Below are 56,321 nucleotides of genomic sequence, written 5' to 3' on the forward strand. Positions count from 1 at the left end.
AATAAGCTTGTGGAATACCAGTGCAAACACAAAAGATTGTAACAGCATCTCCACCTTATGCAGCATCGTATCTCTAATAAAGTAGATGATAACGCCGTAGATGAATCCTACGATAAGTACTCGATAGCGTGTTTTGATTTTTATGCCGGTCACGTCTGCAAGCCAATCGGTCACAGGTTTCTGGTTAAGGCCAAAAGCAATAATGATAAAAGTAAAAATGTACTCCCAATCTAGGCTGGATAAATAGTGAACTAAGTGTTTTAAGATGTCTGTCATTTCAATTGTTTTTTAAGGGTTTCTTTAATAGTTTTTATGTCTGCAGTAAGCAGGGATAATTGATGATTTGGGAACATATTCTTGGTCAAATGCGCAACCAAAACAATGGTTGCTCCAGACGCCAGTAATGCGATAATAATTTTCGTCAGTGTTTGGTTCGTCATTGTGAGCGTAACCTCGGTTTTAATACCGTCATCATCTACAAGACTTGACACAATGTCTTTAATACTTTTTCCCATTAGGATTGCTGGCTAGTAATAGGTTCATTCATATCTAAAGAATTAAAAAGCGCTTCACTTACTGATGTTACTTTCAGGTATTTCATCACGCGCTCTTGAACATTTTCATCATAAATTCCTGTCACGATTCCAGCCCAACCGTAATTGCGTAACAAATAAATTTGAAGTCGCTCTACGTTTTTTCCTTTGCTTCCCAGTTGCAAAGGGAACTCATCTGCTACTGGTTTTTTAGGTTTTGTTTGGGGCTTTGGTGCGCTTGGCTTTACTGCTGGAACAGGCTTTTTGGTTTTAACCACTTTCATTTGTGGTTTTGGTGTAGCTGGTTTTGCTTTTAAAATTTCGGTTTTTAAAACTGTGGCGACGGCTTGCTTCTGTTCTTCAGCATCTTCTCGTTTACCTTTAACTATTTGATGTGCGATGATGCCTATGCCTAGTAAACCACCTGCAATACAAACTATTTTTACGACATTCTCCTTTTTCATTTGCCCATCATTTTCAGCGCTTTGCGCATTCCCGAAATATCTTTTTCTGTAAATTCAGATTTACCCAGGCGCTTTCTTGCAGCCTTTAATGTGAGTGGTCCAAAAACACCATCCACACCATCACGTTTTGCTCCAGATTTTCCGAGATTCTCTTTATAAATCTTTAGATACCTCTGCAAGATTTTTACATCTTGATGACGCGTTTTATACTTTAATGGATAGCCGGTCTTCACATATTTTATTTGTGGCTTTGATGTAGCACTAGATGATGATCCAGAGCTGCTAGGTACTGGAATAGTTGTATGAACAGGGATAATTTGCGGCGAGCTGTCCTTATTCTGAGCCAGATCAACTTCTTTGGTCTCCTTCTTTTTCTTATAATACATATATGCGACCGCGCCGCCGGCTAGGACAACGATTACGCCACCTACAACAATGAGATCTTTGTTCTGTTCAAAAAATGTCTTTTTGGGTTTTGTTATAATTTTCTTCATAGTTATTGAGTTTGATAATTAGGTAATTGGCGAACTGGATTATGCACGTATTTTTTCATTTCTGACGCGCTTAGAAAGCTTGAAAGATGTTTCCATAAGTCTTGTTTGTATAGCTTCCAATATGCTTGTGATAGACTTGCCACTTGTGTTTTATCACGTAATCGCTTGGAAAAAATATCTTTTACAACAGCCTCATCATCATTAAAAGTTCCTTTGGCATTTTTCAATTTTTTTGCAAAAGATTGAGCCGTACCTTCATCCAGAATTTTAATCTTTCGTGGTGCGATCCATCGCTGTACGTTGGTCAGGTAATTCATATCAAATGGCTTGTTCCAGTTAGGCTCTCGCTTAATGGTTGCTTGATTATCTGTGGATACTTGTATTCCAGATCCTATGTCTTTGCCAATGGCTTGTTGCGATGTTTGCTTTTCCTTTTTCCGCTTTCGCGAAAGCGTAACAAATACACCTACCGTTACTGCCGCCATTGCAGCGCCACCTATCATCCACCATCCTGTTTTAGTAATTTTCATTCTTTAATATTTAAGCTGTTCTATAATTGGGTATTTGCCCGATGATGTTCAGTATTATTTTAATTTCATCTTCTGAAAGTCTGTTTTTAATGGTATCAATCAAGTTTTTTGAATACGTGCTTTGATAGGCTTTTGCCACCTGTGATACCTGAACTTTATCTTTCAATTTTCTGAAAACCGCATACACCGCATCTTCATCATCGCCGCCTTCGTACCAAGCGCCCCAAGCTTTATGAATCTGTTTTGCATAGCTGGTCGCACTGCTCTCGCTCATCGCAATCACTTGACCGTTGACATTTTGTAAAACCTTTGTGAGATAGTAAATGTCAAAGGCATTTTCTGCGTCCAGATTATTTGCGGTGGTTGCCAGCTGTTTCTTTATTTGGTTCAATAGTTTACTTGTTTTATGATCGCGTTTCCGCTGGCGTATGGATAGAAATGAGCTTCCTACAATTAAAAGTCCCACAGCGCCACCACTTAATTTATAGATGAGCTGTCTGTTCATTTGCCTAACAGTTTAGTAGCACGTCCAGCTGGTATGAGCATTGCGAGATCTGTGATATCTGCATCTTTAGCCGAGTTTCTTAAAACAACCACAATGAGAATGAGCGTAATCGTGAGAATGACAGGAACACCAATGGATAAAATCTTCGTCAAGCTCTTGCCTAGACCAAAAATATTACCACCTATTTCAGAAATATCTGCAATGGATCTGGTTGCCATATTGCTTACATCCAGCTCATTTTTAAGCAACCATTTATTGAATGATGGACTCGTTGTACAAAGTGCTGATCCATTCGTTTTCCAAGTGACCAGCCATAACATCTTGGCATTATCTTGACCTACTTCCTTTTTCAGTTTTGCGTAATAGCTTGTCCAGAAGTCACACGGATCGTCTGCTTCTGGAATCAAAAAGGATGTGTTTTGTATGGTTACTTGTTTTGCCATTTAATTGCTCAATAGTTGATCGGCTTGCTTTTGTGCATTTTTTAGATCTAAATCTTTTTCTTTTAAGAATGAGACCAGACGTTGTTTTAAGCGCGTTTCCTTTGCTCGTGCGACTCGCTTATCGTGATTGATATAGAGCTGTCTACCTAGCCAAAATCCAACACCTAGTGTGATGATTGTTCTCATTGATATCCTTGATAAATATTACACTTTGGAATGTCCAGCGCTTCTAGCCATTCCTTGACGCTAAATCCAGGTTTATCACTATCTTTTTTGGTCGCAATCTCATTAAAACCGACGATGATAATTTCTGGAAACCTAATAGTATAGAACTTTACCAAGGCTTCTAACGTGGCGGTTTGTTCTTCGGTACGTGTGTCTTTCCACCAAGCTTCTTTAAGCGTTCTACCACCTACGTACGCTAGGTTTTTGATATTGCCTGAAATACCAAAACGACCTTGAGAGATGCCCCAAAGATCTACTTCGGTCGGACTGTGCTCTGGGATGATGGTTTCTAAAGTGCCATCCTGCAACACCAGATAATCAAAGCCAGGACGGTTCCAACCGAATCCACCGCTACGTGTATCGGTCGTGTGTTTATCAATGACTGTTTTAGCCTTAAGATCTAATGCTTCACTGGTATCGGTGCTGTGTATAATTAAAAAATCTACGTCTTTCATTGTGTGGGTTTTTGAGTGATTAAATTATTGAGCTGCCTAAAACCGAGCAGTCTGTAGACAGGATATGCCTTGATATTAACTTGGTTGTTTTGGTTGCCACCGAGACAATAGATGTATTTTTTATCTTCAGAATAGCCTATGAAAAATGCAACGTGACCCTTCCAACTATTTTTTTTACTACGCCAGAAAACCACAATATCGCCTATGGCTGGTTTCTCGATTTCTATTCCAACTTTAAGCCAAGAGCGTGCGGTCAACTGGTGGCTCATCTCTTTATCGCATTCCAAGGCAACCCAGTTTGTAAATGCCGAACACCAAGCTGTTTCATCTGTCGCGACCCAAGTGTGCCCAATCTTATCAAAGTAATTTAGGATGATAGGATTATGCTTTTGACCAACCAGTTCCGTCACACCATACTGGCTCAAAGCCGTGTTGATTATTGTTTTCATAGGTTGGACTTAAATGGATTTTTAGGAACTCGCTTCGGAATCCCTTTACTCATTTGCACGCCGTAGGCAAGCGGTGCTTTTTCTGGAAGTAGGTTGTACATTTCCATCTTCTTGTAGTACAAGATGAACGTGATGGTTTGTAAGCCACCTATCTTAAAACACCAACTATTCTGGCCATCGAGCATCGAACCATCTACACCAAAAACTTCAGAAACATTCTGAAAACTCTGCGGACTTTGATAATTACCCAGTGATAGCGTTTTACAAATTTCTTTCCCTGCAATACTTTTCTGTAGCAGTTGCAAGGCATTGACACGTCGCTCTCCAGAAGCTACAATTTTGAGATGTTTGAGCATTCCAGGACTAAATTTGAAATCTTCTCGCTCTTCGTGGTACTCATCATTGATTGTGACCGTAGGGCTTTTGGAAGAATTAAATATGGTAAGCAGGTTTTTTCGTGTAAATACCTTTGCAAGATTTGGTGTAACATCAGGTTCATCAACTCTTCTAAACTGATTGGGAATTCCCCAAGGTGTTTCCGTTTGTGCTTGTGTTTGGGCATTGATGCGCGTAGTACTTTTTGAAACTACATTCTTTATCACTAATTCATTAGTGGCATTATCGAATCTAATTTCCGTAGGTCGTTTTCCAGTTCCGTTGACATCTACGACTTTATGGTTCAAGTCAAGATGATAAATATTGTTGCTTACCGAGCCTATGACATAGACCATTCCGTAGAAATAACCTCGATTGGTATTGACAGCAAGCGCAACTGGCGAAACTGTTCCGGGCATTGTATTCTCTGTTAGTGGAATGGTTGCCACAACATTTCCGTTACGCTCAACTACCGAAACGGAATCTGATAACTGATTTGCCACATACAACAAATTATTGACAGGATTAAGAACTACTTGCTGTGGATGCGTACCCACCAAAACCACTATGCTTTCATCATTTTCTATAAACAATGGATCAGCTATCGGCTTATCACTATTGCCACCCCAAATACATACGTCTCTTATTTCAGACGTATGGTTTTTGACCACAACTTGCATTACATCAAACTCCTTGTGCAAGTACCTTTGATAGTCTTTAAAGGCTTCCTTTTGCTTCTGATCTTTAATAAGATTACGCTTTCGCGAAAGCGGAACAGCGCTACAATCTGAGATTTCCATCACGCCTTCATCTGTTGCGTAGAATTGAGAATCTCTTGTGGTGTCGCAAATGGGCTTTTTAGTTTCAGGTAACGCAACGTGCATCACGCCAGATCGTGTACCCCATTTTTTGAGTTGGTTGCGATATTTTGCAGAATTATTATTCATATAAGCATCTTCATTTGAATGGATCGTTCTTTTGATAACCGAAGGGTCATCGCAGCTTTCACAGGCTATATCGTCCGTTTTGTTTGGTGCAAGTTTTATTGTCGCACCCATTGTAAATACTGCCATTGTGATAAAAAGTAGTTTATGCATTTGCTCTATAATTTTCTATGAACGCTACCACATCTTTGGTGCGTTGTAACTGTGATGCGCCCACGTGATGCGGATTGTTCCCAAAAACCTTGGTCACGGCATAAATGGCTTCAATGGTTGGAAAACCGTAGTCCAGATATTTCTTGATTCCGCAGAGATCCGCTGTTTTCTGGCTTCTGGTGTTTAGGAACCAATGACAACCTTCGTGAGCCAATATCGCCACACGAATGGGAATTGTGTAACCAATAAATAATCGTTGTGAGATCTGTACACGTGGCATCTTTCGGTGCGTGCGAGCTGGTGTAATCAATTCTTTACCAAATGCATCAGTAATCGACGGTAAGTATTGAAATAGGAACTCGTGATTTTTAGAATCATAAAACCCAGTAGGCGTGTGTCCTGCTTTTTGTGCAAAGTCAATAGCAAAATCCATAAAACGGTGCTCATCTTGCGATGCCCAGACTTCAGCAGGTTTCATTTTTTCTACCTTGAAGTAGCTCATATCAAACTGATAATCTTCGCCTGAAACTTTATCAAACAATTCCATTTCTAAAACTTCTGGCGTTACAGGTAAAGAGATCACAAATTCGCGTTTCTCATTACTCTCATAAAACTGTGCCTTCCTTCTGAAATAGTAGGTATTTGGATATCGCGGATCATACACTCGAATACCCAATTGCACTGGCATTTTGGAAGTAATTCCAAGCCTGATTTTGAATCGCTCTTTATTTGATGGAATTGGGACTATCATTGCTGGTAGAATTGTTTCTTATTTTGGTTCTTAATAACCACTAATCCCACAACGCCCACTATTACGACACCACCTAAAACAAACACGATCGTCGGTATCCCTTTCTTCTCTTCTTCAGGAACATCTGGTGCGCCCAACGCAAAGTCATAATCTGATGGTGCATCGGTAGCACCTCCAAATCCAGTTGTCGGTTTTGGTTTTGCAATGGTATCAATCGCGGCACCTATTGCAGTTGCACCGCCCATATCTTGAACGGCAGTACCTAGTTTAGAAAAGAAGGCTTTGCTTTTTGCTCTACGAGCAATTCGCTTTGGCGCACTTCTTCTAGCGGCTCTGCGTGCTTTTCTATTTGCACGACGCGCTTTGCGTTTCTTCTTATTTCCGAAGAAATCATCGTAATTATCGTCCAGTATATATTCTGTTTCTCCTGTAATCATAGATTATTGTACTTCCAGAATTCGCAAGGTGCTTCCGTTGGGTTCGTAATTAATTTTCTTGTAGCCTTTGCCCACAAATGGGTAACTTTTTGCCTCGCCTGGATTAAGAGAAACGCCATTCACTTTTGCAGTTTTCTCTCCTATATTCTTGACAGATCCATATAGAAATCCTTCTTCAAAAATTCCACTTTCAGAAACCTCACTTTCCTTTATTTGCGCCAGTATGTCCATTGCTTTTCTTTTTTATTTGAATGTATTTATAGATTCCAAAACCTACTGCGCCAGTAACACCAATTATGGCGATTACTTTTACTAATTTTCCTGTTTTTCTATCCGATTTCATTGCCTTTTCAGCAGCTTTTTTTTCTATGGCAGCAGGAACTTGCAGGCTTGCAATTTGTGCTTTCGACACTTTGGTACTGGTCGAAATGGGTTCCCCTTTCTTGACCAACGTCGGCTTAAAAATGGGTTTGCTCGGAACTTTAGATTTTATGGGCGTGCCCTTTGGGATCAGAATACTTACAGGAACTTTGGACGGTAGCTTTTTGCGTAAGACTTTCTTTTTCCTTACTGGTCGCGGTCGTCCTTTAACAATAGGCGGTCGTCTCAAAATTTTACGTTTCGGTGCTCTTTTAATAGATCTCTTAGAGCGTCTTGCAAGCCTTCTCGATTTTCTACGTTGTCTTCTAATTTTCCTGCGACCACGCCTAAAGCTATCATAGCCTTCATCATTGTACACGTCGTAATCTGTTAATCCAAATGTGTTTGTCATAGCTGTTGTGGCATTTGTGCACGCTGACCGCCATAAGGCATAGGTGGCTGTTTAGACTTCATTAATATCGCTGCTCCAATCCCGAGAACAACCACGCCGCCACCTATCATCAGCATCATATTGGTTTTCTTTTTAGCCTCGGCTTCCTTTCGTTTTTGCTCTTCACGGCGACGTGCTTCTTCTCGTCGTCGTTCTTCATCGCGACGTCGCTGTTCTTCACGCATTTGTTGCATACGTCGCTCCATATCTCGCTTTGCAGCAGCGGCTTGTGCAGCTGCCGCAGCAGCACCGCTATTGCTACTACCAGAACTTCTGCGTTTCTTCTTTTTAAAGAGTCCGCCCAGTATTCCTACGGCACCTTTAGCAACGGCTCCCCAGAATTCGTCTTCTCTTCCTGCAAGTCGTGAAATGAGTTCGGCAAGCGCTTTCGCGAAAGCGGAATTTTCATCCTTCATCATTTCTACGGTCTCATTGATAAGGGCTTTGTGCGATGGTCTATCACGAAAAGTGATGCCATACACGCGCAAAAGCTGTTGCAACTCCAATGGGTAATGAAGGATCAGGTAAGAGATATCATCTATCGCCTGATTGTATTTAAGTTGTTTGGTTTTATTTGCCATTTTTTAAGTCAAGTTTTATGCTCGCACCTACCAACACACCAGCGATGAATACTACTCCGAAAAGCAACATTTCATCCTTTGATATATGGATTCCTTTTTGATCTTCCTTTGTTGCTGTTTTGGGTTCTGGCTTGCTTTCCTTGCGTTTGCGCAGCTCATTCCAGACCATCTGTACTTCTTGAGCAAGATTTTTATCTTCTGGTGCATCGTTAGAGCTTTTTACGATGCCTTTATAATAATTCTCTAATCCTTTATCATCGTAGGATGAGAACTGGCTCAGAAAGCTATCTTCATCTCCAGAGCCAGCGTAATTGGAATGACCGCAGGATTTGCAATAGTTTTCCGCTTTCGCGAAAGCATTATTGCTACAAGCAGGACATTTAGCATCAACTACAGTATTTACCTGAAGAATCGCAGCTTTATCTGGGTGGATGGCCAAAAGATCTTTTATGACTTTTCTGCCTTTATTTTTAACCAGTTCTTTAACTGCTTGCGACAAGTGTTGCTGACTTTCTATCTTCTCAAAACCATATTCAAACAGCAGATTATTTGCTGCATCTGTATTGTGGAACACGATATAATCTATCCTGTTCTGTGCGAGATTTTTTGGGTTATTGTTACGTTTCATAGGGTGTCGTTAAAAAAGAACAGCCAGAGCTAGGTTTGGGGGAAACCGTGACTCTGGCTGTCTCAATTAGGGAAAGAGTCAAGACTCAAGTCGGAGCTCCAACTAGCGTCTTTTACGTCTTACTAGGCGTGACTTGGACCGTCTCGCCACCGGTTTTCTGACATATCGACGACGGCTTACAGGTCTCCTGCGAGAACGTCTCACTCTACGTCTGGGACGCCCTAATCTGGGTTTTCTACGACTGCGTATGAGGTCTAATTGTGGAAGTCCTGTTGTACGAGGCGCACGAGAAAGTTCTGCAACATTTTGACCTTTAAGCAAGTTGCCCAGGTTTGCTCTTGCCTTGATGGTAAATGTGAATACGGCTGTTACACCATCTTCTACCATAATCTGAAGAGAATCCTGTCCCGTCACGTCCATCTCGAAGTTGTCATCGTCAATGAGCGTTTGGGTAAAGTTTTGAGGCGATGTGGCATTACGTGGTTGATACACTCTGGTCGTTTTTGAACCTGAAGCTGTTCTGCGCTCTACACGCAATACATTATCAAACTGTAAAGGATTACTTACGGAATATTTCATTCCAGCAATCTTAAAAGGGTTTGCCTTACTCTCTTCTCGTACTTCCTTGTGACTGGATTCTTCGATCTCTACGGTCACGCCATTAGGCTGTGCTGCTTCACGGTTTCCACCAAATACATTAGCCTCTGCCGCTGCACCTGATTTGTTTGTGATCACAACCGTAAGTGTACGATCGTTAGGGTCAATCTTACCTACAGATGCTGCGGTGTAGTCGTCATAATCATCTTCAAACTTGCCTTCATCTGCATAATCGTCATAATCATCGTACTCGTCTTCATACTCATCATCATAACCATCTTCTATGCCTTCAAAGCCTGTGTCGAAGTCGTCCTCATCATCGTAATCGTCAAAGTCTTCTCCGTCGTCGTAATCGTCGTATTGGTTTTCTGCGTCTTCTTCGTAGCGCATTAACTCGTCGTTATAATCTTTCATTATTGTGGGATTTGTCCATTGCAACAATGGAATTTTGTGTTGTCAAGAATAAATAGCCCTTGCTGGCGCATCTCTAAATGCTATGCCTTTTTTGTAGGGGCTGCCGCAGTCTTCTTGTTTTTTTCTGCAAGCTTTTTTGCCTTCATCTTTTGAACCATCGGTGCTACGATGAGCGTTCCGATTGCGATGCCGGCGATTCCTGCACCTACGCAATACATTATAGGTTGCCAGGCGATGTCATTTTTCTGTGCCATTTGTGGGTTGTTTTTATAAAACTGTTTGTTATAGTTGGCAGGTCTCTAAACCTTGTGAATACAAAGATGGAGGGAAGTGAAAGGTTTACCGCTGTGCAGAAAGGGACTTTGGGACGATAGCACAGATACTAGAGAATATGATACAATTGATACTAGAGAAACAAGTATAGGAATAGTTATTGTTATATATGTCAAGTAAATGAATGTAAAAACTTGACATTATAAAGAATTAGAGTATCTTTGTAATGTTTTAACTATGAATATAACAGCATACATAAAAGATAAGATAGCTCGTATAGATGCAGGAGACGCATTTACATACGATGATCTTGCTATACCTGAAGGTGAGTTTACTGCTGCATCTAAGTCTCTAAGTAGATTAGTAACTGCTGGTACTATTAAAAGATTTAGAAAAGGTGTTTATTATAGACCTAAGCAAACAGATTTTGGTGAATTGAGACCTAGAGATACTGAGCTCTTAAAAATATATCTCTTTGAAGGAAACAAACAAGTCGCTTATGTTACTGGTGTGAGCCTGTATAATCAGTTAAGATTAACCACACAAGTACCGAGCATCATACGTGTCGCAAGTGATTCAAAACAAGTACGTGGTAAAGTGGGCAATACAATTGTGCGCCCTGCCAAAAGCTATGTAAAAGTATCAAAGAAAAACATCCCTTTGCTACAAGTGTTAGATGTTGCCAAGGATTTTAAAACTATTCCAGATGCTAATCGGTCTCAGATACTTACTTTCTTAAAAAACAAAATTGCTCAGTTTTCAGGTAAAGATCTGGAGCGTTTTACCGCTTTCGCGAAAGCGTACCCACCTAAAGTCGCCGCGTTAATAGGTGCTATTTATGAGTTTATGGGATTAGAAAAACAGAGCAACGCATTACGTGAAAGTATAAATGCACTAAGTACCTACACCTTTGGAATAAGTCAAGATTTATTACCTACCATTAATAACTGGAACATCGCTTAATGAAATTACACGAATATAAAGAGCCTTTTAGAAATGCCATACGAGCAGCCGCAGATCATTATGGCATTGCCGAAATTTTTATAGAAAAGGATTATTGGGTAACATTTGCGCTCAAACAGATATTTAATGATCCTGCTTCTAAGGATATTGCCGTATTTAAAGGTGGAACCTCTTTATCAAAATGTCATAAGATTATTGAGCGCTTCTCTGAAGACATAGACCTCGTTATAATTACCGAAGAAGGTGACGGAAGTAACGCCATAAAAAAGAAACTTAAACTAGTTACCGAAGCTGTAAAAGAACCTCTTGTAAATGTTCCTGGTCACTTGGTTGAGAATAAAAAAGGTAAAATCAGAAAGCTGGTATACAGCTACGATAAAAGCGGAATGGATGGAGCCTTTGGCCACGTGCGCGATGAGATTGTTGTAGAAGTGTCAAGTTATGGAAGCTCACATCCTAGCAGCACCATTGAGATTCACTCAATGATTACCGGTTTAATTGCCAGTACTGGAAATGTAGATCTTATCACTAAATATGAGCTTGAACCCTTTAAAGTAATTGTGCTCGATATAGAACGCACCTTCTGTGAGAAAGTCATAAGTCTTGTACGGTTTTCACATACTGAAAACCCTGTAAAAGATTTAGCCGATAAAGTAAGACACACCTATGATTTACATCAGCTATTAAAGTTAGAACAGATACAAGACTTCTTATCTAGCGAAGACTTTTCAAAAATGTTGAATCAAGTAGGAAAGGATGATGATAAGGCAATACCAAATGATAAGGAATGGCTATCACAGCATCCTAGCAAAGCACTCATATTTAATGATCTTGAAGGAGTTTGGAATAAAATAAAATCAACTTACAACAGCTCCTTTAAAGAGTTACTTACTGGTGAATTGCCAGAAGAAAAAGAAGTTCTAAAATCTCTGAAAACTATTAAAAATCGTGTGGGAGAAATTAAATGGGAGTTGTAGATTTATTATTTTAGATGTCTTAATCAATAAAGCCGCAATTAAATTGCGGCTTAAAATTTGATTTGATAAAATTCGGAACTACTCTTCAAAGTCAGGGTAATCGTCAGTCTCGTCAAATTCTCCAAAGTACTCAAGGTTTAAATCTATTCCCGTAATACCAGAGTCTGTATACTCTTTACTCATTTTGGTAGTCTCAAACCTTGATCTGCCTAAAAAAGGAGTTTGAACTTTAGAAAGTCTAAATAAAGGTGTTATTCCTTCTTTAGCCACAATTTCAGTATGAAGATCTTTAGAAATTGTTGTACCTAATTCTATTTCTCCATTTGCAATATCAAGTTTTGCTAAACTTACATCAGCGCCTGCCGAAAGTTCAATTTTTGATTCCTTAGAGTTTGCTATCAGAATTGTAGCACTATCGGCAACGACTAGTTCTGTAATAACTAATAGATCTTTATTCCATTTACCTTCCTCATATAGCTTCATTATTGTTCTAGCTAGTTTGCGTTGGTCTTTGATTGAATGATTTAATGTGCCTTTAGCTTTCATCAAGATTGAATTTTCCTTTGAAAAGGAAACAGATATACCTGCTTTTGCCTTAGATAAAGTGCTGCCAACGGCAGGTGCGGTTCCAGATGCCTTGAATGTAATAGAAACTGCACCTTTAGAGGAATGTGAAAGATCAACTTTAGTTTCATCTTTCAGTATGTCAAAATCAATCCCTTCTTCAGTTAAATTCCCTTGTCTAATAAACTCCTTTCCTCTTAAGATACCAACGTCTCCTAAATTGAATGGTGTTCCAGGCAACCAAGATGGATAGTATCGAAATTGTCTGTAAAGCTCACGTGTGTATTTTCTATTTGTTCTCATAATTATTTGGTATAAAGATTAATACTCTAAAAATAGTTGTAATAATCCGGCTCTGAAATACCCCTTAAAGGGTATATTTATCACATAGGCCCAACCATCCCATCCTCGTGGTACCGTAACTTATCAGAGATCAACTTTACAATCGCATCATTCTTTGTTTTGTAGATATTATTGCCATCAAAATCTTGCTCATTCAATAACATTTTGACTTTTCGGCTTTCTTCCTGGTCGATGAATTTTTTACAGGCTCTGATAAATGCGGCACGACTACAGCCACGTATACGCTGTTCGCGCATATTGATATAAACAAAGAAGCTTTTCTGAATTTTATATTCCTGCTCCGTTATCTTTCCCATCGCAAAGGCATTAGAACACAGTTCATATTGTTCATCAACAATGAGTTGACCTATACGTACCATTTGGTATTTTGGGATTCGTTCTCTGTAGCGCGTCACATCATCTACTTGATGGTGTAAGCGTAACCAAGTACAGTTTTGCCATTCTGATGTTGTGATTTTGGCAACAGATTGGTGCGTGAGTACAATATCAATTCCCTTGTGACGCACAGTACAGAGTGCACCTATCATAGACTGACCTTTGGCACCAGTCATATAATGGTCAATGTCGTCTAAAACAACAAGTCCATTTTTGAAGTACTTCATTATTTTAGTAATCACTTCCTTTTTCTCGTCATTGTCCATAGGCGAGCCGTCAGGATTAAACGGTCTGATTCTGCGTGAAGAGACTTTTGTGAGCGCCTTTAAATGATTAGGACTCACGGTGCGGAATTGTGGGTAATCATCATCGTTGGTGTCAAAAGCCAACACTTTACGACCATTCTTTCCTACCGCAAGATGATCCATCATATAGCGTTTTATTTCTTGCTTGTTGCGATAAGTTTTCCCAACGCCAGTTTCGCCACAAACGAGTAAGATCATTGGCTGGCGCTCCAGATCTTCTTTTAGATAACTGATGGGTTTTCTGCTACGATTAGAAGTTCCTGACATAGCTACTCAGTTTTAGGTTCGTCTTGAGCAACTTCTAAAATTGTTGCTCCAGGAATATCTTCATCTACTTCTTCAAAGTTTGTTATCTCAGGCTCTTGAGTTATTTTCTTTTCCGCTTTCGCACTTCGATTGTGCTCAGTATAAACTTCAGCGTGATCCTCAACCATTGGCTCTTCATCATCAAAATCTAACTCTTCTTGAAAACCTTCATTGTCAAAATCTTCATCTATGTCATTGTCTTCATCTTCTATATCAGAAGCTTTTTCATCACGAATAATATCCAAAATGCGCTCTTCGAGAATGTTGTTTTCCGCACGTACTTCCATAACAACTTGAGCCTTTTTCATTAAAATAGAAAGTACTGCGCCCATAAGCTGTTGCTCTGGTGTGAGCTTTTTGGCTTTTTTCCGAAGGATTTGTGCGAGTAAAGGTCGTAGTAGCGCCTTGTCTTCCTTGTCGAGTTTTACACGAGCTACGTTCTTGTCGTTCTGCTGATCGATGACCGTGATGATCTCGTCAAACTCATAGAATTCCTTATGCTTGCTGATTTTCACAAAATAACCGCCGCCAACTTCCAGCACATTGTTTGACATACTTAGCAGTGCATCGGCAGCTTGATTGGCTTGGCTTAGCGGTAATTCAAAATCCTCATCGGTAGGTTGTGGCTCATCGTCATCCTCGTAGCCGCCACCATTTATTTCTTGCTCTGGTGCGTCTAGTGGGTCATCGCGCTTTTCTTGCTCGACGTTTTCTTCAACCGTTTTACGAAATTCTGATTGCTCAGAATTCGTTGCAACAGGTTCTTCCGGCATTTGATGTGGTCTGTCTGGTTTCCAAACGTTCCAACTCTTCTGTTTACCTGGGTCATTATCGACTGGACGCTCGCCACCGATATCTTTTTCAATTACGGGCTGGTTAAGCGGACTGCTTTCTTCGCCCTGAATTTTTTCAAACGTGATTTCTTCTGGTGCAGTGGTAAGGATGTCTTTTACTTCTTGAGCTATTTCTTCTTTCATATTCTTAATTGAGTTTTGCGATAAAGTTGACCACGTTGTTTTCCAGTATTTTGAACTTGGCTACAAACGGTTTGTAAAAACTAGGTATGGAAAGAATCTCATCGCATTTATGGTAGTTATACATCACGGCACGCTTAGACTGCTGGAAGTTCTCGCCAATCTTTGCGTAGCTCGTATCTGTATATTTTTTCAATAAGAAATAACACGCCATTCTAGCATCGCGGTATTCTTGAATACTACTGGCATAAAAATCTTTTTCTTGAAGATTGAATATCTGGATGCTTTGTGAGATGATGTACACTAAAAGTAATTTCACTTTCTGTGTATCGCTGGACTGCAACTGCGTATTGCCCGAAAGATTATTAATGACTTCGATGGTTTTTATAAGACCAAACTTACCTATAAGTGTGTCCACACTCTGTTGAAGATCACTATAGTCGGGTTGTTCTTTTTTCATCTGGTTATGAATTTATTCTCACGTGCCAAACTACTTAAAAGGAGTTTTCGGGAAATTGTTAATTGGTTTATAGAAGAGTATTATTTCGCAGAGATTAGGTTATACAAAAGATTATTCAAAATTGACACAATCATTTTGCAAAATTACTGACGGATTGTCATAAAACTGATTGAAATTAGATTGGCATAATATGTGAAAGCTTTGTTAATAAAAATTATATGGGGACATTACTACAAAAACAATTTTTCAAATTTCATGATGCTATAAAGTTGCACGATAAGGAAGATAATCAAGAACTAAGGGACGAGAGAGATAAATTAACTGAGGAACTTAAAGATTATTTTACGAAAAAAGCGGAAGAAGAAGGTACTTCTAAGATTACATTCTCAATAGAGAACCAAGGAAGTTACTCTATGGGTACGGGAATCAAAGCATTAACTAATAATGATTATGACATCGATGTAATGACCTTGTTAAATATATCAAAAGACGATTATACTCCTGTTACAGTTAAAAATTGGGTCTATGAAGCACTTGATAAGAAAGGAAGGACGATTACATTGAAATACCCTTGTGTAACAGTGCATTATTTTAAGGACGGAGAAGAAACATTTCACGTAGACTTGGCATTGTATGCAGCTCAAAATGATGATGGAAAAAAATATATTTCCAAAGGAAAGCCCACATCATCTAGTGATAAAAAAATATGGGAACTTTCAGAACCTAAACTACTTAAATCAAAAATATTTTCAAAATTTAGTGATACTGATGAACGAGCTCAAATGAAAAGGGCTATTAGGTATTTAAAACGTTGGAAAGATTTTAAATTCAAAGATTCTTCTAACGGAAAACCTACTGGAATTGCAATCACAGCACTAGCCTATGACCTGTTTGAACCAGAAATAAGTAGAGATAACTTTAGCTCTAACATTGAGATTAAAGACCTTGTTGCTCTTAAAAATTTAGTTGGAAATATTATAAATCAATTCTCTTGGTTCTCAAACAAGATTAGTGTTGAATTACCTGTCGAGCCTTACAACGATCTTTTCGCTAAGATGACTGATGGACAACACGAAGAGTTCAAGAAACATTTGGTAAATCTAAAAGATTCGTTAGAAACAGCCTTTGATGAAACAGATCCTCACGAAGCCTCTTTAATACTTATCAAAGAATTTGGGGATGACTTTCCAGAAATTGAGAAAGACAAATCAGCTCAAAAACGTGCCATCGCATTTCCAGGTAAAAGTGAGAGCGCTTAGCTTATGGATAGGGAAGCAATAGCAAATTACATAGAACGTACCGATCACATCAAACTCATTTCACACAATGAACTTTTCTTTGCTGATGATTTTTATGAGTTTTACTGCACGATAGACATAAACGGCATTGCTACTCTCTTTAGGGTATTGTGTAATAGTAACTTCCCTAACACACTTCCTAAATTTTATCTCAAAAATCCTAATCAATTTGGTTTTATTCCTCACATTGAACCTGACGGAAGCGTATGCTATATTGAAAAGGAGAGTATTTATATTAACGAGGACCAACCTGATATCGTATTTGATGCATCTGTGCAGATGGTTCGTGGCACTATCGAAGCTGGTTTAAGAGGAAGTAATGATGAGGACTTTAGAGAAGAGTTTCAAGCCTATTGGGAAAGAAATAAAAATTTAGGCAAACTTCAAGTAATTTCAGTAATTGAAATAGGAGATACACCTAAAGTGATTAAAATTGTTAAGGACTCTAAATATGCTATTGCGGCAGATACAAATCGGTCAGAGCAACAACTTATAAATCTGTTCCTTAATAAGAAACAATTACTTAGTAAAACTGGATTATTCATTCCTCTATCACGAGAGACCAAAATAGTCCCACCTAATTATGATTCTAAATGGTCGACCGAAGAGTTAGTAGTATGGCTAAAAAGAAACACTACAGCTTCCTCTTGGCAAGCTATTCAAAACAGCTTATTAACCACTAGGCCAGAACGTTTTGAATACATAATCTTTTCTATCCCTAGAAATAAAGGGGCAGATTTATTAGCGGCAATTAAGTTCAAACCTAAAAAAGATACTAGCAATCCATTATTAGAGAAAGAATATGAATGGGGAGTAGTACCACTTTCAGTAAAAAGAGTTGATACTAGATCAATTTTACCACGTGGTGGAGCTAGTATGTCGCTACAAAATAAAAAAATTCTATTAGTAGGCTGTGGTTCCGTAGGTAGTCAAATAGCGATTACTTTGGGCAAATTAGGAGTGGGGAAAATAGATTTAGTTGATTTTGATACATTTAGACTTGAAAATCTTAATAGATACGCTTTAGGACTAAAACACTTAGGAAAGCAAAAAGCACTAGCGTTGAAAGACTACTTAGTTAGTAATTTTTTAAGTATCAAGTCCGAGGCGTATCAGGGTAAAATTGCAGATTTTATTAAAAAGCAAAAAATAAGCATATCTGAATATGATCTCGTAATATCAGCTACTGGCGATCCTAATGTCAACTTTTACCTTACTAAACTTACCAATTCATTCAATAAACCGCTTATTATTGGCTGGAATGAACCTTATGGGATAGGTGGTCACGCTATAATTAGCTTAGGAATGACTGATGGGTGTTATAAGTGCCTTTATAGAAATACATATAATGTTGCCTCATTTACAGCTGAGGAGCAGCCAAAACCATTTCACAAACACCATTTAGGTTGCGGAGAAGTATTTACGCCATATAGTTTTTATGATTCCATTCAAACAAGCCAGCTTGTAATTAAACTAACCAAAGATTTTTTGTCAGATAAATTGGAGAAGTCTACTATTCTATCCTGGAAAGGAGAAAGTGATGAATTTACAGAGGAAGGTTTTCATTTATCCAACAGATATAAACAGCAATCAAATGACAAGATATTTGAAAAACGTACTGAATTTATAAATCAAAAATGCACCTACTGTCAATAATAATGGTACTAAAAAAATCAAACAAAGGGCTTTTAAAGTTGAGTTCAAATGCTATCAGTGCAATGAATGCTTATATTCAAGATGAAAATTATAAAGATGAAGCTGGAGGCGTTCTATTGGGTAGATTTATTCTGAATTCAAAAGATATTATTATAGATAAGGTTACTGTTCCACTTGAGGCTGACATCAGAGGTAGATACCGATATATACGCGATGCTAATCAACATCAAAAGTTAATTACGAAGGCTTGGAATAATTCTGATGGAACCTGCAATTATTTAGGTGAATGGCATACACATCCAGAAGATTATCCAACACCGTCTGGACAAGACATTAAAAACTGGAAAGAAATTTTAGAAAACCGGATTTTCTCCAGCCAATATCTCTATTTTGTGATAGTTGGTATTGAAGAGACTCGAGTTTGGGAAGGTTACAAGCGAAAATTAAGCATTAAAAGAATCAGATAATATGTCAAGTATTCCAGATCACGTTAAACTTAAAGTGTGGACAGAGGCAGCAGGAAGGTGTCAATTCACAGATTGTAATATACCATTATGGTATAACAAATTGACATTGGGTAAAAGAAATTTCGGAGAAATGGCACATATAATAGGTGCTAAAAAGGGTGGCCCGAGAGGAAGCCATCTATCTGAAGAATTAGAAAAAGATCCAGAAAATATAATTCTTTTATGTGATAGATGCCACAAAGAAGTAGATGGTACAGAAACCAGAAAAAATTATTCAGTTGAAAGACTAAAAAAAATGAAGTCTGATCACACTACTCGTGTTAGAATGCTTTTAGACCAGCCTTCAAATAGATCAAGGCCATTATTATTTACATCTGCTATAGGTGGACAGCATCCAATGTTTGGAGATATTTCAATTACAGAAGCTCTTTTGCCAGATTTCCCTGATCAAATTCGTGAAAATTGGTTGAAAATTGAATTTGGAGATTTTCAAAGAGAAGTCATTAGTGAATGGGACTATATTAAAAGTAAGATTGATCAACTATACCATAGCACAGACCGCGTGATACAGAATGGAGATATTAATCATTTATCTGTTTTCGGTTTGGCTCCTCAGCCATTATTGATGTATTTAGGCAGAAAGTTGGGGGATAAAATTTCAGCTCAAATTTTTGAACCTCGAAGAACCGATATCTTGAAAGATAAATGGAAATGGGATACAGGAATTCAAACTGATTTACAATATGAAACATTAAAACTTAAGGTAGGAAAAGATAAAAATGTAATTATCCTGATTGCTTTAAGTGATTATCTTAATGAAGATAAATACGTCAATATGGTTCAAGGAACACCGCACGTCTATAAGATAACCACCATAGAACCAGTACAAGGATTTCTTACTAAAAGAGTAGAGAAAACTCTTTTTATAAAAAAATGTAGAAGCTTATTAAATAAGATTCAAAATGAGGTTGGAAATGACTGTACTATACACGTATTACCAGCGATGCCTGCATCTTTAGCAATTGAATTTGGGCGACTTTTACAACCTACAAAAGACCCTAAAACTTGGGTTTATGAAAATATTGATGGAACCAAACCCGTTAAAGTAATTGAATTAATTTAAGATTTAAGAAAGCTGATTATATCCTCTCAATCCCATACCTATACCTAAACACACTCGTCCTGGTCACGCGATACTTCCCAATAATTGTTTCCCAACCTAAAGCAACCTTAACGCCCAGATCTTTAAACGTAGATCTACCGATATTTTCAGTACGTCCCATTTTTACAAGCTCATTAATGATGTCTTCGTCAGTAGGTTTCTTTTTTGTATTAGGCGCTGGTATATCATCCATTACTTTCTCAAACTCAACTTGTTTTTCTTTAAGCTCTTCAGTAATTTCGTTGTGCTCTAGTTGATCAGCATATTCTTCATCGATGTCTTCTAAAATTTCCAGATCGAGAGCTTCCAGCTCTTCCAAAAGTGCATCTTTCTCACAAACCGAAACATTATCCAGTAGCTTGTGCATACGGTCAAAGATTTCAATTTTCTCTTGTATGGGTTGTAGCAACAACTTTTTGGCAAGCTGATTACGTTGTAGGATTATTTGGTGTTCTATCTTTTTCATAATTATGCAGGTATTGGGATGAGTTTTGGTTTTTCGGTAAGTGAGCTTTCTATTATGTTTGAAAGTGCTGCGGTGGCAAGCGACGTTGCGATAATGATACCAGTGGTTTTTAGTAATTCAGCACCTTTAGGGATTTGCAGTTTAAACTTATCGCTTTCTGCGTTCTTACCTAGATTATAGTAAATAAGCGCCTCGGCAATACCTATGGCAAGACCTGCGCCCGTGATGATCAATACTTTTTTATTCATAATTACTTTTTAGCTTTTTCTTCCATTTTGTCAAACTTCTCTTTAATGGCATCTACGCCTTTTTCGGTCGTTACAAAATTCATTTTATAGGCGTTCATAATACCACGATGAGCACGTAATAAGACTTTTTCGGCTTCTTTTTGCACACCTACATCATCCTTTAATTTAGCTGGAATCAGATTGGCTATCGAAATAAAATGCCCTTTGATTTTAGTGTGGCGCATCGGTTTGGGTTTCTTAGGCTCGTTTTTGCGCTTCTCTTCATTAAACTTGCGGATTTTCGCTCTACACAGCTTAATATCACTGGTCATTTTATCCAGTTCCCTTTTGACCGTTTTAGATGGCGCTTTCTTTTTAGCTGGCTTTGTTTCTTTCACGATGGCGTCTGGCGAAAGTCGCTCTACCATCGAGAATACTTTTTCAATATTCTCTCTGGCTATTTCTTCAAAGGCTTCTTTATCTGAAGTTTCCTTATAGTCTGCCAGCAATTCTTTAACTGCGGTTTGCAAGGCATCTGGTTGCACGGCGCTCAATTTGAGCTTTTGTAATTTTTCTATGGTCATAATTATTCTTTAGGCGGCGATTAATAATTCAAGTTCCAAAAGCGATAAGGCTCTGGCACGTTCTTTTTCCTGTATACGTATAGTTTCTTTAGACGATGCCGTTTTTTTCTCGGCTTTCGCTTTTGGCTTTCGCTTTACGTCATTGTTTGTATGCTCCACGCCAAATTCTTCAAAGCGTTCCATATCTCCGTTGCTCTCAATAAGCGCTTCGGTTTCAGAAGAACGGTCTATGCCGTACACTTCTTTATCGGTTTTAAAACGTTTTTTTGCTTCGGCCTTTGAGAGTAGCTGCCATTGAAAGCCATCACTCATTATGTAAATTTCTCCACTTGCAGATTTCTCATCAGGATGTAGCATTTCGTATAAAAGCGTGTCTGCTTCCTGCGCTTTTAGGTCGCTATTTGTGAAATTATCTGATGCCTGTTTTATGACTTCCCAGGCTTTTACAGGATCAAGCTCGCTACCCGTAAGCGCTACAATCTCGTCTTGATTTTTTATGGCAAGTGCTTTTAATTCGGCTTTTGAAATATCTTTGGTTCTATACATTTTCTATAATTTATGATCTATGGCAAATTGTTGATGGTACAGCGGCTCCAGCGACCAGATAAACTCGTTTGCTTCGTCCTGATCTGCATAATGAACGGAGCACATTTGCGATGTCCCATCCGTTTGGAAACATTCATATCGATATTGCTGCACCGGATTATCTTCGTTAGATATATCTATGCTCGTCCAGCGCAGGATGAGTGAGTTTTCTCGCTGTCGCGAAAGCATAATCTCAAAATCCCTACATTGTTCTTTGCACGCTTTATTGATTTCAACAGCTCTGTCCATAATAGCGTCTATCACGCTTTGTTTCAATTTCTTTTTCATCAGGCAGCGAGTTGGTTTTTATAATTTTCTATGATCTGGGTCACTTCCTTGACTGCGGTTTCCATCGCGTAACTTTGTTCAAACACGAAGCCTTTTGGGTTGATCGCTTTCGCGAAAGCGGTACCCATTTGAGCCGTAATCGATCCCAAACCAGACGGAATCGTCAAGCCGAAATAGTTGCTCAACGCTACTAAACTTTTAAAACCACGATATCTAAAATAGCGCGGATCGCTACTGATAAGCAACAACTGATTCTTGTCCAGTCTGTCTTGAAAACGCTTGACACGCACACAAGCCATTGCCACTTGATTGCTGAAAGACGTGCCCAAAAGCACATTAACTTCTACAGAAATGCCACGCAGTTCCAGAAAGTCAACCAACTCAGCACAGGCAAGCCCAACATAAAGCAATTGATTGCCCTTCACATTAGCATTTGCACCGGCCATTATATACAGTTGCACCGATGGATAACTCATCTGCTTATCCTGAAAATAGGCGTACACACTTTTTACCGAAGTAGATATCTGATGATTGCGTAGTTCTATATTCATCTGGCTCACGGCGGTACTGACTGGCGTTTGGGTATTTACAGGAAAGTCCTTGTACATCGCCATCGCAGCACGCTCAAAAGAGAACACGCCAAGACCGCGATTGTTGTACGCCATTTTAGGTTTGGGCAATACAGAATCCTGTAGATAGTCTAAATAAGTCGCCAGTTTATCTTTAATCTGCGGTTGAATTTTCTGCGCCAGTTTCATTCCTAAAAAGGTGCGATGTTTTTCAAGTTCTTTCACATCTTTTGGCGTAGGTGTACCGTACCAGTCGGTACCAAAATTTAAGTTTTGGGATGTGCTTTGTACCACATTGTTCCATCGTGAAGCATTGCTACTGGACAGTTGCTGGATCTCGTGATCTACAAACGCATTAAAGGCAAACACACTATCAAACAAGAGATAGTTGTATTTGCCACTGTCACTCTGGGCGATATGTTTTTGTGGTCGACTCACGTAATTCTTTTAAAAATAGAATTAGTGGTGTGAGTTGTTTGAGGATGGGATTGTAGTTTGGGACGTTGATTTTTTTGAGTAGGTAGTAATTAAATTATCTTGTGATGGATTTCAAACACAAATATGGGTAAACTTACGGAAAATAGAACTATTGAACTTCTTATGCCTCACTTAGAAAATCAAGGTTATTCAATAGAAAGCTATTGCTTAGGACAAACAAGAGGATACGATATTGTTGCTCTACGCAACAATAAAAAACTTTTAATCACAGTAAAAGGAGCAAAAGCACACAAAGATTCCCCAACCAAAAGACGAGATTTTTTTAACTCAGGACAAATCAAGACTCATTTGGGAAAAGCTATTATTAAATGTCTGGAGACAAAAGTGTCTTATCCTGATGCAATTATTGCAATCGCTCATCCAGAAGATGAACAGATTAGAAAAGCAATAGGTAGTATTGTACCTGAATTAAATAAGATAGGAATTATTCATTATTGGGTCAGTGCAGATGGATCTGTCGAAGTAAAATCTTAAAGAGTGATGACAGACAATACATTTCGCAACTCAATCAATAGGTTATTTAATTTTCTAAAAGAAAATAGACATCACAACCACCTGGTCCAATCCAAATCCTATAAATCCTTTTTAGAGCCATTTGAATCTACTGAAGACAAGGTCTACTCCTTGTTACATCATATTGCAAACACTCAAAGCCAGCCCAATCTTGACAAGTTATCAGACTTCTTTCAGAAGGTTTATAAAGGAAAGAATAACTTAAGTTCTTTAAAAGATTTTATCCTATTACTCAATCCAAATAATACAAATAAATTCAATTATCAAGACTTATATGAGTCAATGATCTCACAAAGCGGTTGGGGAAAGAAAACTTCTGCTTTATTTACTAAAACAATATATCATTTGCATAATGGTCAATATGATGGTGCATTCAAAATTTGGGACGATGCACCAACAAAAATTGATGTCAATGAAAAAATATATCTTCCCGTTGATGCAGTTATTGAGGCCATATTTTACAAATTGAATCCTGCAATTAAATGGAACTTTGATAAAATCAACAAGTATTTGCAAAACCTGTATTCTTCAGAACAAATGGAAGTTTGGGACGATCTTTGGTTTTGGGGTTTTATATCTCAAAAGGGTTCTGGATTAAAACGTGATTTTGTATGGAACGAACAAAAATATTGGTGCTTGCTTAATACAGACAAAAATGCTGATGAGATTTTAAAGATTAAATCGAAAAGCACTAAATTCCTATTACTTTTTGAAAACTAATTTTATGAAAACTGAAGAACAGGAGCCTACAGACTTTGAAACAGAAAAAATTAGAGACGCAACTTTATCAAGTGCTCCTCACGTCAATTTTGATGAAGTATGCCATTTCTACTATGACGAAACGAACAATTTCGGAAAGGTTTACATAACCCAAGAAGAGTTTAATGTTTCCATTGACAGTAACTTTGTATTAGGTGGCATCATAGATAATGAAGAACTTATAGAATTTGAAGAGTTCAGAAAGTCCTTGAAACTTCAGGCAAATGTAAATGAGTTAAAATTCAAAAATATAGCAACCGGTTCTTTTACTGACTGCTTAAAGTCGTGGAAGTTCAAAATGTATTTAGAATTTATAACAGACAGTGAATTTGATGTTCATTTTTCATCTCTCAATATATTATACTTCGGGATTGTAGATATTGTTGATTCGGCCATAATGAATGATAAATCAATATTTGATAAGGGTCCGCAGTTTATAGATAAGTTAAAGGACGTAATCTATCAAGTCATTAGAAAAGAAATTGAGAAAGCCCAGCAGATTTTTTTTAGTTATAATTACCCTAACATTAAAGGAGAAGATTTAGAGAATTTTGCAACTGATTTATTCAATCTACTTAAGGACTATAAAGAGGATGAAGAATTTTCAGAATACTTAAAAGTATTTATAAACGCAGTCAATGATTCTGAAGAGCTAGTATTTATTCAAAATGAAGAAGATTTGCAAATTATCAAGGACTTTTCGCATTTCTATCTCAGACCAATATATCTTTTCAACAAAGCAACGCATACTTTTGATGAAGAAATTGTTATAGAAAAAATAATAAAAAAATATAAACTACTTTACAAATCAAAAGAGCTTTCTAAATACTCATTTGTAAAATCTCAAGATTCCATACTTATTCAGTTGTCTGATATTTTTGTAGGTATATGTGGTAAATTATCAAATTTCATCATAACCAAAACCACTGAAGAAATTACTGCTGAATTTGAAAAAATGAATGATCTTCAAAAAGAGAACCTTAAGCTTTATTTTCAATTGATTTCTAACTCCAGAGATAAAAACCCAGGTTTTATTCATTGGACTAGTCCAATAAGTGAGGTTATTAAAACAGAGCATTTAGAAAAACTAGCTTCAAATTTCAAATAAATTATGGAAAACACTCATAAATTAAAAAAGAAACTACTGAAAGAAAGAGGTACTGAAAATTTCCACTTAGCACTCGAAGAACTGCAACCAGATGTAGCCAGAAAAGTTGTAGAGAGCTTAACTCCAGATGAAATCTATGTAAAAGTAAATCATAGAACTTTTGAAGAAGATTATATCTGCGATTACATAGATTATTTATGGGACATTAGTAGTAAGGCTTTTTGGAGGCACGTCTACCACGTTTTAGATGAAGAGGAAGGCATTTTGTTCGGTGGTGATATGATCTACTTTGGCAGAATGTGTGACAATCTTGTTCCTAAAAAAATATTATTCAAGCTTATTTACCTTTATTCAAATAGAAATAATGACAATTTCAATATAGATGAAATGGGAGTTGCTGCTATAGGTTGTGTACTGAGGGCGCAAACTAAGAAGTTTGATAGATGGAAAACTATAAAAAAGCATTTAAGATCGAATTATAGCAACCATAAAATTTTAAAAAAAGAGATAAAAAAATTGACTAAAACTAAATGCACCTACTACTTTGGATTCTGAAAACTACAACCATTTTACGATTAGTTATATTGAAGCAATACTAAGAAACCTTGATATAAGGATATTAAACGGATCAGTACAATTTTTCCCTGATACAACTTCGGTTAGTGACTTTGATAAACTCAAGTTAGATCTCGATAAAATTTGGGAAAAATCAGAATCTGCTATTGACATTCTAAAGGATAAAATAGACGCAGTTATACAAAATGGCCTTTTTGGATTGGTAGATGATTTCGAACTTGCTTTGAGAACAGGCTACCTGTTAGGCGACCGTGTTGTGATGCTTGACTATGTTTATGAACGTATTCTTTATAAAAGAAAAATAAAATCGTCTGAAATACTAAGAATTGGAGACCTATGCAAAAACTTAGTACTGGCTTTAGATTTAGCAAAATCAGGTAGATTCGTTATAATACCTAACCCATTTTCTTGGAATAAGAAATCAAAAAAACTAATTAATAGAGTTTTTAAAACTTCAAACGCTAATGCACAAACAATAACATTATTGAATATGCTCTCTATAGCAAATAAATGTAACTTAAACCCATATACAATAGCAGAATCAGACAAAGAATATCAACGTATAGTTAATGATGATGCGGAATTGATATTTAAACAGAATTTGAGTGAGGCAGGTAATATTTATGATAAACTTCTCAGTTCGCTATTGACTGAGAAAATATTAAAAAGTGCTGAGTTTGATCTTGATACTAGAATTTCATTAACAAAATTCGCTTCAATAATTGAAAGTGAAAAAGGTTTTTATCAAGATTACCTATCAACAATTACAAAAGGAGGAAAAAGTGACGCTGAATATAATATCAAAAATATTATAGAGGATGTAAACGACTATTTAAAAAGCAGCAAAAAAGTTAAGGCCGTTAATGGAATTAAGAAAATAGGAAAACTTTCTACAACAACCGCAGCAGTAGTTACGATTATTGGTGGTATCGCTACGCTAAATCCTGCGCTTATGACCATTGGCTCATCCTTAGGATTAGTTTCGCCTTTTACAGATTGGTTTAACGATATATCGATAAACAAAACAGCAACTATATCTGTTTTCTAAAAGCTAAAGATAAAATAACCCTACCCAATCCGCCTCTTAAACTCCTTAATAAATTCAGCCTTCATCACACTGCCTTTATAGGAATTAAGAAATCCTTCCAGATTCACTTCTGTTTTTATGTGCTCCGCTTTTTCTTTGTTCATTGCAAGGAAATAGCTATGAAGTGCATCTTTCAACGTTTTGCCATTAGGCATTTTGCGATAGGTCTTTCCAAACTCATCTTTCATTCCTGTTTCGCGCTTCATTTCGAGTTCGTAAGCGCGTTCTAGGTTGAGCATTGTACGCAAGGTCATTATATCTTCAGTATCGTCATCACCACCTTCTTTTCCTTCGTAACGTAGGATGGATTTACGTATCTCCAGACAAATATTCACTACTGGCGGATAAACGAGCTGCCGCTCTAAAGTTTCGTTGAATCCTATGCGATAGATGCAACCGCTAAAACGATCTAAAAGTGACGCATCCTGTTTGTTGTTTCCAACGTAGTTACCACTCGCTCCTTTACCAATCACGTTACCAGTAGCAATACAACCAAAGTTGCGGTGCTTTACGACTGGCTCATTCTTACCATTAAAAATAATAGCGTCTTCTTTGGCGCTCTTAGCCAGAGCATCATTGAGTAACCCTGCGGTATTAGCGTCCAACTTTGGCATTTCATCCAGAATCAAGATTTTTCCATCACGCCAGGCTTCGATCAATGCACCTTCTTTGTAGCCTGTAATGGTTTGACCGCCTTTAATATCGATAGGCGATGTCCATTGGTTGCAATTCACGATAGTAAAAGGCAATTCTTGTCCATCATTTTCAGACCTTCCATTGATAGCATAGGCAATCTTTTCGCCTAACGTAGTTTTTCCAGTTCCGGCACTTCCAACTAAATATGGATTATTCCCAACACTCAGATCATCCATCACTTTCATAAATTGCGGAATCTGTTGTACTTCTGGGATATCGAGTTTTCTATTTGTCATACTTGCGTGATTTTTTAAAAAGTGTATCTGCGGCAGCGTTGGCTTCTTTCTTTGTAGAATAAATGGCCACGATCATTTGAGCATCCATACCACGTCTAAATTTATTTTTTAGCTCTTGCATCGTTGTTGGTTTTCCACTAAAAATACCTTTACGCGTATTGTAGAATGGACTGTACAAAACGTACATTTTATTTGGGTTCACTTTCATTAGATCTCGACGATTTGTAATTGATTTAAGATTTCATCAATGGCAGAAATTTGTGCAATGGTGTCTTCATAAAAGATGCGACCAAGATCCTGTGCCGTATAATCGCCAAAAACAAATTCGGCGTTACCATCTTCGTGTGGATGGTTTAAGATGAAATACCCCAATCTCTCTATAGCATCGTGTAGCGGTAATCTTTTTGCATCACCAACGATGTTATTAAAATCATCTTTCAAACCTGATGTGAGCGTTTCTGTTTTCCAAAGCTGATACGGTTCTTCCACATTTTTAAAGACAGGAATCAATGAATAATTAAACTTTTCCTTATCTGAAAGTGGTCTGTTGTAAATAACTAAACCATACGCATACTGTGAATTCGGCTCTTCATAACTCACAAAGCCAGTCGTAGGATTGCTTCCTTGGCCATACGCACGACCCAATCGGTATTTATAGCTGCCAGAAGTGGATTTTGTCTTCGACTTCCAGTCGGCTTCATTTTCAATTTCCCAATCTTCAAGTTCGCGAGCGTGTCCTAAGAATTGAACACCAAACGCATCCAAACGGTTCAGAAACAACTGCAACTTTTCTATATGTAACGCTGCCGTCATATCGCCAGCGTTCTGCACAAAATCTGGTAGCTCATCGTTTGATTGTCCTTCAGCACGTTTTAAAAACGAACGCAGCTTCTCATCAATAATAGCCGAGTACAAATCCTTTTTATCCAGGTACAACTGAAAATAATTTTCACTTATTCGCTTAACGCGAAAGTTGAGCTTATGATCTGCAAAGAAGTCATCTATTTCCAGTTTCCGAATGATATTGAATGCTTCAGAAATAGGCAGTACTGCGGAATTTGCTTCACCATCCTTACCAAAATCGCGATGTAGCAAAATGCCGTTTTTGATGGTTCCTTCTTTGGTATTGTATTTAATGAGCTTGTTCTGTGTGCCTATCTGGTTGGATGCACCCACAATATTCTCCGTAAGGATGTGACGGCGTTCTCTTTTAGAAGATGCTTTTTTAATCAGCTCATTCCATTCCAGATTGACCATCTGTACATCTGCTTCGGAAATGTCACGGCTTTCCGTAAAAATCTGTGAGATAAAACTCTGCTCTGCTGGTTGCAGACTATAGGTCAGGATTTTTCGTGAATCTGTGACGCCAAATTTCAAACTGATGTTACTCAACGTATATGGATTCTTACCAGACTTGCCAATACTCACGCCCAGAAATATTCCCCAAGATGGATTGATGGTTGTCCCAATAAACGGAACACGCACCACGTCGCCAATGTTCCACATTGTGATATACCTAACGATAGAACGCTTCGTATTCTCCAAGCCTGCCACATAAGTGGCGAGCTGAGATGTCTTGGCGTGAATGATTTCTTCCAGCTTTGTCCAGTCAGACTGAATACGCTCATTTTCCTTTTCAGTATCGCCGCTACCACGTTGCGGTAGATCGTCGCGATCTTCTTTCAACCTATTTATGACATCAAGCTTTTTTGCTTTACGCTCTTCAATAAGCAATGGATATTTCTCATTGATGGCATCTACCATTTTCATTCGTACTTGAACAGGTTTCTGTCCTTCGAGTGAGTCTGTGATACGTTTATCAATGTCTTGTTTAGTAAAGGGTCGTTTTAGATTATTGACAATCGTAATATCGCGCACCGTGTCTTTCCCAAATGGTGTAGCACCACCTTGACCTTTCTGAAACAAAAAACGTTTCTTGGTTTCGGCATCAAGTGGCAGGAACTCTGTTTCCAGATCATAAGTTCCTTGTTGTTTTTCAAGTTTGATCTGATGGTCGTAGCGTTCCAGAAGATCATCATAAAGTGCATCTTGTTCTTCAACTTTCAGCAATCCAGCTCTACCAGTCAACTGACGTACAGCTCCATCTTTAAAACCATTACGCTCATAGCGTATATAGCCATTTTTATCTGTTTTCTTTTGATACGTTGGATAACCCAATTGCTCCATCATTTCCTGGTTCTCATCTACCCAATTCCACGCAGCGATATCGCCATATTTATTTAAGAAATCAGCACTTTTTAATGTTTCATCATTGGTTTTTTGTGAGCCTGTGGTATTGGCATCCAGCGATTTCAATTTCGCCTTGAGCATAGTCATCAACCGTTTTTCCGTTGGGATGTCGCTTGTGATGTAATAGTATTCAGGTAATACTACTTGACCAGTACGATTGATACGACCACGCTTTTGAACTTCAGTATTGATATCTAATTCAAACTGATGCACGATCATCGCACGCTGGCGCTGATCCTTAAAATCTTTACTTGCGTGCGCCGATGAGCCTGTAGAACCACTCTGATTAATCAGCAGCACATCATAATCGCCACTATTGAACATTCTAAAAGAGCGCTCTGTATTACTGCGGAAGGATTGCACCACAGCTTCGTCGCCTTCTATCGCAATGCGCTGATTACGACCTGTGACTTCGGCAACTTTAAAATACAAATCAGTATGACCGCCAAGATGTTTTGGTTTTTTCTCCTTCTCGATGAAGTGAATCAACTCATCAATAGGCGAGATTGAAAGTCCTGAACTTTCTAAAACCATTCGCTTTTTAATGTCTTTGTATTTCTCAATACCTTTTTGCGATAGCTCTTCCAGTTCTATGCGTTCACGTGTTTTTGAGCCATCAATTGCGGTATAACTGTAATTGAAAATTCCGTCAAGACCGCGAACCAAGGTTCTCACAAAATCCATCTGTTCCTTGGGAATCACATCTCCACTTACCAAGTTCATCTCTTTCAAAAATGCACCCATTGTTGACTTAAAAGCAATCACGACCTTCTTGTTTTCCTTCAATAATTTAATGGTGTGATCTACCACATCCTTTACCTTAAGCGCAAATAGCATTTGGTCAACGATATTGAACACTCTGGAAAAGTATGGCGATTGCTTTACGCCAAGACTCCTTGGTTTAGAAGACATATGCTCTCCTTGCGCTTTCGCGGAAGCGTGAATATCTGCCAAAACAGGCGCGACAAATTCCTGTTCAAACTGAACAACTTCATTCATCAAGGAAATGATACTATTGACACTCGCACGGCTGATGCTGCGCTGTGGTTCTGCATCGAGCGTGATATAATCTACTTTGATACCTTCATTTGATCTTTGCCTACGAATGAGCTGACCACTTTCGGAGAGGTTGGACGCCACAATTTCCTGAAGCGCCAGTCCTCCGCTGGTCATAGAACGTACAAAACTTGCATCGGTCAGTCCAGTTTCGGCAATAGCGGTTTTCTTTGCATAAAACGGCATCACTTCGGGATATTTGGCGAACGTAGCACTTAAAAAGCAACAGGCTTTGGTTTGTGGTAATACGTTGCGCATCCACGTCCCAATGATGGAATCAAAACCACCTGCCATATGCGACTCATCGAGAATAAATATGACCTTCTTATATTTCTTGCTGCCTTCCAGACCATTGTTGACCATACTTTCCAGCCACAATCTTTTGTAAGGATGTGCAGACTGTACCTGTGAATAGGTGCAAAAAATCATATCGTAGCCTACAGGCAAATGGTCTAAGGTTTCCGTGATAGTGATAAATGGCACCTTATCTGGATCTGGTAAATTCTTACCGATTTTCTTGTGCCACTCAATAGACTCGATGCTTTCTGTGGGATACTCTTTTTCTGTGGTAATCAGGTCATATTGTGCCTTGCTGCTCATCGGTGTAAAGACCACATTACCTTGGGCATCTTTTACCTTTGAATCTGTATCGGTGTTGACGATAAATGGGCGGATGTTGTCAAAACCAATCGCTTTGAGATCGCGGTACATATCTGTAAAAAGGTCTGGCTTTTTGGTAAAGAAAACGGGAAGAAAGCCCTGCATAACTGCGTGTCGTATCACCGCCGCTGCTTGCCTGCCTTTCCCAATTCCCGTTTGATCTGCTATGATAATACCTTGCTCGTTCTCAAATTGCTTGAGATATAATCCCACAGCATCAACTTGTTCTGCACCGAGACCTTTCCACATCTCTTTGGTAGATTCATACTTGAGCTGGTTACGTACATAATTGTCAATGTTGCCTTTGTCCTTTACAATACGATTTAATGACTTTTGTACTTCAAAAGCCATATTGCGCGGGATAAGCGTGTTCATTTTATAAGGCGCTTGCGACTTGGACACATAAGGCACTAATGCCGCTTCCTGAGTTGCAAGTTTTGCAACTTCATCTGCGTTTTGGCTGTATTCAGCTTCCTTGATATCGAGTTCTTCGTTATTCATTCTTGAAAAGTGCTAGTGCTTCCAAGTAACTGCGAAGCGTGGTTTCTGAATACAATTGCACAGCATCTTCCTTATCCATTCCGCCATACATTAATGAGTCTGTAGGCAGGCTGTCGTCCATTTTATCCCAACTTTCTTTGAGCGTCCATAGCGCGGTCTGCATCTTATCGGTTTCCAACAAAAAGCTGGCAATTTCTTCAGTACTCGTCCCATCATTATAGATGACTTCCAAGTACTCTTCGATAAGCGCAATGGGATCATCGCCCATTGCTGTGGCTTGCTCGATGAGTTCGTGTAGCTGGATGAATATGCCTGCTTCGTGATCTTCAAACCTTTCAAATTTTGAAGGATTTGAAACCATAAAAAGTCGTGCCTTAACATCGCCAGACATTAATTGATTGTTATAAAATATCATTGTATTCGTGCTTTTTTAAGTTGCGAGATGAGTGTGTTTAAGTTGGGTATAATGTGTGACTTGACACGTTTCCAGAGATCAAAAAACGTTTCCACCATTGTATCTAAGTCTGGTGCTTTAGTCTGATCTGGCGCAACACCAGATGGTTTTGATTTACGACCACCTACCAGAATAAGCATCGTTTTAGTCACAGCACCTTGCTTATTATAGAGCTTGTAGCTGTTCATATTGATAATATCGTCCACGTGATAATGACGGTATAACCAATTGAAAAATGGACGGTATTTTGCAAACAGCCCATCTTCGCCAAAATAAACGTGACCCATAATGATAATCGCCGCTTTGCCATCATCTTTCATCGTGTGCAACGCCAGTCCAGCCATCAAATGTTCTAGCCTAATATGGTTTGCAATACCACGCTGCTTGTTGAAATATTTATTGGCGATACGCTGCTTATCAAATTTGGACGCTTCCCATCTAGCAAATGGCGGATTGGTCACTACCACATCGTGCACTTTATTCATCACTTCAGGAAAAGGTTCAGCAGCATTGTCATTTGTGATGCGACCAAAACCCTGATACTCTAGCGACTTTTTTCGGCTGGCATCAATCTCGTTTACGTGCGTGATTCGTGGATTTGCACCTACGAGCAATAGACCGTTTCCTGCGCTGGGTTCAAAGATGAATTCTGCATCCTTCATTTGGGTGTATTCTGCAACGATGGCGCCTATGGGACAAGGCGTAGAATATTGCTTATAGAGTTCTTTACTACTATCTGAATAGGCGTATGTCGGCTGCACTTGACTCCAAAAAGAGTCCATTTTACGTAAGCGACTTTCAAAAGGAATTGGCTCTTTGTAGAGCATTTTGTACCACAATAACCAACTCAATTCCACCGCTTCCCAAAGTGCACCTAAATTGGGTGAGCCCGTTTCTTCTTTTAATGCTTCGACTTTCTTTTTTGATGGGCGTTGCGCTTTCGCGAAAGCGGTATGCATCACAGCCACCACACGATCAATATAATCGTTTTTAGTAGTTGATTTTTGAGCCTTTTGCTTTTTGGGAAGTGATTTCGATTTGTTGTCTGGTTTTTGCTGTACTTCCAAATAATCCTGAATATTGGCTTTAGAACGTTCCAAACGATTCATCTGCCATTGCATCTCGTTAAAGGCTTCTTTAGATTTCTTATCCGTTTTGGGTTTACCAGTTTTAGGATTCATATAGTCCAGATGATCTTCTACCAATTGCAGTAACATCGCATCGATAATCTCGATTCCTTTCTGTGGATCTGCGATGGGACGTGAATGTTCTACCACAGACCACCATTTGTGGCTGTTATTCTCGATGTCAATTTCAGCACCCAATGGCGAAACGCTTTTATAACCTGCGTGAATGTTCACATAAGGATAATTGAGATCCGTAGGATAACCGATGGTTGCAAATGCTTCTGGGCCACGATTTTCCCATTCTTGTAAAAGCGTTGAGCGATTTACGGCAATACCATAATCATTGGGATGCGGCATTTGTGAAAGTTGAAAGAGCTCCAAACCAGAAACCTGTTTCAAGTTCTCATCATTTACTGTATAAAGTTGGGGAAACTTAAACTTTAAGAAGTTACCATCGCCTATGGTCAAACTGCCAGACTGGAAAGGCTCGCCAGCGTGAACAGGAACAAGTACATTGGGAACGATATGATCACGATTAAAAATATCTTTGGCAATAGACCTAGCTTCGGTTTCAACTTCTTTTAGCGGAATAAGCTCCAAATCCAAAGATTGATTCAAGCGATTCACTTGCATTAATGCCATCGCCCGATCTTTAATAGCCAGATCGTACACCCAATCTTTAAAATTCTGAAGTGCTTTTAAGAGATGATTCTTAAAATGGATTTCGCTCCATTGATCGGCAGCGTCTTCCAGATCACTTACGGTGGTGGCGATAATGGTTTCAGGTTCGCCATCCAGTTCTTCGGTTTGCTCGTTCAGTTTTTCTATGACTTCCTTTAAAACAGATCTTGTGGAAAGCTCACGTTCTGCATCAGTTTTATAACCAGAATCATTTTCTGGTTCCTTAACGACTTCCTTTTTTTCTTCAGCTCCTTCTATAGGGACTTTGTCAGTTGTTGTATCTCTTTCCTTAGCGACTAGCTCATAATTTTCAGCCACTCCCTTAACAACTTCGTTTTGGGTAGGCACGCTTTCTAAAGCGACCATACCATCAATCACTTTCCCGTCTCTAAACAGGACGCGTGACTTTCTCTTGTAGTTGCGTGGATGTACTTCTATATGTTTGAGCATATCGCCATACTTGCGCATTGCAAAACGGCTGGCTATCTCGTGAGTGACTTTCTTGTAAGAATCGAAAACGACATAGTTTTCCTGTTCTGCTTTTTCCTGCCCCTTAAGGAAGATGGTTACATAGGTAAATTGCCCTTTGTCAATGTTTTCTAAGGACGATTCAAAAGATGGATGGATCAATACTTGTTTCCAATCGCCATCTTTTGCAAATTCCTTTTCCAGCTCTTCTACATAGCGACAGTATGCAGGATGATTGTCAACGTACCATTTCATTGGGTCTGACAGCGTTTCCTTGAAACCAAGTTCCTTTAAATGAAATGCTAGTTCTTTAGGAAGGACTTCGCTAAAATGAAGCTCTATGCCTTTTTTCTGTTTGTTGAATGTACTGGTTAATTGCATTTGTAATCCCAAAATTTGCTAGTCGCTTAGGGACTAGTTTGTGGTGTGTATTGGGATAAATATAGATTTCGCTTCCGCGAAAGTGGCGTAAGGGAAAGGGATTTCGGTACGTTATAGAATTCTATTTTATAGTTAAAAATCAAGAAACCCTAGCTGTTGCTAGGGTTGTGAATTTATGGGTAGGGTAAATTGGGCTGATGTGTGTGTGTTCAGAGCAGAGTGAGCTCAAATTACTGCCACCGTCTCTGTATATGGATCGTAGCGTACAAACTATGAAAATATTTTCGGATGAAGCACTAGCCAAATTTTTTAATTGGTCTCAAAAATAGTTTAAGCTATGCACTTTAGTGCATTTCGCTTTAGCTTCCAAACATACCTACTTTTGTTTTAATCGTTGAAAATCGGAGTAATGGTCATACGGTTTCTCGATTGAATGTGCATTTGGTATGGTGTAAAGAATATCGCTATGGTGTTTTGGCAGGTGACATTCAAGTTCGTTGTCGAACTTTGCTTTTTCAGATTTGTGAAGCAGAGGATGTAACTATTTTGAAAGGTATTGTGTCAAAGGATCACATTCATATGCATTTAGAATATCGTCCATCATCAAGCGTAAGTGGTTTGGTTAAAAAGCTGAAAGGTCGCAGCTCTCGAAAGCTTCAACAAGAATTTCCAGAGTTGAAGAAAAGATATTGGGGGAGGCATTTTTGAGCAATTGGTTACGGTTGATGGAGTACTGGTAATATACTTGATGAGATGGTCAATGATTATCTTGAGCATCACAGGAAGCCTGAAGATCGACATAACAGTAATTTTATATTAAAGAAATAATCGTGGGGTGACTTTAAGTCACCAGCTTAAACTATGGACCTTTCAGTCCATAGTGGTTAATTTTCTTACTACCTATTCTTATCAAGAAGCCAAATTTAAAAATTTGGCGGACTCGCAAATATGCCCTAACTTCGGTTAAATAACTAACTATCTATGAGCTATATACACCTTTATTAGTGGCTGTGCTTTACTCGCTACGTGATTGAACAAATATTTCATATATTATTGTTACAGACTACAACTTTATATTTTATCAAGCAATTTTTGAATACTTGTTGTTTTCTCATTTTCTTTTCTGGCAGCTTCAATTGCTATTTTGGCAATTCTTTTTGTTTCTTGTTTGTCTCCAGTTTTGTAAATAAGATGAGCATAGGTATCTAAATAGGCATAAGTAGGTTCTTCATTTGTTACTTCTTGCATCCAATCAAGACATTTCTTTATAATATTTTGGTCATCACACTGTTCGTAAACCTGCCAACTAAAATGGTTAATGTAACCATTGTCAAACTTACCTTTATCTTTTAGCTTTTTATTGATTTCCAAAACTTCATCCCATTTGTTTTGGGCTTTTAAATAATCTTTTTCAAAAGATGGTAGCAGGTCGTCTACCCAACCTTGGCTAAGGGCTTGTTTTGTAAACTCAACTGCTCGGTCGTATTTTTTCTGATTATCTTCTGAGATAGCTTCGTTGAATTTTGCAGAAGTGATAAAGTATAGCAATACTTCCACGTCTTGCTCTCCATAAAGGTCAAAGTACTTTGTTTTGTCTTTCAAAATGATATCTCCAACATTTGAAGGGGCGTCACGGCCAAAGTACAATAGTGTTGTAAAATCTTCTTCTTTAAAAAAATCTTCCTTACTATTAATGAAGTCAACAATATCAGAAGTTTTAGGTTTCGTATCGGTTCTATCGATATAATCGGTGTAAAACTTTGGATACTTGGTCTGGTCTATGGTATTTGAATACCCTTTTAAGTATTCATTTTGGCTGCTCAATTCGATACTTTTTTCTGTGAAGCCCAATACATTTTTACTTAATGTATCAAAATCATTTCCGGGAAACCCGTATTTTCTGTTTACAACATAGCCTTTTGGGTTCAAAACGATAGCAGTTGGATAACTGCTCACGTGATGTTTTTTGGATAAGTGAAAAGTTTTGTCGTTTTCAGCATCATATTTTAATAATATGAAATCTCTTTTAAGAATTTGCTTGATAGAATCATTTTGAAAGACTAATTTATCCAACTTCTTACAGGGTGCGCACCACGTTGTATAAAAGTCAATGAAAATTGATTTGTTTTCCTGAGAAGCAATTTTTAAAGCTTTGGTATAGTCTTGGTCAACAATTACAAGGTCTTGGTTGTTTATTGCTATATCGTGTCCTAAATAATCAAAATCGTCTATTGCCAAAGATGACCTTTTCTCATTTTTGCAACCGAATAACAACATTGATATCACGATTAATTTTATTATTTTCACAACTATTTTGTTTTAATATTAAGAGCCTCTTTCCGAGATTTAATTTTAAGTTTAGTGTAAATACTTCCTATGTGAGATTTTACTGTGGTCAGTTCAATATTACATTCGGCTGCAATTTCTTTATTGCTCATTCCTTGCTGAAGCAAACCAAAAATCTCCCTTTCTTTGACACTCAGTTCATTAATATTTGATTTTGTTCTCTTACGTATAATTAAGAAAACAACTAAGGCTAAGGCAAAGACAATAAAAGCTATAGGCCAGAACCAAACGTTGTATTTCTCATTAGAATTGAACTTAATAGTGTCATTAGAAAAATTTTGTGTAAAAGCATTAAAATACATATCATTCTGTGTCTTCCATTTTGTCAGGTATCGATCATAAAACAATTTATTATCCTGCAGGTCGCTTTGGAAATCAGTTTTGTAAATCGCATACAGAGAAACCAATGGGTTCGAACAGGTATCGGCTACAGTTTTTAGCTTTTCCGAAACGGCTTCAACAATAAATTCTTTTTCAATCATCGTATTCTCATAGTCAATTGAATTGGGATACTCCACCAAACCTTTTATATATTCAAATGTTTTCATATAGTTTGCACCTTCAATCCGCACATTTCTGAAAATAGGCATTGTTGCAGTGTTGAAAATTTTTATTTCTGAATTGTTTTTTGCAATTAAAAACATAAAATTCTCGTTGATACTACCTATTGTTAAAGAGTTAGGCGTTATACCTTTTTTTGCCACGTGAAGTCTTAAAAGTGACCACTTTTGAGATAAGGTATCAAGTTTTATATTGAAGTTCCCATTTTCATCAATGACCGAGCTTGCAACGATTTGACTATTTGAAATTTTATATTCGTTGTTTAAGCCTTCTATCAAAGAAATGTAAATTTGTCTTTCCCAAGAGTCATCCAGAATTAACCTGCCAGACAAGTTACCCAAAGCTTTAGCCTGTGCCTTGGATTGATAGCTCGCAAGAAGTAAACAAACGAGAAATAAAGTTTTTAATACTTGATACATTAACTATTGATTTTTCTTAAGACTGACAGAAAATGCCACTGAACCTTCGGCTTTTATCGGTATAATTTTTATTTGCCAAGTTCCTACTTTTGCTCCAGCAATCTTTTTATCCAATGAACCTGATGTACGAGCCATTTTGTCATTCTTAGAAGTTTTTTTTGGTTGGTATTCTACATTTAACTCTGCTTCTATTTTGCCATCAGGGTTATACATTACCAATTTAACATTACCTGAATAAATATTTGCTCTAACACCAAAACTTATAGTAGTTTCTGAACTTATTTCAAAAGTAATGGGTTCAATATTATCAGTATCTTTTACAAGAGCTACATTTTTGGATAACAGCAGTTCATAATTTTTGCGCCACTCATCAGCCAATTTCCTTTTTTCAGCGGCTTCCTCACGTCGAATTGCTGCCTTATCACGTTCGATTTCAGCAAGTTTCCTTCTTTTTGCGGCTTCCTTACGTCGAATTGCTGCCTTTTCTCGTTCAATCGCTGCTAATCGATGCCGTTCTTTCAAGTTGGCGAAATAAGTAGCTTTTTCCTTTTCGTATTTCAAAAGGCGCTTCTTTACTTCCACTTGCTTTACACCTTCTTTCTCTAATTTTTTAATGAATGCAGTTTTGTGGATTTCCCAACTTTCTTTAGGTGTGAGTACATTGTAGGATTCTGGTGCAAATATAGTTTCCTCGTTAAAAGGGCCGAGATCTTCTTGCGCAAACATAAGGCTGTTGCATACAAGCATGAAAAATAATATAAATGTGTTTTTCTTCATCTTGATAAAATTAAAAGTGAAAATTATTTTGATAGCAAATCTAATTTACACAATCAACAATTTAGGTATGAATAGGGTAGGAAAAAAGTACTAATGAGGTATGAAATACAGAATACTACCGACAATTTCTTTTTTAGACGGGTTTTTGCATTGCCGCTAAAGGTCTTGTGTATGGTTCGTTGCGTGTTTAAGCAACTAATTTAGTAAACAAAAACGAACGCGAGAAAATTCCGAAGGAATTTTCCAAATAAGCAACGACCAAAGTAATTAATTATTCACGGCCTTCAGTTATTTTATTCTATTTTATAATTTCCATTCGCCCATTTTATTTTAGGTTCTATCCATTCTTTTAAAGGTTTGAATAAAAATCCGTGTCCCATGCCTGTATTCAGTTCAATTTCTTTAAAGTTCTCAATCTTACAAGTCGAGTTTTCTTTTCTTTTTTTGGCTGAAACTTCATAAGGGTCAGATTTCTCAAAAATTTTCAAAATGTTTCCACAATAATTGAGTTCAGGAAAATTTTGGATGTCACTTTCTCTATAACTTGCAATAAACACAAAATTTAAATATGGGTTATTTGCTAAAGTCGAAACGTATTGAGCAATATATCCACCTTTTGATGTCCCAACTATAGTTATATTTTTAGGTTTAATTCCTGTCTTAATTAAACTGTCAACTTGGTTTACAATTCTGATTGTATAATCTCTTGCGTTAACATTTTCGTTTCTCTTTTCACTAATTACCTTCAGTCCACTTTTTTCAAATTCTAATAAAATTTCTTTGTACTCTGTTCGTCCGAATTCAGGATGGAATTCCTCCAATTCGTAAGTTTCTAAAAACCTATTGTGAAGAAAGAAAACATATCGTTCGTTGTAAACTTTAAATTGATTAATTGTATAATCCAGAAGTTCTGTTCCTCCGCTTTTTCCGTGCCCCGGAACTACATTTTCTATTTCAGAGAATTCATTTTTGAGTTTCTCAACTGTTTTAGACCAATCCTCTATGCTTGAGTCTGAAAGATTACCTTCTGATGCGTTTAATGATTTGACTAAACAACAACCGAACAAAACTTTTTCACTTGGAACATAACCTACAATGTTATCTTGTGTGTCCTTGTCCAAAATATTTTGCGAAAATAACTTAGTTTTCTATTTGGAATTTATACTCTTTATCAAAACCATTTTGTGATAATATTTCTCTGTTACCTTCTTTCGCAAGTTGAATGGTTTGATTTGTAGCGAAAGATGTAACTCCATTTGATTGAAATTTATTTAATCCGCCTAAACAGTCAATATGAAAATGAGTAACGACAACAGCTTTGATATTTTTCTCTCCAATCCATTTAATTAATTCTGAAGAAGGGTTTTATTTGTTGGTGAATCAAAACGGATAGCTTCATTATCATTAATGTAAATCATACCATTGCAGGGTTTTGTACCCAAACTTTTTGTCTCTAAATAGGAGATATTTTGAAAAACGTTATTGCTAATTCGGTCGATTTGTAAAACAACATATTTATAATTATCATAAACCTGTTTATTTGGTTTATAATAACTAAAAATCAAAGCGATAATTAATAGTTGCAGCAAGTATCTCATAGTTGTGGGCAACTCGTTATATCATCCATAAAAGTACTTTTATCTCTATGAAATTAATAGAATAAAACCTTTTTATGCTATTTGAAGGTCTATCAATCTATAGAATTATCAAATAAACAAATCCTGAAACTTCTGAAGTTGCCTATTCGTAAAATGCTGCTCCATCCAGATAGACTTTAAGGCATTCTTACCCACTTGATCGCGAAGCTCTTTATCAGCTACTAAACGTTGGATAGCGTTTACCCAATCTTCAGCGGTTTCAGCAAGCAATCCTGTTTCTCCTTCCTTAAAGACTTGTCCGGCTGGATGGTATTTTGATGCAATCACAGGAATACCATAAACAGCACTTTCCAATAGCTCAGTGTAAGGCGCACATTGAGAAAAGCGGTTCTTTTCAGAAAGTAAAAGAACTATATCCAGTGACAAATGATTCAGCTTTTTAAAGTGATTTTCAAACGCCACAGGTTTGTGATATTCTATTGATAGTCCTTTAAGAACTAGCTCGCCATTACTGTCTTTTCCATCCCAACCGTAACATACAAATTGAACTCCTTCTTTAAGGACTTCTTTAGTTTTTGCAACTAGTTCCTTAAGGACTAGCAAATCTTCAAGCTGACTTTTGCTGCCTATAATCCCAATCCTGATTGTTTCAGACTCATTACGTTTTAAAGGTGGTATTTCTTCGTATCCTAGTCGTGATACTAGAGAGGGCAATTGTGCAACGTGTGTACTATGATTAGGAAAATTGTCGTGCAGGATCTTTTTATAAAAACTAGCCAATGGTTTTGTCGCAGCTGTAACCACATCCATAGAAATCATATTTGACAATAATTGCTCTTTGTCACGAGTGCTGATTTTACGCGACAATGCGTGACTTTGAGGAATAGCATTGAAGTTTTGATCGATATCCATTACCAATTGTACATCTGGTCGCAATACACGAATCGCTTTTAAAAAGAAATCAATATCTGAAAAGATAACTGGGAAGATCACATAATCTGCCCAGTATAATAGTTTTTCATCAATCAGATTCTCATAATCTTCAAAGCGTTTATTGAAGTTGAAGGTTTCAATAGCGTTAATAATCGCGCAATGTGATGGTGTTTTATTAAGCTCTAAAGCAGGTGTTATCGCACGGTAATACCCTGTGGAATCTAAACGAGGCGATACATACAACAAATGAACTTTATCATCGTCTTCTTCATAATCAGGATATTTTCTGCTGAATAAGGTTTCATTCTTCAGTCGTTCTTTTAATTCTAAAATGGTTCTCATATCAATTGGTTTCAGCATTAATATTTATTTCACTTCCTTCGTAGAATTTGGCGATGCGTTGACCTGTTGCTTTGTCATAGATCTCAATAGTGCCCGCAAGAGGTCCGTATTCTTTTATCTTTTTTCGAAAGCGCGAAAGACCAGTTTCCCTACTTTTAGTTTTTGATAATTTGTGACGCCAGTCGATAGAATACATTGTGCGCACGTTGCCGTCTTTGAACCATACTATCATTTTAGTTTCTGAGTCTTGGCCTAGTTTCCAGCCTTTTTTCTTTTGTTGCATTATTTAAAGTATTTGATAAGTGATAAAAGTGAAATTTCCTTGATATAGGTGTTGTTGTGAAAAGCTTTAACTGTTACAATATCTTGTTTGACATTAAGCCAGATCTGAACATCTTGCTCACAGATTTGATTGGCCGTGGCAAATTCCTTGAGATACTTCTTGATACTGAAGGCAATCTTGTTGCGCACATTGGGTAACGCTGCAATACTATCTTCCAGGAAAAAGTACGCCAGCTCATCTGTGGGGATTTTTTTCAAAGGCACATCCTGATTGTACAGATAAGAGTGAACCTTGTGCTGCTCTTGGTAAATACGCAGATACAATCGCTCCACGGGAAGCTGTTCCCAAGTGGCAATGTGCTCTGTGTAGTTTTTGATATTGTGTGAGATTTTTTTCTCATAGCCAAAGACATCAATAGATATCTCGGCAATCGCTCCCTTGAGTTTGTTGGTCAGGGCAGCGTTTTTCTTTTTGAAAATGCGTTTCATTCGTTAAGTATTGGTGTATAAAAATCGTTGTGTAGAAGGGTTGAGCACACTTGCGTGAAAGTGTTGCAATAGCTCAGGTTGTCCCAGTTTGCCTATTCTCGTCTCACATTGCCTGAAAAGAGCTAATCTTGGTTTCTGTTTGGCAGTATCTTTTTTCTCGTTGTTTAGAAATCTTCGTATTTGCGCTGCAACGATAAGTTTTAGTTGCACTTCTACCTGGCGTTTTTTGTGGTCTCGCCACCATTTTTTTGTGCCGGCAAAACCTGTTTTATTTTTAGGATCAAAGTATTGATTTGGCAGCTGGACGAAGCGACGTTCAGGATCTTTGGCGAGATATTTCCGTACGAGTTCTATGCGATCTACATAGCATTGATGCACATTTGCTAGATGTTTACCGGCTACTGGATCATACCATTGCCAGAGTAATTCTTTACCAATTTTGATTTGTGATTCTGTGAGATAGGTGTCTTGGTAGAGCACATTTCGCGAAAGCGTCCAAAGTGCATTCACATAAACAGAAAGGGAAGCGGAACGAGCCGAATCTCGTGGCAAATTTTCGGCGCCAGTTTGATTTGTGGCTCGATTCCGCGCATTTTCCCCTGCATCTTTAGATTTTTTGGGGCATTTTTTCCCTGTGTATCCTGTAAAAGTGTTGCTAGAAGCGTTGCGTGACGTTGTTTCTCTTGTGAGCGGTAGCGAATTCCTTTTATCACCAAACAGATTTGCTCGGCTTGAGTTATCAACGCCTATTATTAAATTATTTATGTAACCATTGTTACTAGAGTCTGTATGACGACAAGTTGTCGTATGTGTTTTTTTAAGATGTTGATTGTGTGTAGGTTGTAAATTCCGTGAGTCTTGCTCAATTTTGGGCTTATCAACCTGTTTTAAACCGGTTGCTAACAAGATTTTTGGCTCGACCCAGAGGTCATATCCAGAATTGGAACCGTGCCATATTTTATTGATAATAATCCCTGCATCTATAAGTCTTTTTAAGTGACGTTGGATGGTACGAGGACTGGCGTTGCCCAATTTAGCCAACTGTAGATTGTTGGTCTTTAGAGGCGGTAAATTTTGAGGATCAAGTTGTGTGACATTACTCGCTTTCAGTAGGGAAAGTCCGTAAATCTTAATAATATCCTTTGCAGTAGCGGCAATGGCCTGGCGTATGCGGTTGGAAAGTTGATCTGTATTCTGGTTGTGTTCTTTTATATGGTAATCCAATGCTTTAAAGGCGATGGAATAATTAACTATGCTCATTTTTAGGACTGTTATGAAACAGCAAAGTGTGTGCTTTGTCTATCTCACTAGTCGGCTTGTGGTGCTTTTTTAGCATCTCTATTTCTTCCTTGATTTCTTTGATAAGGGTAAGGAAACCTTCGTCAGGGCTATCTTCTGTAAATTTCATTGGTATGAGATTTACATTATAACTTCATAGACGTTTGCGAGGGTAATGGGATGTTTTCAGTGAGAACTTTCCCCTTTTTACTATTACGCAATGTTTTCTCGTGTTTGGATTCTAAAAGAGTCAGACAGGCTTCGTAAATAAGCTCTTCGCTAGATGGCCTAATCTCTTTTCGGTTAAAAAACTTTGAAACCGTAGGTCTTGATTTTCCCGATTCTTGAGCAACAAGGGCTATGGGGTTATCAAAATACTTGTGCATTTTTCTTGTAATGGCTTTAATTTCATCAGGTTGATACATTCTTATAAAGTTTATGTGATTCGATTAACAATTCAGTATAAAAGTTTTGTAAATTTGGCAACAATTTAACGCCTATATTATAATTATATCGCCAAATATATGTATAAACGATGCTTAATAAACAACAAAACTGAATAATAATTTTCAGTTCACTAGAACAAATGACAGATCAAAACACAAAAGAAAAAGGAGAAGTAATTGATAATGAAATTAATACTATGAAGCAGAATGCAGATTACGACACCATAGATTTAAAATTTATAGATGCAATAGACGAAGTCTTGCAAAAAAATGACCAGCTAGGAATAAAACCGAGTAATGATAGCAGTCTAGGGAAACTTATTTACCCATCCAATAGAAGTATCATATCATCTGTACGAAGTAGAGCTAAACACATACCACACCTAGCTTTAATCAACTTTGCAAAAATGTTTGATGTGGATATGAATTATTTTTATTCAAACCGAACCCTAAACTACATTCCCAGAGTTCGTACCACAGATAATCGCATAGACAACTCAGTTAAGGATACAGGAGAAGGTTCTTTCGTGACACACGCTGGAAGCGGAACGATAAGAGATGTTAAGAATGTCGCAAAAGAAATTATAAACGATAACAGCACGACACATTCTAATCCATCGGCTGAAACCATCATAAATAATTTCATTCAAAAAATAGATGAACATTGCATTCCCGATTTCTACAATATACTCAACGCGATAAGAGATGAGACAGGAGGCACCATAGAAGAGTTGAAATTTCATTTAAAAAAGAAATCTAAAAAGCTGGACAAGCTTAATGAAAAGCATCACAAAGAATTAAAGAAGGTTAATTTAAAGCTTACTGAAGCTTGTGAACGTATGATTGAAGCACAAGAAAATGAAAAGCAAACAATGATGAAATACATTACATTACTTGAAAATAAATAAACGTCCTTGTTTCGTAACGTTTATAATGTTATGTTTGTATTCTCAAAACAATCAGCTTGAAAAAATCAAAGACAGATTACTCTAAATTGTTGCGACTTCTCAACGAGAAGGAATATGCAAATAAGTATATTATAAATGCCGAAAGGCGTATGATAACGCATTGGCAAGATATAGGTCTCTTTGAAGATCAACGCCATACTGATAGTGGATGGAAGAAATTTAGTCTCATAGACATTTTATGGATGGGCATCATCATCGAATATCGCAATCTGGGATTTGCAAATGAGAGAATAAAGCCTGTTAGGAAATTTCTCTTTGAGAACACAACCACTGAAGGTAAAAGCATAAGCAAGTTAGAATATTCAGCTGTTCAAGTTCTCGCTTTCGCGAAAGCGTTATACCTAATAACAGATGTGGCAGGAAACATATATCTCGCAGACGATTATGAATATGTAAAGCTCTTGCAGGAAGGCGCGGTGACCAACCACATTGTATTAAGCTTAAATCAAGTAGTCAAAGAAAATATAGCTGTCCTTTTTTCTGAGCCTAATTTCAACGCTTTTGCAGGATTAAATAAAGACGAAATCCAAGTTATGCTCATCTTGAGAAGTGAGTCTTATCAATCTGTCCAAGTGACCAAAAAGAATGGAGAGATCGATATGATAGAAGGAACAGAACGCATTAGTGAGAAAGATAGAATCATTGACATTCTAAAACAGCACGAATATCAAAATATCGAAATAAAACAAGCCAACGGTAAAGTGGTCTTAATAAGCCGTACCGTAAAACAGAAAGCAAAATAGAACAACTATTTGCCATTCACACTCAATTTTTAATCCCATAACGGAAACAAGTTTGAAACCAATAATTATGAAAACCTAATAACCATCGATTGACAATAAATGGAATGAGCTGAAAAAGCCATCCACCATCCCATTAGTGCTATGACTATATAATAGAATAGCATTCACGGATTTAATAATGCAATCAATAGATGTAAAAAAAGAGAATAATAAGGAAGTAACAAAAAATAAAATGTCTGTAGAGAGACTCAAATCATTTAAGGGATTTGAGAACGTGAACGAAGATGAGGCAGATGAAATAATTAAAAATCTTGAGCAGTTTGCACTCATATTATGCAAACAAGTTCAGCAAAATGTAGCCTAATGAAAGATTTATCCATCTTTAACCAATTTGCCCGTAAAGACGAAAGCAAGTCACTCAGACAAGCAGGAAATGCTGTTATATATACAAGAGTATCTACCAAAGAACAAGCGGATAATAATGCTAGTTTAGATACGCAGTTAAAGTACTGTGAGCAACTTGCTCAGAAGAAAGGGCTTGATGTGGTTGAGTATTTTGGTGGGACTTATGAATCTGCTAAAAGTGATGAGCGTAAGCACTTTCAAAAGATGCTCAACTTTGTAAAGCGCAGAAAAGATATTGGGTATATCATAGTGTATTCTTATGATCGGTTTTCACGAACTGGTGCTAACGGTGCATACATTAGTGACCAACTAAAAAGACAAGGCATTGTAACCATATCCGCTACTCAAGAGGTAGATACTTCAACTAGTGCAGGATCTTTCCAACAGAACTTATATTATATGTTCTCTCAATTTGATAATGAATTGAGAAGAGACAAATCCGTTTCTGGAATGCAAGAAAAGTTACGTAGAGGCGATTGGACTGGAGCGTGGCCTTACGGTTATACTAACACGAATCCGGGAAAAGGAAAGAAACCCAACTTTGTAATTAATGAAAAAGGAAAGCTTCTAAAAAAAGCATTTGAGTGGAAAGCAATGTCAAACACCTCTCACGTTGAGATATCCAAAAAGCTCAAACGAAAAGGATTAGACCTGTCAGCAAAAAAGCTAAGTGATTATTTTAGAAACCCTTTCTATTGCGGATTATTGGTAAACAAATTAATACCAGGAGAAGTTATTCAAGGAAACCACGAACCTATGATTACTCGTGAAATGTTTCTAAAAATTCACAATCTTCTTAACTCAAGAGAAGAAGGTAGAAAATACAATCTTGATGATGAAAACCTACCCTTAAAAATGTTTGTCAAATCAACAGAATGCGGCACACCTTATACTGGCTATGTGGTAAAGAAGAAGGGACTCTATTATTACAAAAACAGAAGAACTGGAAGCAAAGAAAATAGAAGTGCAAAAAAGCTTCACAGCTCGTTTATGGCACTTTTAGAAAATTACACATTATCTGATGCAAAGTATATAGAACCTCTTAAAGAGATTATCGAGAAGACTTTTATCGATTTAAACAAAGAACAAATAGATGAAGCAAAGGTGCTAAATACGAAAGCTGCGGAGCTGGATATCAAACTTGATAGACTAGAGGAACGTTTTGTATTTGAAGAAATATCGAAGGTGCAATACGACAAATTCAAATCAAAACTTGAGTCCGAAAAGAACAAAATAACTGAGCAAGTTTCAAACTCAGGATTTAATATTTCGAACCTCAAAAAATCGATTGACAAAGCTTTGAATTTCGCCTTGAATCTACCGTCATTGTGGCAATCTGGTAATATTGAAGTCAAGCGCTCACTTCAATTTATGCTCTTTCCAGAAGGAATAGGGTATGACTTCAAAAACGACCGACTTCGAACTTTTAGAGTGAATTCCATTTTCAGCGCAATCGCCTCTATTTCAGATAAGTTAGGAGCAAATGAAAACGGGACTTTTCAAAATGATTTTGAAAAATCCCGTTTAGTGACCTCGAGAGGATTCGAACCTCCAACCCTCAGAGCCGAAATCTGATATTCTATCCAGTTGAACTACGAGGCCAAATTCCTGCGAAGGCAGGAGGCTAATTGTTTATATTCTTAACTTAATTTAGCCTTTACAATGGTAGAAATAGTTTTACCATCTGCCTTACCTGCTAATTGTCCGCTTATCATTCCCATAACTTTACCCATATCCTTCATGCCTTCTGCTCCAGTTTTTGCTATAACGTCGTCAACAATTTTGGCAACTTCCTCTTCACTCATTGCTTCTGGTAAAAATTGAGAAATTACTTTTGCTTCGGCTAGTTCTGGCGCAGCTAAATCTTCGCGTCCTTGCTCTAAAAATATAGCTGCACTATCCTTACGTTGTTTTACTTGTTTTTGAAGTATTTTAAGCTCTTGCTCCTCTGTTAAATCTTCTTTTGCTCCACTTTCTGTTTGTGCTAATAAAATAGCAGATTTTACTGCTCTAAGTGCTGTTAAGGACACAGTATCTTTAGTTTTCATTGCCGTTTTTAGCGCAGTCATTATCTCTGTAGATAAACTCATTGTTTTGTGTTTTGTTTGGCTGTAAATATAGTAAGAAAATAAGAACTCTATAGTTTAGGATAACTCTTAAAATTAAGGCATTAAAAAACCCAAAATGCTTTAGGGAAAGATTTTGGGTTTAAAGATTAAGCTTTAAATTTAGAGCCTGACTAATTTAATCTACATTATCATGTAAAAATGAATTGTTTTTTCTTAATTGAATATCGTCATTATCATCAACTCCTAAGCTAGTTTTTGAAATATTATTTTCTGAAGAATGTGGAGAGTTTTCTAAATCTACACCTTGACGCTTATACGCTGGCACTTTCTCAATATCTTCAATTTTTGAAGCATTAAACTTATGGTTAAAGCTTTTCATTTTACGTCTGCGTTCGTCTGCTCGTTCTTTTAAAATTTCTGAAATAGGACTGTTCATTGGGTCTATTTCTTCATCAATAACAACTTCTTCTATTTCACTTTCAATAGTTTTTTTCTCAAAAACTATTTCCTGATCTAACTCTTCAATCAACTCTGATTTTGCTGTTTCTTTAGTATTCATTGAAGAATCTGACTCCACATAATCTTCTAATGTGTAACGGGTTTCGCCAGCCTCATTTGCTTCAGTAATAGTAATTAACTCTGTATAATCATTAACTTCTACTTCTTTAGCATTTTCAGTCAATTCGAATTTAATAACTTCATCTGCATTGTTAGTATCTTCATTTTTAATTTCATTTTTAGAAATTTCAGAATCTACTGTTGGTTCATTCATTGGCATATCGAAAGTTAAGGTGATTTGTTGTTTTTCTTCAGCTTCACCATTTTCTTCTATTACTTGCGTTTTTTCAGTGATTATAAAATCAGTATCCTCTTCTACAGTTGCAACAACCTCATCATATATAACTTCTATATTTTTTATGATTTCTGTGGTTGGAATTAATTCTAAAGGTGCAACGGCTTCAGCTTTTGGAGTTGTTTTTGCGGTAAACATCTCGTCTTCTGCGTCGTCCATATCCAATGTATGCTTAACCACTGGCTCTGGTTTAACTTCTAACTCTATGTTTGGTTTTATAATAGCTGGTTCGCGCTCTTTTGTAGTTAAATCCTTTTCTAAACTTTGATCGTCTTCTAAAGCGTGAATTACCTTTTTGGCTTCTGTATTTGAAATTTCATCTTGTTGCTCAATATCAAAACCTGTTGCTATAATTGTTACTGCAATCGATTCTTCTAAAGACTCATCGTCACCAACACCCATAATTATGTTTGCACCATGGCCAGCTTCTGTTTGAATGTGGTCATTAATTTCACCAATTTCATCGATAGTAATTTCTTGAGAACCAGAAACAATAAGCAACAATACGTTTTTGGCGCCTTTAATTTTATTATCGTTTAATAATGGCGAATCTAAGGCTTTCATTATGGCATCTTGTGCTCTGTTTTGACCAGAAGACACCGATGATCCCATAATTGCTGTTCCGCTATTACTTAATACGGTTTTCGCATCGCGTAAATCAATATTTTGTGTGTAGTGGTGTGTAATTACCTCTGCAATACCACGAGATGCAGTAGCTAAAACCTCGTCTGCTTTAGAGAAACCTGCTTTAAAGCCAAGGTTTCCATACACTTCTCGTAGTTTATTATTATTTATAACAATAAGCGAATCGACCACAGATCGTAATTTTTCGATACCAATTTGCGCTTGTTCGTTACGCATTTTACCTTCAAACTGAAAAGGCATAGTGACAATTCCAACCGTTAAAATATCTAAATCTTTAGCCATTTTAGCAATTATTGGTGCTGCTCCTGTACCAGTTCCTCCACCCATTCCTGCTGTTATAAATACCATTTTAGTGTTTACATCTAGCATACGCTGAATATCGTCAAAACTCTCTACAGCAGACTGCTCTCCAATTTCTGGATTTGCTCCTGCTCCAAGACCTTCGGTAAGATTTACTCCTAATTGAATTTTATTTGGCACACCACTATTTTGTAAAGCTTGCGCATCTGTATTACAGATTACAAAATCTACTCCTTTAATGCCTTGTTGGAACATGTGATTAATGGCATTACTGCCTCCTCCTCCAACGCCAATAACCTTGATAACATTAGATTGGTTTTTTGGTAAATCAAATGCTATATTTTCGAATTCTTTGTTGCTCATAAATTCTGTTTTACTGGGTTCTTTATACTTTTATTTTGATACTTTTAAATATCCTTTGGATTAATTATAATTACTCTGCGTTATCTAAAAAATCTTTTACACGTTCTGTTAGTTTATCTAAAAACGAACGTCTTTCTTTTTTAGGGTGTTCTTGTATTTGGTCCTCTTCAGCAGTTTCATTATGGTCATCAACTAAAAAGTCTGATTCTTCTACTACTTCTTCTGCTTTTTTACGTTTTGCACGTTGTAAGCCATCCATTACTAAACCAACTGCTGTTGCAAATAGCGGACTTGTAATCTCATCGTCACTATCTCCTGCTAAATGCTCGTTTGGATAACCCACTCTGGTATCCATTCCTGTAATGTATTCTACTAATTGTTTAAGATGCTTTAATTGCGCTCCTCCACCTGTTAACACAATACCTGCTATAAGTTTTTTCTTTTGCTCTTCGTGTCCGTAATTTTTAATTTCTACATAAACTTGCTCTACGATTTCTACTACACGAGCATGGATAATTTTAGACAAGTTTTTTAATGTAATTTCTTTTGGCTCTCTGCCTCTTAATCCAGGAATAGAGACAATTTCGTTGTCTTTATTTTCTCCTGGCCATGCAGAACCAAACTTTATTTTTAAAAGTTCTGCCTGCTTCTCGATTATAGAGCAGCCTTCTTTTATGTCTTCTGTAATGACATTACCACCAAAAGGAATTACTGCTGTATGACGTATAATTCCATCTCTAAAAATGGCTAAATCTGTGGTTCCTCCACCTATATCAATAAGTGCAACACCAGCTTCTTTTTCTTCTTGACTTAATACTGCATTTGCAGAGGCAAGTGGCTCTAACGTTATGCCTTCTAAATCTAATCCTGCACTTTTTATGCAACGGCCTACATTTCTAATAGACGATACCTGACCAACAACCACATGGAAATTTGCTTCCAAACGGCCTCCATACATACCAATTGGTTCTTTTATTTCGGCTTGACCATCAATTTTATATTCTTGTGGCAGTACATGGATAATTTCTTCTCCTGGCAGCATCACCAATTTGTGAACCTGATTAATTAAACGCTCTATATCTGCTTCGTCTATAACCGTTTCGGAATTTGGCCTTGTTATATAATCACTATGTTGTAAGCTTCTAATGTGTTGACCTGCAATACCAACTGTTACACCTTCAATTTTAGTTGCGGCTGCAGCTTCTGCTTCTTGTACTGCAAGCTGTATGGATTGTATGGTTTGTGTAATATTATTTACTACACCACGATGCACACCAAGGCTTTTGGATTTACCGATGCCAAGTATTTCTAATTTCCCATAATCGTTTTTACGACCAATCATGGCCACAATTTTTGTGGTTCCTATGTCTAATCCAACTGCTATATTATGCTCCATAGTTTAAAATTTAGTACACACGACTTGGTTATCGAACTGTAAATTCACTGTTTTATAAATGTCTAGCGTTTTATCTTTCATTGCTTTTTTATAAAACACTTTTAAATTGTTTATTTTTTTATCTAACTGGTTTAGACGACCTACATGTACATTAAAATTGCACTTTCGCAATTTTAAATCAATAGTTTTATCTGCATTTTGATGAATTTCGATAACGTGTTGTTTCAAAAACTCATCTTCAGTTATTTTTTTTGCCATAGTATATACAGTTTCTAAATCTGTTTTTTTAACAGCTCCTGTTACCAATGGCACGCGTTCTGCGTAGTTTGTAGATAATGGCATATACTTACCATTTGTATCTACATAATACGAGGGTTTACTAAGCACTCTGGCTATAGGTTTTTTTTGTTTAACCTCTGCAATTAGTGCTCCATTTACATTTAGATACACTTCTGCAGATGCGATTAAATTATTAGAATTCAGGGCAGATTCTAGACCATTCAAATCTAAAGTTTCTTTAGGCATGTTCTTAACGCCTTCTTTATTTTGTATTAACAATTTACTAACAGTTTCGTGAGTTATAAATAGATTGTTATCTCCAATAAATTCAACTTTTGGAGCTTCTACTTTTCTATTTCCATTTCTTTGGCTAGAAAAGGCATACAAAAACACCACTATTACTAGCAGTACCATCATTTTTATGTAATTCCAATTAACTCGCAACGCTTAAACTTTTTTTTATGTGTTGTACTTCTTCTCCAATATCTCCTGCACCAATGGTGAGTATAATTTTAGCTTTACTTTTTTTTATTTCTGAAATGATTTCGTTTTTACTAATTAATTTTTTGTTTTTAGTGTTTATTTTGCTCAATAACCACTTAGAATCTACACCTTCGATTGGTAATTCTCTAGCTGGATAAATATCTAATAGCAAAATAGCATCGAACTGAGAAAGGCTTTTTGCAAAATCGTCTATAAAATCTCTTGTACGAGAGTAAAGGTGTGGTTGAAAAATTGCTAAAACCTCATCGTTAGGATACATTTCTCTAACCGCTTGGTGTGCTGCTTCAATTTCTGTTGGATGATGTGCATAATCGTCTATAAAAACTAGATTTTCTGTTTTTATTTGGTAACTAAATCTGCGTTTAACGCCTTTGTAAGATGCTAAAGCTTTGGCGAGCTGCAAGTGAGGGATACCGTATTCAGCAGCCATCGCCAAGGCTATTAATGCATTCGACAAATTATGTCTACCAGGTAGGTTAAATTGAACGTTTTCTAGTACTTGTGTTGGTGTTTTAATATCAAAAACATAAGTCCCATTTTTTATTTTTATATTTTGCGCTGTATAGTCTGAATTGTCTTCGATACCATAAGTAATGCCTTTTAGAGGCAATCCGTTTTTTACAAACAACTTTCCGTTTGGTTTTATTTTTTTTGAAAATTCTTTGAAGGATTCTGTTAAAGCAGAAGCATCTCCATAAATATCTAAATGATCTGCATCCATTGAAGTAATGCATGCTAAATCTGGAGATAAGGTTAAAAAAGAACGATCAAACTCATCGGCTTCGACAACCGAAACTTCAGACCCATTTAAAATTAGATTGCTGTTATAATTTTCGCTAATTCCACCTAAAAAAGCTGTTAATTTCACACCACATTGGTACATTAAATGACCAAGAATACTAGTTGTTGTGGTTTTACCATGTGTACCTGCAACCGCAAGACAATAGGTGTTTTTGGTAATTAATCCTAAAATTTCTGAACGTTTTAATATCGTAAACCCTTCAGTTTTAAAATAATTAAATTCTGAATGGTTTTTAGGGATTGCAGGCGTGTAAACTATTAACGTAGTGTCTTTGTTAAGGTATTTTTCTTCAATTAAATTAATAGAATCGTTATAATGAATCGACATACCTAAGTCTGCTAAACTTGACGTTAGCTCTGTTTTTGTTTTATCGTAACCAGCAACACACATATTTTCTGCATGGAAATAGCGCGCTAAAGCACTCATGCCAATTCCACCAATACCAATAAAATAGATGTTTTCCCATCCTAAACTTTTCCCTAAGGAAAGTCCTTTTTTATAAGACGATATGTTATTATTATTGCTCATTTTTTCTCTATAATTTCTTCTCTTTAGGAAGATTAAGATGTGCTTAAAAGTTTTTCAACCTCGCCTGCTATATCTTTTGTTGCATTCACTAATGCTAGTTTTCTTATGTTTTCACTCAATTGGTATTGCTTTTCTTTTGAGGCTACTAATTGCGAAAATTTATTTTTAAAATCCACTTCTAAATCGGCTTGCGCTATTAAAATTGCTGCGTGTTGCTCTTCTACAGCTTTTGCATTTTTTGTTTGATGATCTTCTGCCACATAAGGCGAAGGCACAAAAATTACAGGTTTACCAACTATACATAATTCGGATACCGAAATAGCTCCTGCTCTAGAAATTATAAAATCTGCTGCTGCGTAAGCATAATCCATTTTATCTAAAAAAGCATGGACTTGAACGTGCTTGGTGTTGCCATAAAGCTTATAGGTTTGGTAGTATAATTTACCGCATTGCCAGATGATTTGAAGGTTTAATGTTTGCAAAAAATCTAATTCTCGCTCTAACAATTCGTTTATAGCTTTTGCACCTAAACTTCCTCCTAATACGAGTAGTGTTTGTTTTCCTTCTACTAAATCAAAATGTTTTATTGCGTCTTCTTTTTTAGAGGCTATATCTAATAAATCTTGTCGAACAGGATTACCCGTTTTTAGGATTTTTTCGGCTGGAAAAAAACGTTCTAATCCATTATAAGCCACGCAAATTTTATTAACCTTTTTACCTAATAATTTGTTGGTTATTCCTGGATAAGAATTTTGCTCTTGGATTAGCGTAGGGACTTTTTTTGAAGTGGCTACTTGTAACAATGGACCACTAGCAAAACCTCCTGTTCCTATGGCAACATCTGGCTTAAATTGATTAACAATTTTTCTGGCATTCCATAAACTATTAATTAGTTTAAATGGGAATGTTATGTTTTTTAAAGACATACTTCTCTGGATTCCAGAAATCCATAAGCCTTGGATTTTATAACCAGCTTGTGGTACTTTTTCCATTTCCATTCTATCTTTTGCTCCTACAAATAAAAATTTGGCGTCTGGGAAACGCGATTTTAATTCGTTTGCAATAGCAATTGCAGGATAGATATGTCCTCCTGTTCCTCCTCCACTTAGGATAATTTTATATGTTCTTTTTTTAGTATTCACTTTTTAATTTGGCGAGCATTTTAACTATACTCAGTGTGACATTTTATTTATTTTAACTTCAAATACTTATTATCTATATGGTTTCCGATAAGATTTCTAACGGATTATCCTCTGCATTTTCTTGTTCTTTTATTTCTTCTCTTTTTGCGCT

68 protein-coding genes, 1 tRNA gene and 1 pseudogene (2 of these 70 cut by a window edge) are annotated in these 56,321 nt (G+C 37.1%); 16 read left to right on the plus strand and 54 right to left on the minus strand.

The window, feature by feature from the left end; all coding sequences use genetic code 11:
• The 20 genes from ACVC5O_RS14040 to ACVC5O_RS14135 form a co-directional block, all read right to left on the minus strand.
• On the minus strand, positions 1–276 hold the 5' portion of the coding sequence (locus ACVC5O_RS14040; protein ID WP_452222120.1) for a hypothetical protein. Its footprint begins 57 nt before the window's first position; the window shows 276 of its 333 coding nt (coding positions 1–276); the start codon lies at positions 274–276; its stop codon lies beyond the left edge, outside the window.
• Positions 273–515, minus strand: coding sequence for a hypothetical protein (locus ACVC5O_RS14045; protein ID WP_452058861.1), 243 nt, complete (start codon positions 513–515; stop codon positions 273–275). Before ACVC5O_RS14045 ends, ACVC5O_RS14040 begins: the two co-directional genes overlap by 4 nt.
• Positions 515–997 carry a peptidoglycan-binding domain-containing protein gene (locus tag ACVC5O_RS14050; protein WP_452222121.1) on the minus strand — a complete coding sequence of 161 codons (483 nt, stop codon included), beginning with the start codon at positions 995–997 and terminating at the stop codon, positions 515–517. The genes ACVC5O_RS14045 and ACVC5O_RS14050 overlap by 1 nt, the downstream gene beginning before the upstream one ends.
• A complete protein-coding gene (locus ACVC5O_RS14055) occupies positions 994–1,491 on the minus strand; it encodes a peptidoglycan-binding domain-containing protein (protein ID WP_452222122.1) in 498 nt (165 codons plus the stop codon). Before ACVC5O_RS14055 ends, ACVC5O_RS14050 begins: the two co-directional genes overlap by 4 nt.
• A gap of 2 nt (positions 1,492–1,493) precedes the next feature.
• The gene (locus ACVC5O_RS14060; RefSeq protein WP_452222123.1) at positions 1,494–2,021 is read right to left on the minus strand and encodes a hypothetical protein; all 528 of its coding nucleotides are present in this window, start codon (positions 2,019–2,021) and stop codon (positions 1,494–1,496) included.
• 10 nt (positions 2,022–2,031) lie between these two features.
• The gene (locus ACVC5O_RS14065; RefSeq protein WP_452222124.1) at positions 2,032–2,526 is read right to left on the minus strand and encodes a hypothetical protein; all 495 of its coding nucleotides are present in this window, start codon (positions 2,524–2,526) and stop codon (positions 2,032–2,034) included.
• A complete protein-coding gene (locus tag ACVC5O_RS14070; RefSeq protein ID WP_452222125.1) occupies positions 2,523–2,969 on the minus strand; it encodes a hypothetical protein in 447 nt (148 codons plus the stop codon). Before ACVC5O_RS14070 ends, ACVC5O_RS14065 begins: the two co-directional genes overlap by 4 nt.
• Positions 2,970–3,155 carry a hypothetical protein gene (locus ACVC5O_RS14075; protein WP_452222126.1) on the minus strand — a complete coding sequence of 62 codons (186 nt, stop codon included), beginning with the start codon at positions 3,153–3,155 and terminating at the stop codon, positions 2,970–2,972.
• Entirely contained in the window at positions 3,152–3,649 is a 498-nt protein-coding gene (locus ACVC5O_RS14080) for an N-acetylmuramoyl-L-alanine amidase (protein WP_452222127.1), read from the minus strand. The genes ACVC5O_RS14075 and ACVC5O_RS14080 overlap by 4 nt, the downstream gene beginning before the upstream one ends.
• A complete protein-coding gene (locus ACVC5O_RS14085; RefSeq protein ID WP_452222128.1) occupies positions 3,646–4,098 on the minus strand; it encodes a TIGR02594 family protein in 453 nt (150 codons plus the stop codon). The genes ACVC5O_RS14080 and ACVC5O_RS14085 overlap by 4 nt, the downstream gene beginning before the upstream one ends.
• Positions 4,095–5,546 (minus strand): YncE family protein, encoded by a 1,452-nt coding sequence (locus ACVC5O_RS14090; protein WP_452222129.1) that lies wholly within the window; start codon positions 5,544–5,546, stop codon positions 4,095–4,097. The genes ACVC5O_RS14085 and ACVC5O_RS14090 overlap by 4 nt, the downstream gene beginning before the upstream one ends.
• Positions 5,547–5,562: 16 nt before the next feature.
• Positions 5,563–6,321, minus strand: coding sequence for a hypothetical protein (locus tag ACVC5O_RS14095; protein WP_452222130.1), 759 nt, complete (start codon positions 6,319–6,321; stop codon positions 5,563–5,565).
• Complete coding sequence (locus ACVC5O_RS14100) at positions 6,318–6,758, minus strand: hypothetical protein (RefSeq protein ID WP_452222131.1); 441 nt, start codon at positions 6,756–6,758, stop codon at positions 6,318–6,320. The genes ACVC5O_RS14095 and ACVC5O_RS14100 overlap by 4 nt, the downstream gene beginning before the upstream one ends.
• Positions 6,759–6,761: 3 nt before the next feature.
• A complete protein-coding gene (locus ACVC5O_RS14105) occupies positions 6,762–6,989 on the minus strand; it encodes a hypothetical protein (protein WP_452222132.1) in 228 nt (75 codons plus the stop codon).
• The gene (locus ACVC5O_RS14110; protein WP_452222133.1) at positions 6,958–7,170 is read right to left on the minus strand and encodes a hypothetical protein; all 213 of its coding nucleotides are present in this window, start codon (positions 7,168–7,170) and stop codon (positions 6,958–6,960) included. Before ACVC5O_RS14110 ends, ACVC5O_RS14105 begins: the two co-directional genes overlap by 32 nt.
• 194 nt (positions 7,171–7,364) lie before the next feature.
• Positions 7,365–7,490: a hypothetical protein gene (locus tag ACVC5O_RS14115; protein ID WP_452222134.1), complete on the minus strand. Its 126-nt coding sequence runs from the start codon at positions 7,488–7,490 to the stop codon at positions 7,365–7,367.
• A 36-nt stretch (positions 7,491–7,526) separates the two neighbouring features.
• Positions 7,527–8,150: a hypothetical protein gene (locus ACVC5O_RS14120; RefSeq protein WP_452222135.1), complete on the minus strand. Its 624-nt coding sequence runs from the start codon at positions 8,148–8,150 to the stop codon at positions 7,527–7,529.
• Positions 8,140–8,778 carry a hypothetical protein gene (locus tag ACVC5O_RS14125; protein WP_452222136.1) on the minus strand — a complete coding sequence of 213 codons (639 nt, stop codon included), beginning with the start codon at positions 8,776–8,778 and terminating at the stop codon, positions 8,140–8,142. The genes ACVC5O_RS14120 and ACVC5O_RS14125 overlap by 11 nt, the downstream gene beginning before the upstream one ends.
• Before the next feature lie 102 nt (positions 8,779–8,880).
• A complete protein-coding gene (locus ACVC5O_RS14130; RefSeq protein ID WP_452222137.1) occupies positions 8,881–9,789 on the minus strand; it encodes a hypothetical protein in 909 nt (302 codons plus the stop codon).
• 80 nt (positions 9,790–9,869) lie between these two features.
• Positions 9,870–10,043 carry a hypothetical protein gene (locus ACVC5O_RS14135; protein WP_015361323.1) on the minus strand — a complete coding sequence of 58 codons (174 nt, stop codon included), beginning with the start codon at positions 10,041–10,043 and terminating at the stop codon, positions 9,870–9,872.
• 256 nt (positions 10,044–10,299) lie between these two features.
• On the opposite strand from ACVC5O_RS14135, the gene ACVC5O_RS14140 reads away from it, so the two are divergent.
• Together ACVC5O_RS14140 and ACVC5O_RS14145 are read left to right on the plus strand one after the other, a co-directional pair.
• Positions 10,300–11,025: a DUF6088 family protein gene (locus ACVC5O_RS14140; RefSeq protein ID WP_452222138.1), complete on the plus strand. Its 726-nt coding sequence runs from the start codon at positions 10,300–10,302 to the stop codon at positions 11,023–11,025.
• Positions 11,025–12,002 carry a nucleotidyl transferase AbiEii/AbiGii toxin family protein gene (locus ACVC5O_RS14145; protein ID WP_452222139.1) on the plus strand — a complete coding sequence of 326 codons (978 nt, stop codon included), beginning with the start codon at positions 11,025–11,027 and terminating at the stop codon, positions 12,000–12,002. Before ACVC5O_RS14140 ends, ACVC5O_RS14145 begins: the two co-directional genes overlap by 1 nt.
• 78 nt (positions 12,003–12,080) lie before the next feature.
• Here the strand turns inward: ACVC5O_RS14145 and ACVC5O_RS14150 are convergent, their stop codons facing one another.
• The 4 genes from ACVC5O_RS14150 to ACVC5O_RS14165 all read right to left on the minus strand — a co-directional run bounded on the left by ACVC5O_RS14150 (position 12,081) and on the right by ACVC5O_RS14165 (position 15,349).
• Positions 12,081–12,869, minus strand: a complete 789-nt coding sequence (locus tag ACVC5O_RS14150) for a hypothetical protein (RefSeq protein WP_452222140.1) — start codon at positions 12,867–12,869, stop codon at positions 12,081–12,083.
• 80 nt (positions 12,870–12,949) lie between these two features.
• A complete protein-coding gene (locus ACVC5O_RS14155; protein WP_452222141.1) occupies positions 12,950–13,876 on the minus strand; it encodes a zonular occludens toxin domain-containing protein in 927 nt (308 codons plus the stop codon).
• A 2-nt stretch (positions 13,877–13,878) separates the two neighbouring features.
• Positions 13,879–14,892, minus strand: a complete 1,014-nt coding sequence (locus tag ACVC5O_RS14160) for a hypothetical protein (protein ID WP_452222142.1) — start codon at positions 14,890–14,892, stop codon at positions 13,879–13,881.
• A 4-nt stretch (positions 14,893–14,896) separates the two neighbouring features.
• On the minus strand, positions 14,897–15,349 hold the full coding sequence (locus ACVC5O_RS14165; protein WP_452222143.1) for a hypothetical protein: 453 nt from the start codon (positions 15,347–15,349) through the stop codon (positions 14,897–14,899).
• 218 nt (positions 15,350–15,567) lie between these two features.
• Between ACVC5O_RS14165 and ACVC5O_RS14170 the strand changes: the two genes are divergently transcribed.
• Genes ACVC5O_RS14170 through ACVC5O_RS14185 form a run of 4 tightly spaced genes read left to right on the plus strand, consistent with a single transcriptional unit; the run spans position 15,568 to position 19,893 of the window.
• Positions 15,568–16,608: a nucleotidyltransferase domain-containing protein gene (locus tag ACVC5O_RS14170; protein ID WP_452222144.1), complete on the plus strand. Its 1,041-nt coding sequence runs from the start codon at positions 15,568–15,570 to the stop codon at positions 16,606–16,608.
• A gap of 3 nt (positions 16,609–16,611) precedes the next feature.
• Positions 16,612–18,303: a ThiF family adenylyltransferase gene (locus tag ACVC5O_RS14175; protein ID WP_452222145.1), complete on the plus strand. Its 1,692-nt coding sequence runs from the start codon at positions 16,612–16,614 to the stop codon at positions 18,301–18,303.
• A 2-nt stretch (positions 18,304–18,305) separates the two neighbouring features.
• Entirely contained in the window at positions 18,306–18,770 is a 465-nt protein-coding gene (locus ACVC5O_RS14180) for a Mov34/MPN/PAD-1 family protein (protein WP_452222146.1), read from the plus strand.
• Between the two features lies 1 nt (position 18,771).
• Positions 18,772–19,893 carry an SAVED domain-containing protein gene (locus tag ACVC5O_RS14185; RefSeq protein ID WP_452222147.1) on the plus strand — a complete coding sequence of 374 codons (1,122 nt, stop codon included), beginning with the start codon at positions 18,772–18,774 and terminating at the stop codon, positions 19,891–19,893.
• Positions 19,894–19,909: 16 nt separating this feature from the next.
• Here ACVC5O_RS14185 and ACVC5O_RS14190 read toward each other — a convergent pair whose 3' ends face one another.
• Genes ACVC5O_RS14190 through ACVC5O_RS14215 form a run of 6 tightly spaced genes read right to left on the minus strand, consistent with a single transcriptional unit; the run spans position 19,910 to position 23,089 of the window.
• On the minus strand, positions 19,910–20,398 hold the full coding sequence (locus ACVC5O_RS14190; protein ID WP_452222148.1) for a hypothetical protein: 489 nt from the start codon (positions 20,396–20,398) through the stop codon (positions 19,910–19,912).
• A gap of 2 nt (positions 20,399–20,400) precedes the next feature.
• On the minus strand, positions 20,401–20,646 hold the full coding sequence (locus ACVC5O_RS14195; RefSeq protein ID WP_219360320.1) for a hypothetical protein: 246 nt from the start codon (positions 20,644–20,646) through the stop codon (positions 20,401–20,403).
• 2 nt (positions 20,647–20,648) lie between these two features.
• The gene (locus ACVC5O_RS14200) at positions 20,649–21,209 is read right to left on the minus strand and encodes a hypothetical protein (protein ID WP_452222149.1); all 561 of its coding nucleotides are present in this window, start codon (positions 21,207–21,209) and stop codon (positions 20,649–20,651) included.
• A gap of 9 nt (positions 21,210–21,218) precedes the next feature.
• Complete coding sequence (locus ACVC5O_RS14205) at positions 21,219–21,755, minus strand: hypothetical protein (protein WP_452222150.1); 537 nt, start codon at positions 21,753–21,755, stop codon at positions 21,219–21,221.
• Positions 21,756–21,758: 3 nt separating this feature from the next.
• Positions 21,759–22,082 (minus strand): hypothetical protein, encoded by a 324-nt coding sequence (locus ACVC5O_RS14210; protein WP_452222151.1) that lies wholly within the window; start codon positions 22,080–22,082, stop codon positions 21,759–21,761.
• Positions 22,082–23,089, minus strand: a complete 1,008-nt coding sequence (locus tag ACVC5O_RS14215) for a DUF7192 family protein (protein ID WP_452222152.1) — start codon at positions 23,087–23,089, stop codon at positions 22,082–22,084. The genes ACVC5O_RS14210 and ACVC5O_RS14215 overlap by 1 nt, the downstream gene beginning before the upstream one ends.
• A gap of 123 nt (positions 23,090–23,212) precedes the next feature.
• Between ACVC5O_RS14215 and ACVC5O_RS14220 the strand changes: the two genes are divergently transcribed.
• The 5 genes from ACVC5O_RS14220 (at position 23,213) to ACVC5O_RS14240 (ending at position 27,153) form a co-directional block, all read left to right on the plus strand.
• A complete protein-coding gene (locus tag ACVC5O_RS14220) occupies positions 23,213–23,623 on the plus strand; it encodes a hypothetical protein (protein ID WP_452222153.1) in 411 nt (136 codons plus the stop codon).
• A 321-nt stretch (positions 23,624–23,944) separates the two neighbouring features.
• Positions 23,945–24,382: a hypothetical protein gene (locus ACVC5O_RS14225; RefSeq protein WP_452222154.1), complete on the plus strand. Its 438-nt coding sequence runs from the start codon at positions 23,945–23,947 to the stop codon at positions 24,380–24,382.
• A gap of 4 nt (positions 24,383–24,386) precedes the next feature.
• Entirely contained in the window at positions 24,387–25,529 is a 1,143-nt protein-coding gene (locus ACVC5O_RS14230; RefSeq protein ID WP_452222155.1) for a DUF3800 domain-containing protein, read from the plus strand.
• Between the two features lie 3 nt (positions 25,530–25,532).
• On the plus strand, positions 25,533–26,084 hold the full coding sequence (locus ACVC5O_RS14235) for a hypothetical protein (RefSeq protein WP_452222156.1): 552 nt from the start codon (positions 25,533–25,535) through the stop codon (positions 26,082–26,084).
• Positions 26,074–27,153 (plus strand): hypothetical protein, encoded by a 1,080-nt coding sequence (locus tag ACVC5O_RS14240; RefSeq protein WP_452222157.1) that lies wholly within the window; start codon positions 26,074–26,076, stop codon positions 27,151–27,153. Before ACVC5O_RS14235 ends, ACVC5O_RS14240 begins: the two co-directional genes overlap by 11 nt.
• Before the next feature lie 20 nt (positions 27,154–27,173).
• On the opposite strand, the gene ACVC5O_RS14245 is transcribed toward ACVC5O_RS14240, so the two are convergent.
• Genes ACVC5O_RS14245 through ACVC5O_RS14265 form a run of 5 tightly spaced genes read right to left on the minus strand, consistent with a single transcriptional unit; the run spans position 27,174 to position 35,714 of the window.
• The gene (locus tag ACVC5O_RS14245) at positions 27,174–28,124 is read right to left on the minus strand and encodes an AAA family ATPase (protein WP_015361301.1); all 951 of its coding nucleotides are present in this window, start codon (positions 28,122–28,124) and stop codon (positions 27,174–27,176) included.
• A complete protein-coding gene (locus tag ACVC5O_RS14250; RefSeq protein WP_452222158.1) occupies positions 28,114–28,302 on the minus strand; it encodes a hypothetical protein in 189 nt (62 codons plus the stop codon). Before ACVC5O_RS14250 ends, ACVC5O_RS14245 begins: the two co-directional genes overlap by 11 nt.
• 29 nt (positions 28,303–28,331) lie before the next feature.
• A complete protein-coding gene (locus ACVC5O_RS14255) occupies positions 28,332–32,591 on the minus strand; it encodes a strawberry notch C-terminal domain-containing protein (RefSeq protein WP_452222159.1) in 4,260 nt (1,419 codons plus the stop codon).
• A complete protein-coding gene (locus ACVC5O_RS14260) occupies positions 32,584–32,982 on the minus strand; it encodes a hypothetical protein (RefSeq protein ID WP_452222160.1) in 399 nt (132 codons plus the stop codon). The genes ACVC5O_RS14255 and ACVC5O_RS14260 overlap by 8 nt, the downstream gene beginning before the upstream one ends.
• Positions 32,983–33,002: 20 nt before the next feature.
• Positions 33,003–35,714 carry an N-6 DNA methylase gene (locus ACVC5O_RS14265; protein ID WP_452222161.1) on the minus strand — a complete coding sequence of 904 codons (2,712 nt, stop codon included), beginning with the start codon at positions 35,712–35,714 and terminating at the stop codon, positions 33,003–33,005.
• Between the two features lie 378 nt (positions 35,715–36,092).
• Between ACVC5O_RS14265 and tnpA the strand changes: the two are divergent.
• A pseudogene (tnpA, locus tag ACVC5O_RS14270) lies at positions 36,093–36,530 on the plus strand (IS200/IS605 family transposase).
• Positions 36,531–36,773: 243 nt separating this feature from the next.
• On the opposite strand, the gene ACVC5O_RS14275 reads toward tnpA, so the two are convergent.
• The 11 genes from ACVC5O_RS14275 to ACVC5O_RS14325 form a co-directional block, all read right to left on the minus strand.
• Positions 36,774–38,009, minus strand: coding sequence for a thioredoxin family protein (locus ACVC5O_RS14275; protein ID WP_452222162.1), 1,236 nt, complete (start codon positions 38,007–38,009; stop codon positions 36,774–36,776).
• A gap of 2 nt (positions 38,010–38,011) precedes the next feature.
• The gene (locus ACVC5O_RS14280) at positions 38,012–39,028 is read right to left on the minus strand and encodes a helix-turn-helix domain-containing protein (protein WP_452222163.1); all 1,017 of its coding nucleotides are present in this window, start codon (positions 39,026–39,028) and stop codon (positions 38,012–38,014) included.
• A 3-nt stretch (positions 39,029–39,031) separates the two neighbouring features.
• Positions 39,032–39,805, minus strand: coding sequence for a hypothetical protein (locus ACVC5O_RS14285; RefSeq protein WP_452222164.1), 774 nt, complete (start codon positions 39,803–39,805; stop codon positions 39,032–39,034).
• Between the two features lie 293 nt (positions 39,806–40,098).
• Positions 40,099–40,926, minus strand: a complete 828-nt coding sequence (locus ACVC5O_RS14290) for an alpha/beta hydrolase (RefSeq protein WP_452222165.1) — start codon at positions 40,924–40,926, stop codon at positions 40,099–40,101.
• A gap of 19 nt (positions 40,927–40,945) precedes the next feature.
• A complete protein-coding gene (locus tag ACVC5O_RS14295) occupies positions 40,946–41,152 on the minus strand; it encodes an MBL fold metallo-hydrolase (RefSeq protein WP_452222386.1) in 207 nt (68 codons plus the stop codon).
• Positions 41,153–41,511: 359 nt separating this feature from the next.
• Positions 41,512–42,678, minus strand: a complete 1,167-nt coding sequence (locus ACVC5O_RS14300) for a glycosyltransferase (protein ID WP_452222166.1) — start codon at positions 42,676–42,678, stop codon at positions 41,512–41,514.
• A 1-nt stretch (position 42,679) separates the two neighbouring features.
• Positions 42,680–42,961, minus strand: coding sequence for a hypothetical protein (locus ACVC5O_RS14305; RefSeq protein WP_452222167.1), 282 nt, complete (start codon positions 42,959–42,961; stop codon positions 42,680–42,682).
• Entirely contained in the window at positions 42,961–43,449 is a 489-nt protein-coding gene (locus tag ACVC5O_RS14310; protein WP_452222168.1) for a hypothetical protein, read from the minus strand. The genes ACVC5O_RS14305 and ACVC5O_RS14310 overlap by 1 nt, the downstream gene beginning before the upstream one ends.
• Before the next feature lie 3 nt (positions 43,450–43,452).
• Positions 43,453–44,709, minus strand: a complete 1,257-nt coding sequence (locus tag ACVC5O_RS14315) for a hypothetical protein (protein ID WP_452222169.1) — start codon at positions 44,707–44,709, stop codon at positions 43,453–43,455.
• Positions 44,696–44,857, minus strand: coding sequence for a hypothetical protein (locus tag ACVC5O_RS14320; RefSeq protein ID WP_452222170.1), 162 nt, complete (start codon positions 44,855–44,857; stop codon positions 44,696–44,698). Before ACVC5O_RS14320 ends, ACVC5O_RS14315 begins: the two co-directional genes overlap by 14 nt.
• Positions 44,858–44,873: 16 nt before the next feature.
• Positions 44,874–45,152, minus strand: coding sequence for a hypothetical protein (locus ACVC5O_RS14325; RefSeq protein ID WP_452222171.1), 279 nt, complete (start codon positions 45,150–45,152; stop codon positions 44,874–44,876).
• A gap of 161 nt (positions 45,153–45,313) precedes the next feature.
• On the opposite strand from ACVC5O_RS14325, the gene ACVC5O_RS14330 reads away from it, so the two are divergent.
• The 4 genes from ACVC5O_RS14330 to ACVC5O_RS14345 all read left to right on the plus strand — a co-directional run bounded on the left by ACVC5O_RS14330 (position 45,314) and on the right by ACVC5O_RS14345 (position 48,864).
• Complete coding sequence (locus ACVC5O_RS14330; protein ID WP_452222172.1) at positions 45,314–46,081, plus strand: hypothetical protein; 768 nt, start codon at positions 45,314–45,316, stop codon at positions 46,079–46,081.
• Between the two features lie 56 nt (positions 46,082–46,137).
• Complete coding sequence (locus ACVC5O_RS14335) at positions 46,138–46,884, plus strand: MerR family transcriptional regulator (RefSeq protein ID WP_452222173.1); 747 nt, start codon at positions 46,138–46,140, stop codon at positions 46,882–46,884.
• A 178-nt stretch (positions 46,885–47,062) separates the two neighbouring features.
• Entirely contained in the window at positions 47,063–47,248 is a 186-nt protein-coding gene (locus ACVC5O_RS14340; RefSeq protein ID WP_299210248.1) for a hypothetical protein, read from the plus strand.
• The gene (locus ACVC5O_RS14345; RefSeq protein ID WP_452222387.1) at positions 47,248–48,864 is read left to right on the plus strand and encodes a recombinase family protein; all 1,617 of its coding nucleotides are present in this window, start codon (positions 47,248–47,250) and stop codon (positions 48,862–48,864) included. Before ACVC5O_RS14340 ends, ACVC5O_RS14345 begins: the two co-directional genes overlap by 1 nt.
• Here the strand turns inward: ACVC5O_RS14345 and ACVC5O_RS14350 are convergent.
• From ACVC5O_RS14350 to ACVC5O_RS14385, 8 genes are all read right to left on the minus strand, one after another.
• Positions 48,818–48,891, minus strand: a tRNA-Arg gene (locus ACVC5O_RS14350). The two genes, ACVC5O_RS14345 and ACVC5O_RS14350, sit on opposite strands and share 47 nt — an antisense overlap.
• Before the next feature lie 38 nt (positions 48,892–48,929).
• Complete coding sequence (locus ACVC5O_RS14355; protein WP_452222174.1) at positions 48,930–49,379, minus strand: GatB/YqeY domain-containing protein; 450 nt, start codon at positions 49,377–49,379, stop codon at positions 48,930–48,932.
• 154 nt (positions 49,380–49,533) lie between these two features.
• On the minus strand, positions 49,534–51,519 hold the full coding sequence (gene ftsZ / locus ACVC5O_RS14360) for a cell division protein FtsZ (RefSeq protein ID WP_452222175.1): 1,986 nt from the start codon (positions 51,517–51,519) through the stop codon (positions 49,534–49,536).
• Between the two features lie 70 nt (positions 51,520–51,589).
• A complete protein-coding gene (gene ftsA / locus ACVC5O_RS14365; RefSeq protein WP_452222176.1) occupies positions 51,590–52,915 on the minus strand; it encodes a cell division protein FtsA in 1,326 nt (441 codons plus the stop codon).
• A 3-nt stretch (positions 52,916–52,918) separates the two neighbouring features.
• Entirely contained in the window at positions 52,919–53,611 is a 693-nt protein-coding gene (locus ACVC5O_RS14370) for a cell division protein FtsQ/DivIB (protein WP_452222177.1), read from the minus strand.
• A gap of 16 nt (positions 53,612–53,627) precedes the next feature.
• A complete protein-coding gene (gene murC, locus ACVC5O_RS14375) occupies positions 53,628–54,926 on the minus strand; it encodes a UDP-N-acetylmuramate--L-alanine ligase (protein WP_452222388.1) in 1,299 nt (432 codons plus the stop codon).
• A 134-nt stretch (positions 54,927–55,060) separates the two neighbouring features.
• On the minus strand, positions 55,061–56,170 hold the full coding sequence (gene murG, locus ACVC5O_RS14380) for an undecaprenyldiphospho-muramoylpentapeptide beta-N-acetylglucosaminyltransferase (protein ID WP_452222178.1): 1,110 nt from the start codon (positions 56,168–56,170) through the stop codon (positions 55,061–55,063).
• Between the two features lie 73 nt (positions 56,171–56,243).
• Positions 56,244–56,321, minus strand: partial view of an FtsW/RodA/SpoVE family cell cycle protein gene (locus tag ACVC5O_RS14385; RefSeq protein ID WP_452222179.1) — the end only. It continues 1,119 nt past the right edge of the window; only the last 78 of its 1,197 coding nucleotides appear in the window; the start codon falls outside the window, past its right edge — the gene reads right to left on this strand; its stop codon occupies positions 56,244–56,246.

Source organism: Lacinutrix salivirga (assembly GCF_053604675.1).

Coding starts and splice junctions, on each gene's coding strand:
- ACVC5O_RS14160 (WP_452222142.1), bottom strand. CDS start 14,892: ATGAAAGAAGAAATAGCTCAAGAAGTAAAAGACATCCTTACCACTGCA.
- ACVC5O_RS14330 (WP_452222172.1), top strand. CDS start 45,314: ATGACAGATCAAAACACAAAAGAAAAAGGAGAAGTAATTGATAATGAA.
- ACVC5O_RS14285 (WP_452222164.1), bottom strand. CDS start 39,805: ATGAAGAAAAACACATTTATATTATTTTTCATGCTTGTATGCAACAGC.
- ACVC5O_RS14220 (WP_452222153.1), top strand. CDS start 23,213: ATGGGTAAACTTACGGAAAATAGAACTATTGAACTTCTTATGCCTCAC.
- ACVC5O_RS14125 (WP_452222136.1), bottom strand. CDS start 8,778: ATGAAACGTAACAATAACCCAAAAAATCTCGCACAGAACAGGATAGAT.
- ACVC5O_RS14225 (WP_452222154.1), top strand. CDS start 23,945: ATGATCTCACAAAGCGGTTGGGGAAAGAAAACTTCTGCTTTATTTACT.
- ACVC5O_RS14105 (WP_452222132.1), bottom strand. CDS start 6,989: ATGGACATACTGGCGCAAATAAAGGAAAGTGAGGTTTCTGAAAGTGGA.
- ACVC5O_RS14195 (WP_219360320.1), bottom strand. CDS start 20,646: ATGAATAAAAAAGTATTGATCATCACGGGCGCAGGTCTTGCCATAGGT.
- ACVC5O_RS14355 (WP_452222174.1), bottom strand. CDS start 49,379: ATGAGTTTATCTACAGAGATAATGACTGCGCTAAAAACGGCAATGAAA.
- ACVC5O_RS14145 (WP_452222139.1), top strand. CDS start 11,025: ATGAAATTACACGAATATAAAGAGCCTTTTAGAAATGCCATACGAGCA.
- ACVC5O_RS14170 (WP_452222144.1), top strand. CDS start 15,568: ATGGGGACATTACTACAAAAACAATTTTTCAAATTTCATGATGCTATA.
- ACVC5O_RS14205 (WP_452222150.1), bottom strand. CDS start 21,755: ATGTATAGAACCAAAGATATTTCAAAAGCCGAATTAAAAGCACTTGCC.
- ACVC5O_RS14090 (WP_452222129.1), bottom strand. CDS start 5,546: ATGGCAGTATTTACAATGGGTGCGACAATAAAACTTGCACCAAACAAA.
- ACVC5O_RS14055 (WP_452222122.1), bottom strand. CDS start 1,491: ATGAAGAAAATTATAACAAAACCCAAAAAGACATTTTTTGAACAGAAC.
- ACVC5O_RS14060 (WP_452222123.1), bottom strand. CDS start 2,021: ATGAAAATTACTAAAACAGGATGGTGGATGATAGGTGGCGCTGCAATG.
- ACVC5O_RS14085 (WP_452222128.1), bottom strand. CDS start 4,098: ATGAAAACAATAATCAACACGGCTTTGAGCCAGTATGGTGTGACGGAA.
- ACVC5O_RS14150 (WP_452222140.1), bottom strand. CDS start 12,869: ATGAGAACAAATAGAAAATACACACGTGAGCTTTACAGACAATTTCGA.
- ACVC5O_RS14175 (WP_452222145.1), top strand. CDS start 16,612: ATGGATAGGGAAGCAATAGCAAATTACATAGAACGTACCGATCACATC.
- ACVC5O_RS14200 (WP_452222149.1), bottom strand. CDS start 21,209: ATGACCATAGAAAAATTACAAAAGCTCAAATTGAGCGCCGTGCAACCA.
- ACVC5O_RS14080 (WP_452222127.1), bottom strand. CDS start 3,649: ATGAAAGACGTAGATTTTTTAATTATACACAGCACCGATACCAGTGAA.
- ACVC5O_RS14300 (WP_452222166.1), bottom strand. CDS start 42,678: ATGAGAACCATTTTAGAATTAAAAGAACGACTGAAGAATGAAACCTTA.
- ACVC5O_RS14095 (WP_452222130.1), bottom strand. CDS start 6,321: ATGATAGTCCCAATTCCATCAAATAAAGAGCGATTCAAAATCAGGCTT.
- ACVC5O_RS14235 (WP_452222156.1), top strand. CDS start 25,533: ATGGAAAACACTCATAAATTAAAAAAGAAACTACTGAAAGAAAGAGGT.
- ACVC5O_RS14255 (WP_452222159.1), bottom strand. CDS start 32,591: ATGAATAACGAAGAACTCGATATCAAGGAAGCTGAATACAGCCAAAAC.
- ACVC5O_RS14130 (WP_452222137.1), bottom strand. CDS start 9,789: ATGAAAGATTATAACGACGAGTTAATGCGCTACGAAGAAGACGCAGAA.
- ACVC5O_RS14135 (WP_015361323.1), bottom strand. CDS start 10,043: ATGGCACAGAAAAATGACATCGCCTGGCAACCTATAATGTATTGCGTA.
- ACVC5O_RS14315 (WP_452222169.1), bottom strand. CDS start 44,709: ATGAGCATAGTTAATTATTCCATCGCCTTTAAAGCATTGGATTACCAT.
- ACVC5O_RS14340 (WP_299210248.1), top strand. CDS start 47,063: ATGCAATCAATAGATGTAAAAAAAGAGAATAATAAGGAAGTAACAAAA.
- ACVC5O_RS14320 (WP_452222170.1), bottom strand. CDS start 44,857: ATGAAATTTACAGAAGATAGCCCTGACGAAGGTTTCCTTACCCTTATC.
- murC (WP_452222388.1), bottom strand. CDS start 54,926: ATGAGTGCTTTAGCGCGCTATTTCCATGCAGAAAATATGTGTGTTGCT.
- ACVC5O_RS14165 (WP_452222143.1), bottom strand. CDS start 15,349: ATGAAAAAAGAACAACCCGACTATAGTGATCTTCAACAGAGTGTGGAC.
- ACVC5O_RS14100 (WP_452222131.1), bottom strand. CDS start 6,758: ATGATTACAGGAGAAACAGAATATATACTGGACGATAATTACGATGAT.
- ACVC5O_RS14045 (WP_452058861.1), bottom strand. CDS start 515: ATGGGAAAAAGTATTAAAGACATTGTGTCAAGTCTTGTAGATGATGAC.
- ACVC5O_RS14075 (WP_452222126.1), bottom strand. CDS start 3,155: ATGAGAACAATCATCACACTAGGTGTTGGATTTTGGCTAGGTAGACAG.
- ACVC5O_RS14155 (WP_452222141.1), bottom strand. CDS start 13,876: ATGTCAGGAACTTCTAATCGTAGCAGAAAACCCATCAGTTATCTAAAA.
- ftsZ (WP_452222175.1), bottom strand. CDS start 51,519: ATGAGCAACAAAGAATTCGAAAATATAGCATTTGATTTACCAAAAAAC.
- ACVC5O_RS14065 (WP_452222124.1), bottom strand. CDS start 2,526: ATGAACAGACAGCTCATCTATAAATTAAGTGGTGGCGCTGTGGGACTT.
- ACVC5O_RS14210 (WP_452222151.1), bottom strand. CDS start 22,082: ATGAAAAAGAAATTGAAACAAAGCGTGATAGACGCTATTATGGACAGA.
- ACVC5O_RS14070 (WP_452222125.1), bottom strand. CDS start 2,969: ATGGCAAAACAAGTAACCATACAAAACACATCCTTTTTGATTCCAGAA.
- ACVC5O_RS14115 (WP_452222134.1), bottom strand. CDS start 7,490: ATGATGAAGGCTATGATAGCTTTAGGCGTGGTCGCAGGAAAATTAGAA.
- ACVC5O_RS14325 (WP_452222171.1), bottom strand. CDS start 45,152: ATGTATCAACCTGATGAAATTAAAGCCATTACAAGAAAAATGCACAAG.
- ACVC5O_RS14185 (WP_452222147.1), top strand. CDS start 18,772: ATGTCAAGTATTCCAGATCACGTTAAACTTAAAGTGTGGACAGAGGCA.
- ACVC5O_RS14280 (WP_452222163.1), bottom strand. CDS start 39,028: ATGTATCAAGTATTAAAAACTTTATTTCTCGTTTGTTTACTTCTTGCG.
- ACVC5O_RS14345 (WP_452222387.1), top strand. CDS start 47,248: ATGAAAGATTTATCCATCTTTAACCAATTTGCCCGTAAAGACGAAAGC.
- ACVC5O_RS14190 (WP_452222148.1), bottom strand. CDS start 20,398: ATGAAAAAGATAGAACACCAAATAATCCTACAACGTAATCAGCTTGCC.
- ACVC5O_RS14230 (WP_452222155.1), top strand. CDS start 24,387: ATGAAAACTGAAGAACAGGAGCCTACAGACTTTGAAACAGAAAAAATT.
- ACVC5O_RS14245 (WP_015361301.1), bottom strand. CDS start 28,124: ATGACAAATAGAAAACTCGATATCCCAGAAGTACAACAGATTCCGCAA.
- ACVC5O_RS14370 (WP_452222177.1), bottom strand. CDS start 53,611: ATGATGGTACTGCTAGTAATAGTGGTGTTTTTGTATGCCTTTTCTAGC.
- ACVC5O_RS14120 (WP_452222135.1), bottom strand. CDS start 8,150: ATGGCAAATAAAACCAAACAACTTAAATACAATCAGGCGATAGATGAT.
- ACVC5O_RS14260 (WP_452222160.1), bottom strand. CDS start 32,982: ATGTCTGGCGATGTTAAGGCACGACTTTTTATGGTTTCAAATCCTTCA.
- ACVC5O_RS14140 (WP_452222138.1), top strand. CDS start 10,300: ATGAATATAACAGCATACATAAAAGATAAGATAGCTCGTATAGATGCA.
- ACVC5O_RS14305 (WP_452222167.1), bottom strand. CDS start 42,961: ATGCAACAAAAGAAAAAAGGCTGGAAACTAGGCCAAGACTCAGAAACT.
- ACVC5O_RS14180 (WP_452222146.1), top strand. CDS start 18,306: ATGGTACTAAAAAAATCAAACAAAGGGCTTTTAAAGTTGAGTTCAAAT.
- ACVC5O_RS14050 (WP_452222121.1), bottom strand. CDS start 997: ATGAAAAAGGAGAATGTCGTAAAAATAGTTTGTATTGCAGGTGGTTTA.
- ftsA (WP_452222176.1), bottom strand. CDS start 52,915: ATGGAGCATAATATAGCAGTTGGATTAGACATAGGAACCACAAAAATT.
- ACVC5O_RS14310 (WP_452222168.1), bottom strand. CDS start 43,449: ATGAAACGCATTTTCAAAAAGAAAAACGCTGCCCTGACCAACAAACTC.